The following is a 55,712-nucleotide window of genomic DNA, read 5'->3' as shown; positions in this document are numbered from 1 at the left end:
GGCCCTGCCGGGCGTCGTCGACCACCTTCGCCGCGCCATTGGCGGCGCTCCGGGCGCCATCGACGATTGCCTCGCCCGTCTTCTCCAGCACCGCCTTGCCCGTCGTCACCGCAGCCTCGCCGGTCTCGACGACCTGATCGATGACCGTCTTGCCGAGCCGTGCGGCATCGCCCGCCTTGTCGGCGACGAAGTCGACGACATCCTTCGTGGTCGCTTCAGCGGCTTCCGCCGCCTCGGTGACGAGCTCGCCGGTCTTGGCAAAACCCGCGCCGAGCTTGTCGCCGGCCGATTGCAGGGTGTCGCCGATGATGGCTCCGACATCGCGTGCGGTGTCGACGACCTCGGCGGCATTGTCCACCACGACCTCGACGGCGTTTCCGGCGGCATTTCCGATGCCGGTTCCGACGGCCTCGATGATCTCGGCGCCGGTCTCGATGGCGGTGGCGGCCTGCCGGCCGATGCCCTCGAGCGTATTGCGGGCCACATCGCCTGCCGTTTCGGCCGTGTTCTTGCCGGCCGTGACGATGCCATCGATGACGCTGGTCGCGACCTCGAGCGCGGTTTCCGCCGCGTTTTCAACCGCGTTCCCGACGCCGTCCTTGACGTCGTTGAAGTTCTTGCCAGCCACGTCGAGCAGGTTCTGGCCGGTCTCGATGACGCCCTCGACATAGGCGCCACCCACCTTGCCCGCCGTCTCGGCGGCATTGACCACGTTCTCGGCCACGCCTTCCGCGGTGTTCTTGGCACCCTCGCCGATCCCTTCGAGGATCCGTCCGCCAACCTTGGTGGCGCCGTCGGCGACCTCGCCGGCTGCCTCACCGATGGCTTCGGCACCATCCTTGGCGGCTTCGACGATCCGTCCGGCGACACGGCTGGCATCGGAGAGGGCCGTCTCGCCCGCCTCGCGAACATCCTCGACCACCTTGCCGGCTTCCTCGGCCGTGTCACGCAGGAACTGGCCCGCGCCCTTGCCGAAGTCGATCGCGGCGTCCTTGGCGCCATCGACGACCTTGCCGGTCTCTTCGGCGACGTCGCGCAGGACCTGGCCCGCGCCCTTGCCGAAGTCGGCCGCGGCGTCCTTGGCGCCGTCGACGACCTTGCCGGCCTCGGTGGCGGCATCACGCAGGACCTGGCCCGCGCCCTTGCCGAAGTCGACCGCGGCGTCCTTGGCGCCGTCGACGACCTTGCCGGCCTCGTTGGCCACATCCTTGGCTCCGTCCTGGATGGCCTTGCCGACCGTCTCGACGACCTTGCCCGCGGCCTTGCCGGCTTCATCCAGGCCATTCTGGACGGCCTCGGCGCCCTCTTTCACGCCATCGGCAGCCTTGCCGACCAGCTGGCCGGTGCCGACGATGCCGTTGCCGATCGCGTCAACCACGATCTTGCCAGCGGTCTCAAAGCCCTGGGCGGCGCCCTCGGCGGTCCGGTTGATCGTGCCGCCGGGATCCCGGACGAAGGCGTTGACGCCCTCGGTGACCGCCTGGCCGCCCTGCAGAACGGCGGAGGTAACGCTTCCGACGACTTCGCCGACGGCGCGCGAGGCGTCACGGGCGGTGTTGGTGACGGCTTCGCCCGCATCCTGGGCGGCACCCGTGACACCGTCGACCACGGCTTCCGCCGTTTCGGCGACAGCCTCGCCGAAATCCTCGACCGCTTCCTGACCATCTTCGATGAGCCCGCCGACAGCCTCGGCTGCGTCCTCGAAGAAACCAAAAAATCCGTTGCTCATGACCCGCTCCATCTGGGTGTTGAAGGCCGCTCCGGGCCTTCGAGGTTTTGATCCATCGCAGGGGCTGTTCGTCTCGGCTCCTCGATGTCCCAACCTTGGCCTCGAGCGCCGGCGGGCGCTGTTCCCCGCGGAACAGCCTCAAATTTTTCGGCAGGACAGATTGATGGCGCGCGACAGGTGCGGTTGCGACGAGCAGATTGGCTCCGCTAGAAAGGGACTTGAGACCGATGGCACAGGCGATGGACGAGGCTCGGAGCCAGAAACCGATCGATCCCCTCAAGGTCGCCATTCGCGCCTGTCTGCCGGGGACGTTCGCCGCGGTCATCATCAGCATGTTCATCAATGCGACCATGCTCGCGATGCCGATCTACTCGATGCAGATCTATGACCGCGTCCTTGCCAGCCGCAACGAGACCACGCTCCTCCTCCTGACCCTCATCGTTCTCATCTTCCTCGTGCTCTACGGCATCCTGGAGTATGCCCGCTCGGGCGTGCTGGTGCGCTCGTCCGTCGCCTTCGAACGCGTCCTCCGCCGGCCTCTCTTCGATGCCATGATGCGGGCCGAGCTCGATCCCGAGCGGCGCCAGGGGCAGCAGCTCATTCGCGATGCCGAGGCCATCCGCGACTCGCTGGCCAGCGGCACGGTGGCGATCATCTGCGATCTGCCGTGGACGCCGCTTTTCGTGCTGCTCTGCTATTTCATGCATCCGGTGCTCGGCATGATCGCTCTGGCCGGTGCCGTGGTTCTCTTCGCGCTGGCGGTCCTCACCGAGATCCTGACGAAGCGCGGCGTCGACCAGTCCTCGCGTCTGTCGAACGATGCCTCGACCTTCGCGGCGTCGGCGCTCCGCAACGGCGAGGTCGTCCGCGGCCTCGGCATGGGCGATACCGTGCTCGAGCGCTGGAGCGGACAGCAAAGCGCGGCGGTTGCCGCCAATGTCGCCTCGGCCGAGCTGACCGCCGCCCTCGTCGCCATGTCGAAGTTCGCCCGCATCGCGGTGCAGACCGGCGTTCTCGCAGCCGGGGCCTGGCTCGCCATCGAGAAACAGATTTCTCCCGGGGCGATGATGGCAGCTTCCATCATCATCGGCCGCGCGCTGGCTCCCGTCGAGCAGATCGTCGGCCAGTGGAAGCGGATCGTCGGGTGCCGCAGCGCCTATCGCCGGCTTCGCCACCTGATGAACGAGTTTCCGCAGAAGGCGGCGCCGGTCAGCCTTCCCGTGCCGCAGGGCCAGATCGAGGTCGAGAATGTCGCCATCGTTCCTCCCGCTGCCGCCAAGCCTTCCGTGCGCGGGGTCTCCTTCAGCGTTCAGCCCGGCGAGAGCGTGGCGATCGTCGGCTCGTCGGGCAGCGGCAAGTCGAGCCTGGCGCGGGCCCTGGCCGGTGTCTGGGAACTGCGCGCCGGCGAAATCCGCATCGATGGCGCTGCCTTGAACCAGTGGGACCGCAACAAGCTCGGCAAGAGCGTCGGCTATCTGCCGCAGGATGTGGAGCTCTTCGCCGGGACGGTGGCCGACAACATCGCCCGTCTTGCCGATGTCGACAGCCGTGCAGTCGTCGCCGCCGCCAAGGCCGCCGGCGCCCATGACGTCATCCTGCGGCTGCCGCAGGGCTATGACACGCCGATCGGGGAGGGCGGCCTCGCGCTGTCCGGCGGCATGCGCCAGCGTGTCGGCCTCGCCCGCGCCCTCTACGGGGATCCGCGCCTCATCGTCCTCGACGAGCCCAATTCCAATCTCGACGAGGAGGGCGAGCGCGCCCTCGGCCAGGCCATCGCCGCGATGAAGGAGGCGGGCCGCACGGTGGTCGTCGTCACCCACCGCCCGCAGCTGCTCGCCTATGTCGACAAGGTGCTGGTGATGTCCTTCGGCACCGCACTCGCCTTCGGTGACCGGGACGACGTCATCGCCCGCATGCGCGGCAACAAGGTTGCAGCTGTCCAGTCCCCACGTACGAGCTCTGCGGCCTGAGAGCTTATGTTCCGAAAATTCTCATGCGAGGATCCGCCATGTTGAACGACATCATCTCCTTCCCTGCGATCTGGCGCAGGTGCCAGCAGGGCACTTCGGCCTTGGTCCGGCCCGCCATCCTTGCTGCTCTCGTGTGCGCAAGCCTCGTCGGGTTCAGCGCAGGAGGCTTCGCCCAGGGGCTCGGACAGCCACCGGCCATGCCACGCCCGCCGCAGCTCGTTCCCCTGGAGCGGGCCTTCCTGAATGCGGCGACAGCCCTCTTCAACACCGTCCCGGTTACCGCCGAGAAGACGATTATCGTCATCGATCCCCTGGTCGACGGGGTCACGGGGATCCAGTCGGCGGCGACGCGCGGCTTCGACCGTCGGATCGCGACGCTGGTCGCCGAACGCTACCAGCACATCGAGGTGCTGCCGTTCACGGTCGAGAACCTGGCCAAGGCCAAGTTCATCTTCATCGGCACGTTCAACACCATCAACAATGCGGGACAGCCGGCCGGACCGCGGGATGCGTTCTGGATCTGCTTCGCCCTCATCGATCAGGCGTCGAAAACCGTCGCCGCCCGATCGGTCGCCAGAGCCACCATCTCCGACGTCGATATTGCGCCGGCTCGCTTCTATGCCGATACCCCCGTCTGGGGGCTCGACGCGGCAACCACCGCCTATATCGAGACCTGCCAGCGCTCCCGGCCCGGCGATCCCGTCAGCCCGGCCTATATGGCTCAGCTTCCCGCAGCGGCGCGAATCCGCGAGGCCACCGTCGCCTATGAGGCGGGCGATGCGCGTCGCGCGCTCGATCTCTACCGTGAGGCGAGGGCCATGCCGGAAGGCGATCAGCTGCGTGCCCTCAACGGTCTCTACCTGGCGCTGATGGCCATCGGTGAGAGGGACGAGGCGGCAAAGGCCTTCTCGCAACTCGTCAGCAACGGGCTCAACCTTGGCCGGCTGGGGGTTCTGTTTCTTTTCGAGGTGGGGACGACGAACTTCAATTCGCAGACGGCGGCCGCCGCGCATTATGCCAACTGGCTCAACGAGATCGCGACCCGCGCGGGCAGTGCGGAAGGCTGTCTCGAGGTCGTCGGCCATGCCAGCCGGACGGGCCTCGAGGCGTTCAACGAGCGTCTGTCGCGCGAGCGCGCGGAAAGGATCATCGCCCTGCTGTCGGAGCGTGCTCCCGGTCTTGCCGCCCGCCTCAGACCGGCGGGGGTCGGCTCACGCGAGGTCTTGGTCGGGCTGCCGCGGGATGATAGCAGCACGGATATCGATCGCCGTGTCGAGTTCAGGACCGCCAGCTGCGCATGAGTTCAGTCAACCCTCCCACCCCGGCGGCAGACGATCGCCGTCCCTTGCCGCCGGGAACCCGGGTCGGTGACGATTTTCTCGTCCTCAAACACCGCGCCTCCGGATCAGCGGCGCTGAGCTACGAGGGATTGCGGCTCGCCGACCAGGCGAGCGTGACCTTGACCGAGTTCTTCCCCGCCGGTCTTGCGGCGAGGCTCGACGACGGCTCGGTTCAGCCGATCCGGGGCTGGGAGGGGGATGTCGATGCCAGGCTTCAGGCCTTCCTGGAACGGGCCGCAGGCCTGCAGGCCCTCGCCGATCCTGCCATCGATGCGCCGCGACAGGAGCTGCGGGCCTTCGGGACGGTTTATCTCGCCTCGTCCGGCACGTCGCGTCCGGCCCTGGATGTCTGGGCCAACGACCTCCTGAGGCGGCCGAGCGCCGCCGACCTCGCCATGATCGGCCACCGTCTCGTGCATGGCCTCGCCGGGCTGCATCGCCTCGGGCTCGCCCATGGCGCCGTGTCGGCGCGCGAGGTTCAACTGAGCGAACCCTCCGACGTCGTGCTTGCGGGGGCGCTGCTCCAGGCTGCGGGCCCGGAGGCGCGGGCGGGCGATCTCGCCGCGGCGGCGGGTGTCCTCTACCGTCTGGTGACGGGGCTTGCCGTGCCGCCGCCGGAGCGGGACCGTCAGCTCGATGCCCGCTTCGCCGCGGTCTCCGTTGCCGCGGGCGACTATCCGGACGCGCTCCTCGAAGCCCTGGATGCCGTGCTGGAAATCGGAACCGGGGCCATTCCTGTCGATCCCGACCTCTGGACGCGGGACTTTCTGGCGCTGACGGCGGGACTTGCGGGCGTTGCCCTCGTTCCGCCGCCGCGCGAGACGGCGGCTGCGGCCAAAGCTGCGCCGGCCGCCCCGCTTCCATCGGGTGAGCGGCGGCCGTCTGAACCTGCCGTGTCGGCCGTCGGCACGCCCCGGTCGGACCCGCCGAAGGCCGTGCCCGCCGGCGATCGGCCGAGACGCGCCGTCATGCCCGTGGTCGTCCTGACCGGACTGGTGCTGGCCGGCCTTGCCGGCTGGCTCTCCCTCCAGCTCCTCCGCCAGCCCCCGTCGGCGCCATCTCCCGTCGCGAGCGCTGCCGCCCCCCGCGCCGCCGGTCAGGTTCCTGCCACGCCCGCCGAGCGCCCGGCGCCTGTTTCGCCGCCTCGGGATGAGGCGCAGCCTCAACCTGCGGCCGTGCCGGCCGCACCGCCGGTGGCCGAGACGCCCGCATCCCCGGCGATTGCGCCCGCACCGCGCCCCGAGCCGCCCCGCGAGACGCGGGAGCCGGCGGCATCACCGAGAGCGCCGGGCCTCGCCGTGCCCCCCGTCCCGACGCCGGCTCTGGGTCAGGCTGGCGCGCCGCCGCCGCCGTCCGGGGTGGAAGATCGCGCCCCGGCGATCGCCTTCGCGCCGCCGGTGACGAGTTCGGCCCTACCGACCCCCGCCGAGATCCTGAGCCGTGAGGTCGAGACCGCGACGAGCGCTCAGGCGCTTGTCGACCTCATGGGCCGTGGCGCCGATCGCAACGCGGCCGAAACCCGGATCGCGGCCCTCGGCTATGTGCCGATCCAGGCCGGCGCAACCCGGATATTCCGCAAGCCCGGAGACGGTGAGGGCTTCCGGGACTGCGACACCTGCTTGGACCTGGTTGTGGTTCCGGCTGGCCGGGTCACCATGCAGATCTCGATCGCCAATGCGAGCCGCGAGATCGGCATCGATCTGCCGCGCCCCTTTGCGGTCGCTCGCCATGAGACGACCCGCGGCGATTTCGCCACCTTTGTCAGGGAGAGCGGCAGGGTGATCGCACCGGGATGCCATGCGCGATCCCCTTCCTGGCGGCTCGATCCCGTCCTATCCTGGCAATCGCCCGGCTTCGATCAGGGGGACGATCACCCGGTGGTCTGCGTCAGCTACGAGGATGCGAAGGCCTATGCCGCATGGCTGTCGCAGAAGACGGGGCAGCGCTATCGGCTGCCGACCGATCCCGAGTGGCACTACCTTGCCGCCGCCGAGCGGTGGCTGAGGCGCGACAGTCCGCAGATGTGCATGATCGGCAACGGGGCGGACCAGTCTGCCCGCGCCGTGTTCCCCGATTGGGAGGCGACGGGCTGCACCGACGGCGCCATCTATACCGCGCCCGTCGGCCGGTTTGCCGCGGGGCTCTGGGGTCTCCACGACCTCAACGGCAATGTCTGGGAATGGGTCGCGACCTGCGCCCCGCAGCCGCGGGCCGATGCGGAATTTCCGCCGCGCGATTGTGAACCTCAGGCCCCGCGCCTGCTGCGAGGCGGGTCTTGGGCCGACCCGCCGAGCCTGCGCATGCTCGATGCGCGCATCATCAGCGCGCCCGCCATTCGCGATCAGGTGGCGGGCTTCCGGCTGATCCGGGAGATCGACTGATTCTCCGGCCCGCACGATCTGCGGCCTGGTCGGCAGGAAGAATTTGCTTGAAGCTGAGACCGTCATGCTGATCATGCCGGGATCGAGGGTGGCAGCCAACGTCGCTCATGCGTGGAGCCATCGTCGAAGCGGAAGAATCAGATGCCCGGTGGTGCAGGTGGCGTGAGAGTGCGAGCAAGGTCCGGCGGCGCATTGACGGGCGTCCAACGGGATCGATGATGAGCGAAAACAATCCAGCTCTTGAGATCCTGTCGCGCCATCCCTGGTTTGGAAAAGCAGGCGATCAGCTCGCGTCGCTCGCCGGACGGGCCCGGGCAAAGGCCTGGACGGGCGGCCAGACCATTTTCCAGCGGCGGGAGAACGCGGACACGCTGGTCATCCTCGTCTCCGGTCTCGTCCGCCTGTCGCTCATCACCGAGGAAGGACGCGAGGTCACCGTCCGCATGGCGGCGGCTGGCGAGGTCTTCGGCGAGCTCGGAATCCTCGACGGTGAGCCCCGCTCGACCGATGCCACCGCGCTCACCAAGGTGGCCGGCTTCACGCTGGCGCGCGAGGATGTCTGGGGCCTGATCGAGGCATCCAGCCCGTTCCGGAAGGCCGTCATCGGCGGGCTCTGCTCGCGACTCCGAGAGACGACAGCCCAGCTCGAATCGATCGCCCTGATGAGCATCGAGACGCGGGTGGCCCGGCTCTTCCATCACCTCGCCGTCGATCGCCGCAAGGAGCGTGGCAGGGTCGAGGTGAGCCTCCCCTATTCCCAGGGCGAACTGGCGTCCCTCGTCGGCGCGACGCGGCCCAAGGTCAACCAGGCCATTTCTCAACTGCTTGACCGGGGGGCCCTCGTGCGCACCAAGGCCGGCTATTCCTGCCACCTCGAAAAGCTCGCGGAACTTGCGCAGTTGGACGAGATTTGAAGGGGTTCCTGTCTGGAGCCCGCCGCAGGCGGCTGATGGCTCTCGCAGCCGGCGCGCTGGCTGCGATCATGGGCGTGGCGATCTATTTTTTTGTCGAGGCGGGGCCTGCGAGCCGTCTTCGCGAGAACGGCTATGCGCTCATCGGGCGGTTCTTCCCGCGCACCGCGCCGCCAGGCACGCCCGTCATGGTCGTCGACATCGACAGGGCGTCCCTCAGCCTGATGGGGCCATGGCCCTGGTCGCGCGAAAAGCTCGCAACTCTGATCGACAGGATCGCTGCCGCAGAGCCGCAGGTACTCGGCGTCGACATTGTCCTCTCCGACAGACGGGATGATGAGGGCACGCCCCTCCTCGCCGCGGCCATCGGCAAGGTGCCCACCATCCTCGGCGCGGTGCTCGATCCCGAGCAGGTCACGGCGGCGGTGGTGCAGCCGCTCTCCATCGTCGTCGTCGGCGATGGACGTGACGTTCAGGTGCCGGAAGCACCTGGAGTGATCGTTGCTCCCGAGCCCTTCTTCTTGGCCGCCCGGGGCATCGGCATCGTCTCGTTCCTTGCCGGAGACGAGGTGTCCGGGCAGGTGATCACCGCGAGCCCGCTCGTGGTCAGCGCCCAGGGTCAGCCCCTCGCCGGCTTAGGACTGGCGCTCGTCCAGGCCCGGTTCGATGCGTCGAGCGTGATCATCGACGTTCCCGGCGGGCGCCTCAGGGTGGGTGAGGCCTCCGTACCGCTGACGAGCGACCTCTCGCTTCGCCTTCATCACGGCCGAGCCGATGACCGCGTTGCCCGCACCATCTCCGCAACGCGTCTCCTGCGAGGAGACGACTCCTCGGCCCTGAAAGGACGCATCGTGCTCCTCGGCGCCAGCGCCCCGGAGATCGGGGGCCTGCGCGCCACCCATACCGACCCCTTCATGCCATCGGTTCAGATCATCGCCGAAACGGTGGAACAGATTCTCGGCGGGCAGGCTCCGGTCACGCCGCCCCATGGCCGGTCAGCCGAGATCGCCATGACATTCATCATCGCCCTCGGCGGGATGATTGCTGTCCTCGTCACTTCCCCCTTCATCGCCACCGCAATCTCGCTGGTGCTCGCGGCAGGCTGGATCGGTCTCTGTCTGGCTCTCTTTGCTTTTGCCGGGTTCCTGATCGATCCCCTCGGCCCGCCCCTCATCGGCCTCATCCCGGTCCAGGTGACGGCCCTCATCCTGTTCTCGGCAACCCTTCGCGAGCGCCGGGCGATCGAGCGGCGCTTTGCCCAGCACCTGCCCGCCGAGGTTGTGGCCAGAATCGCGGACGATCCCTCGCGGATCAAGATCGACGGTGAAGAGCGTGAGATCACCGCGCTCTTCACCGATATCGAGGGCTTCACCGCGATGACCGAGCGCGCATCGCCGAAGGACCTCATCGCGCTCCTCGACGCCTATGTGGAAATGACGGCCGGGATCGTCATCGCCCATGGCGGGATGGTCGACAAGGTCGTCGGCGACGCCCTCCACGCCTTCTTCAACGCGCCGATGGATTGCGACGACCACCCGAAGAAGGCGCTCGATTGCGCGCGGCAGATGCTGGCCGCTACCGAACAGCTCAGGACCTCACCGCTGGGCGCAAAGCTCAAACTCGGGCGCACGCGCATCGGCATCGAGACAGGCCCCGCGATCCTCGGCGATATCGGAGGTGGCCGAAAGCTCGATTACACAGCCCACGGCCCCGCCATCAATGCGGCCGCCAAGCTGGAGGCGGCGAACAAGACCTTCGGAACGTCGATCCTGATCGGGCCGGGTGCCGCCGCCCGGCTCCAGGCGGAGGATCTGCGGCCGGTGGGCGCCTGGCAGGCGAGCCCTGCCTCGGAGCCGAGAACCGTCTTCACAGTTTGAAGAACTCTAACCGGGCAGCCCCCGCCGCCGCTCTTGTTCTGCGAAGGCCCGGCAGAATGCAGGCAGAGGTGCCAGTCGAGACGTCAGCGCAGCAACGCCCGGAAACTTGCGGCGCGCTCGCGCGACCAGGGTGCCGGTGGCGAGGGCCTCTCGCCGCGCCGCGCCACCGTCGTTCCTTCGCCGGGTCCGAGCTTGACCGTCACACCCCCCGCCCGCACATCGACCCGCCCCTCATCGACGAGAACAGAAAAACCGCGGGTCGGCTCAGCCCCGACGACGAAACGGGTTCCTCTGACCGCGACAAGTGCATAGGGGCTGCGCACGGTCAGGCCCCGCGGCAGGCGGCCCTGCGTATCCACGCCGACCGCCCCGGAGCCGATCGTGATGGTGCCGCCCTGGCTGGCGATGAAGCGGTCGATGCGGACGCGCGCCTGGCCACCCATGCGGAGTGTGGTGCGCTCACCAAGGGTCATGGCAACGCGGCCCTCACGCTCGGTTCGGACCAGATCGTTGAGCATCACGCCGGTTTCGCGGACCAGCGAGCGGGTCGTGCCGGCATTCTCTGCAAAAGCCGGGCCCTGACCCTCGGTGACGCGGCCGACCTGCGCTGCCATGGCGGACGGGGAGCCGAAGCTGCCGACGGCTAAAATCCCAACTCCGATAAAACCCAGCAAACGCCTCGTCGACATCGGAATTGCCTCGGCTCATGGGTTCGCGACTGCATGAATCATGATGGTAGCATGGAGTGCTGCCAGTTCCTTGCGGAACAGGCATGCTCCGGGACGGTTGTTCTCCGACGACGCTTCTTGAAGCCGTCGGATCGACGCGTGTGGCCGGCGGCTTTTCGCCTCGGCGCCCCGTCGGGACGATCCCCGTCAGCCGTGCATATGTCTTTCAACATGCCAGCGGGAACTTGTTTGTGACGGCCCGGGGGCTCGGCGCAGCTCGCTGACGAAGTGGTTCCCGGGGCTGTCCGGCGCGCGTCGGCTCGTAACTTTTCCCCTCGACATCGGTGCCTGCTGGAGACCTGCGCGCTTTACTCCACAGCCGTCTTTGAACCGTCATCGCACGGCGACCACACCTTCACATCGCCGTGGCACTCGTCGGGCTCGTTAGCCGTCGGAGGTCCGCCATGCCGTTCTGCATACCCAAACTCGCCCGCCGCCTTGTGGTCGCGCTGCCGATCGTCGCCGCCTTCGCGGCGCCGTTGTCGGCCCAGCCTGCCGACACGCGGCCGGTCATCACCATCGCCGTGCAGCAGATCGTGACTTCCGGTGCGCTCGAGCCGCTGCGCGAGCAATCCAATGTCGGCGCGCGCATCTTCGATTCCATCTTCGAGAACCTGATCGAGGTGGACAAGACCGGCGATCTCAGCCTCAAGCCCGGCCTTGCCGAGAGCTACCGCCGCATCGACCCCCAGACCATCGAGTTCACGCTGCGCCGCGGCGTCAAGTTCCATGACGGCCGCGAGATGACCGCCGAGGACGTGGTCTTCACCTTCGGCCGCGAACGCATGTGGGGCACGGGCGAGGCCAATCCCCAGACCAGCGGCCAGCCCACCGCGACGCTGTTCGCCCAAGGCGCGCAGGGCGCGACCTCGGTGCCGCGCGAGGCGGTCGCCATCGCGGGCCGGCTCCTGCCCGCCTTCGGTTCGATGGAGGCCGTCGGCCCCTATACGGTGCGCTACACCAACCGCGTGGCGGACCTGACGCTGGAAGGCCGCCTGACCCGCAACGGCACCGAGATCATTTCCCGCGCCGGTTTCCAGGCCGCGGAGAACTGGGGAGCCTGGGCCCGCCGCCCGGTGGGCTCCGGTCCCTACCGGGTCAAGGAATTCCGCCCGGACAATATTCTCGTCCTCGAGGCCCATGACGAGTACTGGGGCGGTCGCCCGCCGATCCGCGAGCTCCGCTTCGTCGTCGTCCCGGAAATCGCCACCCGGGTGAACGGGCTTCTGTCCGGTCAGTTCGATTTCATCACCGACGTGCCGCCCGACCAGTTCCGTGCCATCGAGCGTTCGGCACGTCACGATGTGATCGGCGGCGCGATCCTCAATCACCGCCTCCTGGTGTTCGACAAGAACCACCCGCGCCTTCAGGATCCCCGCATCCGTCGCGCGCTGACCCATGCCATCGACCGGAACCTGATCGTCGAGGCACTTTTCCAGGGGAAGACCTCGGTCCCCGCTGGCCTTCAGTGGGAATATTACGGCCAGATGTTCCATGCCGACTGGACCGTGCCGGCCTTTGACCCGGCGCTTGCCCGCCGCCTGCTGCAGGAAGCCGGCTACCGCGGCGAGGTCATCCCCTATCGGGTCGCCTCGGGCTACTACACCAACCAGGTCCCGACCGCGCAGGCATTGCAGCAGATGTGGCAGGCCGTCGGGCTCAACGTGCAGCTCCAGATGGTCGAGAACTGGCAGCAGATTTTCGACCGCTCGAATCCGCAGAACCCGCGCGCCATCCGCGACTGGTCGAACTCGGCCCCGTTCAACGATCCCGTGTCGTCGATCGTCAACCAGCATTGCGAGCGTGGCCAGCAGCAGCAGGCCGGCGAGTGGACCAACGCCGATTTCAACCGGCTGTGCACGGTGCTGGAAACCTCGACCAATCCCGACGAGCGCCGGTCGACCTTCCGCCGGATGTTGGAGATCATCGAGCGTGAGGATCCTGGCTACACGGTCCTGCATCGCTCGGTTCTCTATTTCGGCAAGCGCAAGGACATCGAGTGGAAGCCCTCGCCGACCCAGGCGATGGACTTCCGGGCGTCGAACTTCCGCATCGTTCCCGCCACCCGCTGACACGGCACCGCCTGCAAGCGGCCGCGCTGAGTCTGGCGCGGCCGGCCACCCGGAGTAGCGTGCATGACCGTCCCCCTCATCGAACTGAAAGACCTGACGGTCGACTTTCCCGTTGGTGGAAACTGGGTCCGTGCGCTCCATGGTGTCTCGCTCACGATCCGGCGCGGCGAGGCTTTGGGCCTCGTCGGAGAATCCGGTTCCGGCAAGAGTGTGACATGGCTCGCCGCCACCAAGCTTCTGCCGGCCAAAGCCAGGATCGATGGCGAGGTCCTTCTGGACGGCAAGCCGATCCAGGGTCTGACCCGCGATCAGATGGCCGGTGTGCGCGGCAAAAGGGTCGCGCTGATCTTCCAGGACCCGACATCCTCCTTGAACCCCGTGCACCGTGTCGGCACCCAGATCGCTGAATCGGTCCGTCTCCATCGCGGCTTCGACGCCGCGGCCGCCCGCGCAGAGGCCAAGCGTCTGCTGGACCGTGTGCATATCCCGTCGGCGGCCCGCCGGCTCGACGATTATCCGCACGAACTGTCGGGCGGCACCAACCAGCGCGTCATGATCGCCATGGCGTTGGCCGGCGAGCCGGACCTGCTGGTTGCCGATGAGCCGACCACGGCGCTCGATGTGACCATTCAGGCGCAGATCCTCGATCTCCTCGCCGAGATGCGCCGCGAGACCGGCATGGCGCTCGTGTTGATCTCCCATGACCTCGGCATCGTCGCCGACATCACCGACCGGGTCGCCGTCATGTATGCCGGTCGGATCGTCGAGGAGGCACCTGTCGACGCCTTGTTCGACGATCCTCGCCATCCCTACACGCAGGGACTGCTGGCCGCGCTTCCGGATGTCGCCGGCCCGCGTCGCCGCCTCACCGCCATTCCCGGTCAGGTGCCCAATCCGGCCGCGCTCCCGCCCGGCTGTGCCTTCGCGCCACGCTGCCCGGCCGCGATTTCCGGCTGCGTGACGGCGATTCCCTCGCTCGATGCTGTCGCCGCCGATCGGCGGACCGCCTGCTTTCGCGCCGGCCATGCGACGCCCTGGGAGATCGCCGCGTGAGCGCTCTCCTTGAAGTCGAGGGGCTCGTGAAGCACTATCATGTCCGCGGCGGTGGCGGTCTCTTCGGTGCCCCTGTCGTCCTCAAGGCGGTCGACGGCGTGTCGTTTGCAATTCCGGCCGGCCGCACGCTCGGCCTCGTCGGTGAATCGGGTTGCGGCAAGTCCACGACAGCCCGCCTCGTGCTCGGGACGCTGGCGCGCGACGACGGGCAGGTGATGTTCGACGGCGAGCCGGTCGGCTCGGTTCGCGATGCCCGGTGGCGGTCGCAGCGTCGCGCCATGCAAATGGTCTATCAGGACCCGCTTTCGGCGCTTGATCGCCGCCTGACCGTCGGCAAGCAGGTCATGGAGCCGGCGCTCGTCCACGGCCTCGGCGCAGCGGCGGAACGACACGAAAAAGCGCTGTCCATCATGGACGCGGTCGGCCTCTCGTCGCGCTTCTTCGACCGCTATCCTCACGAGCTTTCCGGCGGCCAGCGCCAGCGGGTGGTGCTCGCCCGTGCCCTTATCCTGTCGCCGAAGCTTCTGGTCTGCGACGAGCCGATTTCGGCACTCGACGTGTCGATCCAGGCGCAGGTGATCAACCTCCTGGTCGATCTGCAGGAAAAATTCTCGCTGACCTATCTGTTCATTTCCCACGACCTGAAAGTGGTCCGCCAGGTCGCGCATGAAGTGGCGGTCATGTATCTCGGCCGTGTTGTCGAGCGCGGCGACCCGGAAGCCCTGTTTCACGCCCCGGCCCACCCCTATACGCAGGCATTGGTCGGTGCGATCCCCACTCCGCGGACGCGCGGCCGCGCGCGAGCCGCGCTCCAGGGCGATCCGCCAAGCCCGATCAACACACCCCCGGGCTGCTCCTTCCACCCGCGCTGCCCGCGCGCCGAGGCCCGCTGTCGCAGCGAGGCCCCGCTTCTGCGCCCTCTCGATGACGGCCGCTTCGCCGCGTGCCATTTCCCGGTCCTTTCAACGCCCGCTCGCGAGGCCGCCTGATCATGCTCGGCTATATCGCGTCGCGCGCCTTTCGCGCCCTGGTGACCATTCTCCTCGTGCTCACCTTCGCGTTCTTCATCCTCAACGCCACCGGCGACCCGGCGATCCTGATTCTTTCCGCCGATGCGCCGCCGGAAGCCATCGAGGCGTTCCGCGAGGAATGGGGGCTCAACGCGCCTCTCTGGAAGCAGTATCTCGGCTACCTGTGGAACCTCGCCCATGGCGAACTCGGCCGGTCCATGCGCGACGGGCGTGATGCCTGGGCGGTGGTCTCGGAGCGCATACCGGTCACGCTCGCCATCACGATTCCGGCCCTGATCATCAAGCTGGTGATCGGCATTTCCGCCGGCATCGTCGCCGCCCTTTGGCGCGACACCTGGGTCGACCGTCTGGTAATGGCCTTCTCCGTGACCGGCTACACGGTGCCGAGCTTCGTGCTGGGTCTGGCACTGATGCTCGTCTTCGCCGTCCAGCTGGGCTGGTTGCCGGCGGCCGGGGCGGACAGCTGGCGCCACGCGATCCTCCCGATCATCACGCTCGGCGTCGCCGGTGCGGCGGTCCTCGCGCGGTTCACCCGTTCGGCCATGCTCGAAGTCCTCGGCCAGCCGTTCATCCGTACCGGACTGGCCAAGGGGCTCGTCTGGCGCGCGGTCGTCATCGGACATGCGTTCCCGAACGCGGCCATTCCGACGCTGACGATCGCCGGCTTCATGATCGGCTCGCTGGTCGCCGGTGCCGTGGTGGTCGAAAGCGTCTTCGCCTGGCCGGGCGTCGGCCGCCTGCTGGTCTCGGCGGTCGGCAACCGCGACCTGATGGTGGTGCAGGCGATCCTGTTGCTGGTGACAGTCACCATGGTCTCGGCCAATCTGATCGTCGACATCGTCTACGGCTTCGTCGATCCGCGACTGCGCACCGCCCGGGGCGGCCCGGCGCGAGGTGGAACATGAGCGACGCCTCGCTGCCCTCAACCGAAGTCGAGACCAGCGGGCGGCGACGGTTCTTCCGTGCCTGGCCTCCGGCTGTTCTTCTGGCGCTCGCCTGGATCGCCTTCATCGCCCTCGTTTCGATCTTCGCCGACTGGCTCAAACCCTACGACTTCATGGCGCTCGACCTTCGCGACCGCCTCGCCGAACCGGTCTTCATGGATGGCACGTTCCGCCATCTTCTCGGCTCCGACGAACTCGGCCGCGATGTCCTTTCGCGGCTGATCGAGTCGGTCCGCATGAGCCTCGTCATTGCCTTTCTCTCGACGTTGATCGCCGCGGGCATCGGCGTCAGCCTCGGCTTTCTGGCTGCCCATTTCCGTGGCTGGGTCGAACAGATCATCCTCGGGGCCATCGATTTCATGGCGGCGATCCCGTTTCTGATCATCGCACTCGCGGTTCTGGCCTTTTTCGGCAACACGCTGACGCTGTTCATCCTCCTGATGGGAATGCATGGCTGGGAGCGGATTGCCCGCATCACGCGTGGCCTCGCCATTGCCGCAAAGGAACAGGGATATGCGGCGGCGGCGAGCGAAATCGGCGCATCGCCGTTTCGCGTCTATGGTGCCCACATCCTTCCCAACATCGCCTCGACCCTCATCGTCGCCATGACGCTCAACATTCCCGAGGTCATCCTGCTCGAGTCGGGCCTGTCGTTCCTCGGCCTCGGCGTTCAGCCGCCGCTCACGTCACTCGGAAACATGGTCGGCTATGGTCGCGAGTACATCCAGACCGCCCCGTGGATCCTGCTGTCGCCGGCCGTTGTCATCATCCTCACCACGCTCGCAGTATCGGTAGTCGGTGACTGGCTGCGCGACCGTCTCGACCCGACCCTTCGCTGATCCGGATTACAAACATCATGACCCTGTCGAACCTGCCGACTCTCGGCGCCGCCATCGCCCACGAGAATCTCGGCCTTCATCGCGACTGGCTGATCGAGGGCCAGCGTGACCTCGAGCTGCAAGCCTTCTTCAAGCCGGAGGCATTGGACGGCGACTTTTCCGACGTCATCGCCTCGACGAAAAAGACGCTCGACGGCCATACCGGCCGGCTCGGTATCCACGGACCGTTCTGGGGCTTCTCGATCGCGAGCCACGATCCGGCGATCCGCCGCGTCGTCACCGACCGCTTCCTGACGGCTCTCGGTGTCTGTGAAAAGCTTCATGCGACCCAGATGGTCATCCATTCCCCGGCGACCACCTGGGGCTACAACAACCTGCAGGTCTTCCCGGATGAGGCCGCGAAGCTGACCGAACGCGTCCATCTGACGCTCAGGTCCGTTGTGAAGCGGGCCGAGGAACTGGGCGTCACGCTGGTCATCGAAAACATCGAAGACAAGAACCCCATGGACCGCGTCCGGCTGGCCGAGAGCTTTTCCTCGCCCAACGTCAAGGTTTCGCTCGATACCGGCCACGCCCACTACGCCCATGTTTCCACCGGCGGGCCGCCGGTCGATGTCCATGTGATCGCAGCCGGCAACCTGCTGGAACATGTCCATATCCAGGACGCCGACGGTTTCGCCGACCGCCACTGGCTCCCCGGCGAAGGCACGATCAACTGGATCGCCGTCTTCCGCGCGCTCGGCCGGCTGGCGTCCAATCCCCGCCTGGTGCTCGAAGTCCGCGACCAGGCCAACCTGCAGAAGGGCGCAAGGCATCTGGTGGAGATGGGGCTGGCCGTCTGACAGCGGCCCCTCTGGGGGGCGGCCCTGCCTGCGGGCCTTGATGCGGCTGATTTCCACCCGTCATCCCATGACCGGGGCGCGATATGTGGCGGTTGGTTGCGCAACTGCAATTCGCCGCCTTCCCGACCTTCGCGAAATAGCGACATCGGACCGCCGGCAGCGCTAAACTCCTCATGGCTCCGCGCTCCTTCCGAACTGGACGGTGGCGCAAGAGACGGGCGAGGGGCGGTTCATGTCCCATCACGCAAGGGGGCAGCGGGGTGACAATGACTGCACAGATCGTGCTGGGCGGCGCCGCCTCGGGTCCCGTCGTCGCGACCCCGGAGGGGTTGAGCTTCTGGGGCGGTGTCGATCCGGCCAACGCTCGCGTGATCGATGTGCATCACCCGCTGCAAGGTGCGAGCGTCGCCGGTTCCGTGCTGATGATGCCGACCAGTCGCGGTTCCTGCACGGGGAGCGGGGTCCTCCTCGATCTCGCGTTGAACCGGCGAGCGCCCGCTGCGCTCATCTTCTGCGAGCCCGAGGATGTGCTGACCCTCGGTGCGCTGGTTGCCGCGCGACTCTTTGGGTGCGGCGTACCGGTGGTGCGGCTTTCCCGCCGGTTATTCGATCGCGTGGCAGGTGCGGACAGGGTCGACATCACGGAAACCACGCTGACTGCCGACGGCGAGGCGATTGCCCTGAGCCCGCCCGCCGCCGGCGGTCTCTTGCTGACCGACGGCGACCGCGCCTTCCTCGCCGGTGCGCACGGCCTCGCCGCGCAGCGCGCGATGGAGATCCTCGTCGCCATGGCGGTGAGCCAGGGAGCGACGTCCCTGTGTACCGTCACCCGCGCGCATATCGACGGCTGCATTTATGCCAGCCCGGCCCATCTGCGCTTCGCCGAGGAGATGGTCGCCATGGGCGCCCGGGTCGTGGTGCCGACAACCACCAATGCGATCTCGGTCGATCACCAGAACTGGCGCGCGCAGGGCGTGCCCGATGATTTCGGAGGTCCGGCCAGCCGTCTCGCCGATACCTACGTCGCCATGGGGGCAAGGCCCAGCTTCACCTGCGCGCCTTATCTCCTGCCAGACCCGCCAAAGGCCGGTGAGGATATCGGCTGGTCCGAGTCGAACGCGGTGATCTATGCCAATTCGGTGCTGGGCGCCCGGACGGTCAAGCATCCCGATTTTCTCGATCTCTGCATCGCGCTGACGGGCCGTGCCCCGCTCTCCGGCGTCTACCTGGCGGACAATCGACGTCCGCGGCGGGTGATCCGTGTCGCGGCACCGGCCTCCGTGGATGACGCCTTCTGGCCGATGCTTGGCTGGCTCGTCGGCGAGGCTGCTCCCGATCGCATCCCGATCGTCACGGGATGCGAGGCGCTGACCGCCTCCGCCGACGACCTTAAGGCCCTCTGCGCGGCATTCGGGACGACGTCGGCGGCGCCGATGCTTCACGTCGCCGGGCATACGCCGGAGGCGGCTCTTCCATGCGCCGAAGGGGCTGACGACGTCACGCTCACCCTCGATGATTTCCGCAGGCTCTGGGCGCAGTTCAATGCGGCTCCCGAGGAGGTCGACCTGATCGCCATCGGCAGCCCCCACGCCTCGGCAGCGGAATGCCGCATGCTGGCAAGCCTGCTCGAAGGTCCTCGCGGTCTCATGACCACGCTCATCGTGACTGTCGGCCGGGCCACGCTGGCGGAACTCACCGAGGACGGAACGCTCGGCCGTTTGCAGGCTTCCGGTGCAAGGGTCGTTCCCGACCTGTGCTGGTGCTCGATTTCGGAACCGGTCTTTCCACCCACGGCCCGCGTTGTGATGACCAATTCCGGCAAATATGCGCATTACGGGCCGGGCCTGACCGGGCGCCGGATGCGCTTCGGCAGCCTCGGGCTATGTGTCGAGAGCGCCCGGACGGGCAAGGCGCCGGGTATGCCGCCCAACTGGCTCGCAAGGGCGAACGACCTTAGCCCAGGGGCGGCTGATATGGTCCCATGAGCCTCCTCGGCGCCCGCCCGAACGGGCGGCTCGCCGCAACGGCGACCGAGGCTCCTGCCGCGATGCAGGGTTTGTCGGTTGAGGCAGTCGGCTGACGTGGCGGTTCGAAGCCACATCGCCGCCCTTCGTATGGTGCGACCAGTTTGTGGCCGGCCGTTCCGACGAGGCTTTATCCCGGTGATGCTGCCGACTTCAACCCGCTGATTTCGCCGGATGAATAAACTGGCGCACCCGGCACGATTCGAACGTGCGACCTTTGCCTTCGGAGGGCAACGCTCTATCCAGCTGAGCTACGGGTGCATGCCGCGCGGCGCGCAGGACGTGTTTAGCGGATCGTCCGCCGCGCCGCAATCGCCTCGCGGTTCGAGATTGCGGGGCATCCATGGATCGGGCGCCGGTACGCCCGCCGGCCTTCGCGGCAGGGGGTCTCGGCGCCGGCGGCGCGCGACGGCCGGTCTGGTCCATCCTGTCCGCGCCGCTCGTCCTGCGCTCCGTCGGGCATCAACAGACGGCGATCAACTGGGCGGCGGGCTTGCAGAAGGCCTGACGCAGGGATAGGTGACGACAGGTCGTTCCCCTGGACAGACATGATCCGCCTCCCGTTTCGTATCTTCGGGTTTTTCCTGGTCGTCGCCGGCTTCGTGGCGCTGGTCATTGACGGCACGCGCTCGATCGCCGGTCAGCGGCTGATCGCGACCGAGGTTTCGGACACGTGGCGCGCGGTGCATTTCGACAGCCTGACGCGGGCCGAGGCCTGGCTGCGCGAGGCCGCGCCGCCGTGGGTCTGGGATCCCGTGTTGATCTCCCTGATCGGTCTGCCGGTCGCAGCCGTCGGCCTCGGGCTCGGCGCGGTCCTGATGTGGATCGGGCGCAGCCGCGCGCCACAGATCGGCGTCGTCGGCCGGCGCTGAGGCTTCAGGCGAGGACGATGTCGAAGCGGAAGCGCGGCAGGGTCCCGGGCTCCAGGACGGCGGTGAGGGCGTCGCGCGCAGCTTCTCCCGAGAGCGAGCGGAACAGTGAATCGCGGGCGTTCATCACCTCGCCGGGGAAGTACATCTGCGTGACCAGATCGGCCCGGCCGCCGGCAGCGACGCGGAAATGGATATGCGGCGTGCGCATGAACGAGCCGCTGCCGTAGAAGCGCGGCCGGATGGTGCGGAAAAGGAATGCGCCGGCCTGCGTGGTGCGAACCGTGCCGAAACCCTGGAAGTTCGGATCGGCCGTTCCGGCGCTCTCACGCGGGTGGTGGTAGCGGCCCTGGTGGTCGGCCTGCCAGATCTCGACCGTGGTACCGGCGAGGGCGCCGCCCCGGGCGGCGAGGACGCGGCCCGTGATCTCGATCACCTCGCCCTCGGCGCGCTGGCTGCGGCCCGCCACCTGCGTCAGGTCGAGGTCGGAATCGGTGGGCTTGGTCGCAGGATAATAGGGGCCGCGCATCTGCGGCGGGGTCACCATGCCCGTCGCGAGGGCCGGGCCGGCGAAGAGGATCAGGGCGGGTGCGGCGAGCAGGCTCCGGCGAAGACCATCAGGCTGGACTCCCCGGTCCGTCGGCGGGTGTCGCTCCGGAACGGCAGGCGTGATGGCACGCCGCGTGGAGGGCGTGAATGCGTCGGTCATCGCGGTCGTCCTCATGATTTCCCCGGACCGACATGGCGAGACGATGCCCCGCCGGGCAACCCACGAAACAGTGAGGCGCGGGTCACTCACGCAGGCGTGTTGTGGATCGCCGGCAGAGGACCCATGTTGTCGTGTCAGGATCGCACGGGTAACACCGAAGCCCGGGATCGCGAATGAGGGGCATCGAGGAGGTATTCCATGTTCGGATTCAGGAAGAAGCTCGCATTGCCCACCCCGAGCGAGGCCTTGCCCGGCCGGGCGACGGCGCCACCGACGGCCGAGCGGCACTTCGTCAACGGCCATGCGCTGCAGGCCCCCTATCCCGCAGGGTTCGAGACGCTGGCCGTCGGCCTTGGCTGTTTCTGGGGCGCCGAACGCAAGTTCTGGCAGCTGCCCGGCGTCTTCGTGACGGCGGCAGGCTATGCCGGCGGCGTCACGCCCAACCCCACCTATGAGGAGGTCTGCTCGGGGCTGACAGGCCACAACGAGGTGGTTCTGGTGGTCTATGACCCGGCGGCAGTATCGACCGAGCAGGTGCTGGCGACCTTCTGGGAGAGCCATGACCCGACCCAGGGCATGCGCCAGGGCAATGATGTCGGGACCCAATACCGGTCGGGCATCTATCCGACGAGCGAGGCGCAGCGTGCGGCGGCGGAGGCCTCCAAGGCCGTCTATGGCCAGGCGCTGGCGGCGAAGGGCTACGGACCGATCACCACGGAGATCGTGGCGGCGCCCGCCTTCTATTTCGCCGAGACCTATCACCAGCAATATCTGGCGAAGAACCCGCACGGCTATTGCGGGCTCGGCGGCACCGGCGTCTCCTGCCCGATCGGCACGGGAGTCGCCGCGTGAAGGCGGTGGCGGAGGCGCATGACCTGGCGCTGGCGGCGGCGGCCCATGCCCGCGCCGCCGGACGCCTGCTCGCCTCCGAGAAGGACCAGGTCGCCGCGGTGCATATGGCCAGGCGCCACATCAAGAGGGCCCGCAGCCTGCTGCGCGCCCTCCGGCCCCTGGCGCGGGAGGCGGTGGCACGGGAGAACGGCTTCCTGCGCGCCTTCGCCCATGCGCTCGCGCCGCTGCGCGACGCCCATGCGCTGGAAGAGGCTGCCCGAACGGTCGGCGCCCGCGGCCCCGGTACCCCGCGTGGCGAGCGGGTGGATCTCGTGGCGCTCGGCGAGGCGCTGCAACGCCAGGCGCGGGTGATCGGCCGGCTCGCGCCGCAGGACGCCCCCCGGCACTATCTCGCCAAGGCCGTCGCGCGGGCCTATGCCAAGGCCCGGCGGGCCTACCGGAGTTATGAGGCGGCGCCCGGCGAGGAGCCGCTGCACGATGCCCGCAAGCGCATCAAGGACTGCCTGCATCTCATTGAGGCGCTGGACGAGGTGAGGCCGCGCGCGGCCCGGCCGAAGGCGGGCAAGCTCGACCGGCTCGGCGAACTGATGGGCGCCATCCGCGATCTCGAGCTCCTGGCGCAGCGGATCACCCATGACGATGCCGGGCGCGCCAAGAAGGTCCGGATCGCGGCACGCCATACCCGTCTCGCCCGGGAAGTCGCCCGCACCGGCGACAAGACCTTCGCCGCCAAGCCCTCGCAGGTCGAGAAGGGCTGGCGCCGGGCGCGGGCCTGATCGCCGTGTCCTGGCGTGCCATGACGTCGGTGGATCTGCCTGCCGTCTGCGGTATCGCCGCCGAGGTCCATCCCGATTTTCCGGAGGACGACTCGGTCTTCGTTGAGCGGCTGGCGCTCTATCCGGAGGGCTGCCACGTGCTCGCCGGCGCAGACGGGCTCGCCGCCTATGTCGTCAGCCATCCCTGGCTGGCCCTGTCCTGCCCGCCGCTGAATGCGCTGCTCGGATCGCTGCCGGCAGATGCGGCGAGCTACTACATCCACGACGTCGCTCTCACTCCCGCGGTGCGGGGGGCGGGGCATGCGACCGATATCGTCGCGGCGCTCGCCAGCCATGCCGCGACCGCCGGCTTCGCAGCGATGAGCCTCGTCGCGGTCAACGGCTCCATGGGCTTCTGGCAGCGCCACGGCTTCGCCAGCGAGGACATGCCGGGCCTTGCGGCCAAGCTCGCCAGTTACGGCGACGACGCCCGCTTCATGGTGCGCGCCCTCACCTGAAGCGCCTGCTGCAGCGCGTCATCCCTTCTGCCACCGTGACATCGGCCTCATAATCTGCATCATGCCGCCTCTTTCGGGGTCCGCCGCGGCAGGCCCCGTCCCCGAAGGTCAGGGACTGCGTGCCGATGAGTTCCTTTTCGCTCGCCGACCTCGAGGTGATCGTCGCCAAGCGCGCCAGCGCGGCGGCGGCCGAGAGCTATACCGCGGCGTCGCTCGCCAAGGGCGCGGCCCATTGCGCCCGCAAATTCGGCGAGGAGGCGATTGAAGCGATCATCGCTGCCACTCAGGACGACCATGACGGCCTGGTGGCGGAAAGCGCCGACGTGCTTTTCCACCTGCTGGTCGTCTGGAAGGCCCGTGGCATCACCCTCGACGAGGTGATGGCGGAACTCGCCCGCCGCACGTCCCAGTCGGGCCATGCCGAAAAGGCATCGCGTCCCACGTCCTCCTGAATGAACGAGCGCCCGATGCCTGCAAGCCTCGCCGCCGCCGCCCTGGTCGAGCCTCCCAACGGCGATCCCTCGCCCTATCGGGTCTTCTCGCGCGCCGAATGGGCCGAGAAGCGCGCCGACACGCCGATGACGCTGATGCCGGAGGAGGTGACGAAACTGCGCTCCTTCACCGACCAGCTGTCCATCGAGGAGGTCGAGGCGATCTACCTGCCGATCTCGCGCCTCCTGTCCTTCTATGTGGCGGCGCAACAGAAGCTGTCGCGCGCCAGCCAATCCTTCCTCGGCGCCAGGGACGTGAAGATCCCCTTCGTCATCGGCGTCGCCGGCTCGGTCGCGGTGGGCAAGTCGACCACCTCGCGTGTGCTGCAGGCGCTGCTGTCGCGCTGGTCCAACACGCCGAAGGTCGATCTCGTCACCACAGACGGCTTCCTCTTCCCCAACGCCCATCTCGAGCGCGAGGGGCTGATGAAGAAGAAGGGCTTTCCCGAGAGCTACGACACCAAGGCGCTGCTGCGCTTCCTCGCCGCCGTGAAGGCGGGCGAGCGGCATGTGCGGGCGCCGGTCTATTCGCATCTCGTCTATGACGTCGTGCCCGGTGGGACGGTGGAGGTCGACCGCCCGGACATCCTCATCGTCGAGGGGCTCAACGTGCTGCAGACCGGCCGCGCCCCGCGCGAGGGCAAGGCGATCCCCTTCGTCTCCGACTATTTCGACTTCTCCATCTTCATCGACGCCGAGGAGGAGGTGCTGGAGCGCTGGTATCTCGACCGCTTCATGCGGCTGCGCGAGACGGCCTTCCGCGACCCGCAGAGTTATTTCCGCCGCTATGCCGAGAAGTCGGATTTCGAGGCGATGAAGACGGCGCTGGCGCTCTGGTACGGCATCAACCTCGTCAATCTCCGGGACAACATCCTGCCGACGCGCCACCGCGCCAAGCTGATCCTGAAAAAGGCCCAGGACCACAAGATCGAGAGCGTCAGCCTCAGGCGAGTGTGAGCGACCGGGTCGCGCCCCCCCGCGCCGTCATGCCCTGTGGCCGCATCCCCGATCGGACGAGATGACAGGCCCCGTCGGCTCGGCTAGCTGTTTCCCAACACCCGACCCAGCGAGGACCGTCCATGGCCACCTACGAGACCCTGATCGTCGAGACCCGCGGCAAGGTCGGGCTGATCACCCTCAACCGGCCGAAGGCGCTGAACGCGCTGAACAGCCAGCTCATCGGCGAGATGAACCAGGTGCTCGACGGGTTCGAGAAGGACCCGGCCATCGGCTGCATCGTCGTCACCGGGTCGGAGAAGGCCTTCGCGGCCGGCGCCGACATCATGGAGATGAAGGACAAGACCTATCCGGAGAGCTATCTGGAGGACTTCATCACGGCCTGGGATCGCGTCGGCCAGCGGCGCAAGCCGATGATCGCCGCGGTGGCCGGCTTTGCGCTCGGTGGCGGCTGCGAGCTCGCGATGATGTGCGACTTCATCCTGGCCGCCGAAACCGCGAAGTTCGGCCAGCCGGAGATCAAGCTCGGCGTCATGCCGGGCGCCGGCGGCACCCAGCGGCTCACCCGTTTCGTCGGCAAGTCGAAGGCGATGGAGATGTGCCTCACCGGGCGGATGATGGATGCGGCAGAGGCCGAGCGCGTCGGGCTCGTCTCGCGTATCGTCCCGGCCGCCGATCTGGTCAACGAAGCGGTGAAGGTCGCCGGGCAGATCGCCGACATGTCGATGCCAACCGTCATGATGACCAAGGAGTCGGTGAACCGCTCCTACGAGACGACGCTGGCCGAGGGCATCCGCTTCGAGCGGCGGGTGTTCCACGCCATGTTCGCCATGGCCGACCAGAAGGAAGGCATGTCCGCCTTCGCCGAGAAGCGGAAGCCCGCCTTCAAGAACCGCTAAATGGGCATGGCTGCCGGGCATTCGGGTCGCGCGCAGGTGCCCTGCGGTCCGACGGGGTGCAAATTGTCTCACGATCGGTGCCAATCAGGACCTCAACGAGGGCGTCCTCGGAGGTCGTGACCATGCCTGTTTCCCTGGCCGATATCTCGACGGCTAACGCCAGTCGCTATCTCCAGCAGCTCTGCAAGCACTGGAGCCACAAGTTCGCCGTCTCCTTCGACGAGCACTCCGGAAGGGTGCCGTTCAGCGAGGAGGCAGCGCTGATTCTGACTGCCAACGGCGACGTCCTGAGCCTGAAGCTCGACGCCTCCGCCGACCGGCTGCCGACCCTCGAGGACGTGGTCGCCGATCATCTCAAGCGCTTCGCCTTCCGCGAGGAACTGCATATCGACTGGCAACCGGTCGGCTAGGTCATTTCGTCCTTCGTGGGTCTCGCCGCGGCGCAGCAATCTGTGGCAGCATGGCGGGAGCCGGGTTCGTGACCCGGCCGAGGAGGCCCCATGACCTTCGTCACCGACATGCTGGCGACCGTCTCGCGCCGCAGCCGTGAGCTCATCGGCTGGAAGCCGGCCGAACTGCAGCCCCGCAAGGCGTCCGACGTCGTGGCGCTGGGGCGCGCGCTCCTGTCGCGACGGGGGGAGGCCTCCGGCACAGCGGTGGCGCGCGACATTCTCGACGGCTACCGTCTCCTCGACGACGCCGGACGCCTCGCCGTGCTGCGCGACTTCGCCGAAGGGTTCGGTGCCGACCGCGGCAAGCTCGACGCCGCCATCGCCGCCTACCAGGCGGATCCCTCTCCGGCTGCCGCCGCTACCCTCCACGCCGCTGCCGAACCGCGTCGGCAGGAGCTGATCCGTCGCCTCAATCTGGCGCCGCGCGGTACCGCCGCCCTCGTGCGGATGCGCGACGACCTCCTTGCCGCGCTGCCCGCCCATCCCGATCTGAAGGTGCTGGACGACGACCTCGTCCACCTGTTCTCGTCCTGGTTCAATCGGGGGTTCCTCGTCGTGAGGCGCATCGACTGGACGACGCCGGCCAATATCCTGGAAAAGATCATCCGCTACGAGGCGGTCCACGAGATCCGTGACTGGGACGAGCTGCGCCGCCGGCTCGAGCCCGTGGACCGACGCTGCTACGCCTTCTTCCATCCGCGTCTCGACGACGAGCCGCTGATCTTCGTCGAGGTGGCGCTGACGGTCGACATCCCCGCCGCCATCGGCCCGCTGATCGCGGAAGGCGGCACGCCGCTCGCCGCCGACGAGGCGCGCGTCGCGGTCTTCTATTCCATCTCCAACTGCCAGACGGGGCTCGCCGGCATCTCGTTCGGCTCCCTCCTGATCAAGCAGGTGGTGGAGGAGCTGAAGCGGGAACTGCCGAAGCTGACCACCTTCGTGACGCTGTCGCCGGTGCCGGGCTTCGCCAAATGGCTCGCCAGGGAGCGCAAGACCGAGACCGGATTCCTGCTGGAGGAGGACCGCCAGGTTCTGACGGCGCTGGACGCCCCCGACTGGCGCGCCGACAGCGCCCGCGCCCAGAAGGTCGACAAGCTGCTGGCGCGGTGCGCGGCGCGCTATTTCCTCACCGCTAAGACCACCGGCAACCGGCCGCTCGACCCGGTGGCGCGCTTCCATCTCGGCAACGGCGCCCGGCTGGAGCGGATCAATGCCGGCGCCGACCTGTCGGAGGCGGGCCTTGGCCAGTCCCACGGGGTGATGGTCAACTACCTCTACGATCTCGGCCGCATCGAGGAGAACCACGAGGCCTATGCCGAGCGCCGTGAGGTCGTCGCCGGTTCCTCGGTGCGCAAGCTGGCGGAAGCGCGAAGCTGAGGCGTTACAGCGTTACCTGTCTCACCGACCTGTGTCTTGGTCGCCCGTCCGACGCTTCCTAGGCTTTCGGCAGATGCCGGGCCTTGAGCCGGAAAAGGCATCGCCGAGGCGAGGAGATCACGATGGCAGCACGGTTAGGAATGGCGCTCATGGGCGTCGGGGCGCTGGTATGTCTGGCAGGCCCGGCGGCGGCCCAGCAGGCTCCGATGGGGTTCTTCATCACCTCCGCGCCGCTCGACGGCGGCAATCTGGGCGGGCTCGCAGGTGCCGACCGGCATTGCCAGACGCTCGCCGCCGCGGCGGGGGCCGGCAACCGGACCTGGCGTGCCTATCTGTCGACGCAGGGAGCCGGCGCGGTCAACGCGCGTGACCGCATCGGCGCGGGCCCCTGGGCCAATGCCCGCGGCGTCGTCATCGCCGCCAGCGTCGCCGAGCTCCACGGCACCAACAACCTGACCAAGCAGACGGCGCTGACCGAGGCCGGCGCAGTGGTGAACGGCCGCGGCGACACGCCGAACCAGCACGATATCCTCACCGGCAGCCAGGCCGACGGCACCGCCTTTGCCGGCGATGCCGACCGGACCTGCGGCAACTGGACGAAGAACGGCGAAGGCTCGGCCATGGTCGGCCACCACGACCGCATGGGGCTCAACACCGAGCCGCCGGCGCTGTCCTGGAACACCTCGCACGGCTCGCGCGGCTGCGACATGCCCTCGCTGCGCGCCACCGGGGGTGATGGCCGCATCTACTGCTTCGCGGCCAATTGACGGGGAAGGAGGCGGCTCCGCGCCACGACCGGGTGAGGGTGCAACCAAATGGTGCTCCGCGGTGTTACCTGCAGCAGACGCCGCAGCAGGAGCCGCCCGCATGACGCATCCGCCTCTTTCCCGTCGCGCCGTGTCGGGCCTCATTGTCGGTGCGACCGCAGGGCTCGTCCTGCCGGCGGCTCCGGCCCTCGGCCGGGACCTGCCGACCCGCGACGTTCCCTTCGGACCGGATCCGCGCCAGCGCCTCGACATCTATCTGCCACGGGGCGGTGCGTCCCGCAGCCCGGTGGTGTTCTTCATCTATGGCGGGTCCTGGTCGAGCGGGGCGAAGAGCACCTACGGCTTTGCCGGTGAGGCCTTCGCCTCGCGCGGCTATGTCACGGTCGTCGCCGACTATCGCCTCGTGCCCGAGGTCCGTTTCCCCGCCTTCATCGACGACGGCGCGCGGGCGCTTGGCCATGTGCAAACCCACATCGCGCGCTATGGCGGCGATCCCGGGCGGATCTTCCTCGCCGGCCATTCGGCGGGGGCCTACAACGCCATGATGCTGGCGCTCGATCCGCGCTATCTCGCCCGCGCCGGCGTGCCGCGTTCGGCGGTGCAGGCGGCGGCGGGCCTGTCCGGCCCCTACGACTTTCTGCCGTTCGAGGGCGGCGTCACCCAGGCCGCCTTCGGCGCGGTGCGCAATCCTGCCGAGACGCAGCCGATCACCTTTGCCCGGCGCGGGGCGCCGCGCATCTTCCTCGGCACGGGCACGGCCGACACGACGGTCCTGCCGCGCAACACGGAGGCGCTGGCGGCCCGCCTCGGCGCTGCCGGTGTACCGGTCACCGTGCGCAGATATGACGGCGTCGGCCATGCGGGCACGGTGCTGGCGCTGGCGCCGCTGATGCGCTGGACGCCGGTGCTCGACGACGTCACGGCTTTCTTCGGCGCCTGACCGCCATGAGAAAAGGGCGACCCGAGGGCCGCCCTTTCTGATTCCCTGAAGCCAGTGAGGCCGAGGATCACTCCGCGGCGTCGCCCTCTTCGGCGGCGGCTTCCTTCTGCTTCTTCTCGAGGTCCTCGCCGGTCGCCTGATCGACGACCTTCATGGACAGGCGCGTCTTGCCGCGATCGTCGAAGCCGAGCAGCTTCACCTTCACCTTGTCGCCCTCCTTGACCACGTCGGTGACCTTGCCGACGCGGTTGTTGGCGAGCTGCGAGATGTGGACGAGGCCGTCGCGCGAACCGAAGAAGTTCACGAAGGCGCCGAAATCGACGACCTTCACCACGGTGCCGTCATAGATCAGGCCGAGCTCGGGCTCCTGCGTGATCGACTTGATCCAGTTCACCGCGGCGCGGATGGCCTCGCCGTTGGCCGATGCCACCTTCACGGTGCCGTCGTCCTCGATGTTGACCTTGGCGCCGGTCTTTTCGACGATCTCGCGGATCACCTTGCCGCCGGTGCCGATCACTTCACGGATCTTGTCGGTGGGGATCTTGAAGCTCTCGATGCGCGGGGCGTGCTCGCCGAGTTCGGCGCGGGCCGAGGTCAGGGCCTTGGCCATCTCGTCGAGAATGTGCTCGCGGCCGCCCTTGGCCTGGCCGAGAGCGACCTTCATGATCTCCTCGGTGATGCCGGCGATCTTGATGTCCATCTGCAGCGAGGTGATGCCCTCGGCGGTGCCGGCGACCTTGAAGTCCATGTCGCCGAGATGGTCCTCGTCGCCGAGGATGTCGGAGAGCACCGCGAAGCGCTCGCCCTCGAGGATCAGGCCCATGGCGATGCCCGCCACCGGCCGCTTGATCGGCACGCCGGCATCCATCAGCGCCAGCGAGGCGCCGCAGACGGTGGCCATGGAGGACGACCCGTTCGACTCGGTGATCTCCGAGACGACGCGGATCGTGTAGGGAAACTCGTGCTTTTCCGGCAGCATCGGATGGATGGCGCGCCAGGCGAGCTTGCCGTGGCCGATCTCGCGACGGCCGGCGCGGCCCATGCGGCCAGCTTCACCCACCGAGAAGGGGGGGACGTTGTAGTGCAGGAGGAAGTTCTCCTTGTAGGTGCCGGTCAGCGAGTCGATGAACTGCTCGTCCTCGGCGGTGCCGAGCGTGGTGACGACGATCGCCTGGGTCTCGCCGCGGGTGAACAGCGCCGAGCCGTGGGTGCGCGGCAGGATGCCGACCTCGGAGACGATCGGGCGGACGGTGACGAGGTCACGGCCGTCGATGCGGCTGCCGGTGTCGAGGATGTTCAAACGGACGACCTTGGCCTCGATCTCCTTGAAGACGCCGGCGACGACCTGCTTGTCGTTCTTGCCTTCGCCAGCGAAGGTCTCGAGGGCCTTCTTCTTCACTTCGCCGACGGCGGTGTAGCGGGCGGTCTTCTCCCGGATCGAATAGGCGGCACGCAGGTCCTTCTCGACGAGGGCGAGGATTTCCTTCTCCAGCGCCGAATGGTCCGGCGGGGTGAACTCGCGCGGCTCCTTGGCGGCCTTGTCGGCCAGCGAGATGATGGCGTTGATGATCGGCTGGAAGTACTTGTGGCCGAACATGACGGCGCCGAGCATGATCTCCTCGGAGAGCTCCTGCGCCTCGGATTCCACCATCAGCACGGCGTCGGCGGTGCCGGCGACGACGAGGTCGAGCTTGGAATCCTTCATGTCGTCGACATAGGGGTTCAGCACGTATTCGCCGTCGATATAGCCGACGCGGGCGGCGCCGACCGGGCCCATGAAGGGCACGCCGGAGAGGGTCAGCGCGGCGGAGGCGGCGACCATGGCGAGCACGTCCGGATCGTTCTCCATGTCATGGGAGAGCGTGGTGATGATGACCTGCGTCTCGTTCTTGTAGCCCTCGACGAAGAGGGGGCGGATCGGGCGGTCGATCAGGCGGGAGATCAGCGTCTCGCGCTCGGTCGGCTGACCCTCGCGCTTGAAATAGCCGCCCGGGATGCGTCCGGCGGCGAAATACTTTTCCTGGTAGTTGACGGTCAGCGGGAAGAAGTCGATGCCGGCCTTCGGCTCATAATTGGAGACGACGGTGGCGAGCACGGTGGTGTCGCCATAGGTGGCGAGCACGGCGCCATGGGCCTGGCGTGCGACCTTGCCGGTCTCGAGCACGAGCTTGCGACCACCCCAGGTGATCTCCTCGCGATGGGTTTCGAACATCTTGTTTCCTTTCTCGGACGGATCGGACGGCCGACGGCCATGCGCAAGACGGCGAGGGGCTCGCTCTCAGGATCTAGCGATCCCGAGCCCCTTGCGATCCTGCCATGGCGGTCGTGTCGTCCAGTGGATTGGCCTTGTTGGCGCGCAGGTCGCGCGGGTCGCGGCCTGCGATGGAAGAAGGGCATCCCGAAAATCGGAAGCCCGGAATACGGCTCGGCCCCGTGCGGTGGTCCGCCGGGGCCGGTCCGATCAGTTCAGCGGCGGATGCCGAGGCGCTCGATGAGCGACTTGTAGCGGGCCTCGTCCTTGCGCTTGACGTAGTCGAGGAGCGAACGACGGGCGGAGACCATCTTCAGGAGACCGCGGCGGGAATGGTTGTCCTTGGCGTGGGTCTTGAAGTGGTCGGTCAGGTTGGTGATGCGCTCGGTGAGAATGGCCACCTGGACTTCGGGCGAGCCGGTGTCGCCGGTCTTGGTGGCATATTCGAGGATCAGTTCGGCCTTGCGGGCGTCGGAAATCGACATCGGGCATTCCTTATGACGGGTGTTGGTCTTGCGGCCGTGCCGGGATGTCGTCCAGCATGGTCGGATGAGTCCGGGAGAATGTTTGGAAGATCGGTCTCGCGGATCGGCGGCACCGTCAGGCGCTGCCGAAGGGGCGGCTTATACACGAAATTTGCCCAAAGGGAAGCGCGGCGCCGCTTGTCTGGCCAAGGCTGCAGCCGGAGACGGACATGACCACCAGATCCATCGGGGCGGCGACGGCAAGGACCGCCCAGCCAAAGGACGGCAGCGCTGTCGATGCGGTCTTCGACCGCTACCCGCAGGACGTCCGAGCCAGGCTGCTGGCGCTGCGCGCGCTCATCCTGGCGACTGCCGCCGGAACGCCGGGCGTCGGCGTGATCGAGGAGACGTTGAAATGGGGCCAGCCGAGCTACCGGGCGACGCAGCCCAGCAGCGGTACCACGATCCGCATCGATCAGCTCAAGCCGTCCGGCCGGCACTATGCGCTCTATGTCCACTGCCAGACCGATCTGATCGCCAGCTTCCGCCTGCTCTACCCCGATGAGCTGACCTTCCTCGGCCGCCGCGCCGTGGTCTTCGATGCTGACGAGCCCCTGCCAGAGGCGGCGCTCCGCCACTGTATCGCGCTGGCCCTGACCTATCACGCCCGCAAGCGGTCGGGTCGGGATTGAGCGCCGGTCTTCTGCCCGCTCGCGGCCTAAGGCATGATGGCGCCATGAATCGAAACCAATCCGCGCCGATCGTGCCGGCCGCCGACCGCCGCCAGTCCGAGCGCGCGCTCGCCATCGCGCGTGGCGCGACCCGGTTGCTGGCGGCGATGGATTTCGCCGTCGTGCCGGAGCTGGCATTGCCGTCCGGCCGCCGCGCCGACCTGACGGCGCTGTCGCGCAAAGGCACGCTGTGGATCGTCGAGATCAAGTCGTCGGTCGAGGATTTCCGGGCCGACCGCAAGTGGAGCGACTACCGGGCCCATGCCGACCGCGTGCTCTTCGCCGTCGCGCCGGACTTTCCCGCCGACCTGCTGCCGGAGGATGCCGGCCTCATTCTCGCCGACGCCCATGGTGCCGACCTGATGCGCGAGGGCGAGGCCTTTGCGCTGTCAGCGCCGACGCGCAAGGTGATGATGCTGCGCTTCGCGCGGGCTGCGGCAGGGCGGATGACGCTTCTCTGCGACCCGCAGGCGCGGGGCTTGACGGATCTCTGAGGGGAAACGAGGGGGTTGTCCCGCGTGGCTCCCGGCGACCGGCAGGCAGCTTCTTCGTCAGCGCGGGGCGCGCTTGGCGAGGATGCGCTGGAGCGTGCGGCGGTGCATCCCGAGGCGGCGGGCGGTTTCCGACACGTTGCGGCTGCACAGTTCGTAGATGCGCTGGATGTGCTCCCAGCGCACGCGGTCGGCCGACATCGGGTTCTCGGGGAGGTCGGCGGACTTGCCGGCGACGGCGAGCAGCGCGGCGAAGACCTCGTCGGCGTCGGCGGGCTTGGCGAGATAGTCGACGGCGCCGAGCTTCACCGCCGTCACTGCGGTGGCGATATTGCCATAGCCGGTGAGGATCACGCCGCGGGCTTCGGGGCGGGCCTCTTTCAGTGCGGAGATGACGTCGAGCCCGTTGCCGTCGCCGAGGCGCATGTCGACGACCGCGAAGGCCGGCGGCCGGGCCGCGACGGCGGCGAGCCCTTCGGCGACGCTCTCGGCGGCGGTGACCTGGAAGCCGCGGGCCTCCATCGCGCGGCAGAGGCGCTGCAGGAACGGCTTGTCGTCATCGACAAGGAGGAGGGAGCGATCCGCGGGAAGCGCAAACTCGGGCGTCTGCGTGCCGGACTCGGTCGGAAGCATCGGTCTCTCTCCTCGGTGAGGGGAACTATCACTGGCTACTGCGTCGACACGCGATGTAGGGTCGCGGGCCTCTCACCTCAAGGCGTCGCGGCCACTTGCAGCCGCGACGATCCGCCGCTCGCTGCCGATCCGAAGGCGCTGCGCGGCCAGGTCACCTCGACGACCGCGCCGGTCTCGAGCCCCGGCCGGTTGCGGTAGGTGACGCGCGCGCCGGAGCGCTGCAGCAGGGTCTTGGCGATGAAGACCCCGAGCCCCATGCCCGCCTTCTCCTCGCCCGGATCCTCCGTCGCGGAGGCTCGGCGGCTGCGGCCGAGCCCCTTGCCGCGGCGGGTCAGGTAGGGCTCGCCGATGCGTTCGATAATGTCGGGCGCAAGTCCCGGACCGTCGTCGATGATGGTGACCGTCACGCTCTCCTGGTCCCAGCGGGCCGCGATCACCACCGAGGACCGCGCGAAATCGACGGCGTTCTCGACGATGTTGCCGAGGCCGTAGAGCAGACCGGGATTGCGGGCGATGAGCGGTTCGCCCTCGCGCTTGTCGGGCAGGTCGACGGTGATGGCGATGCCGAAGAAGCGGTGCGGCTGGGCCACTTCCTCGATCAGTTGGGCCAGCGACATCGTGTCGAAGGGCGCATCGCCGCTCGACAGGCTCTTGAGCTTGGCGAGGATGTCGCGACACCGCTGGACCTGCTCGCGAAGCAGGGTCATGTCGTCGCCAATGGGGCCGTCCTTCGGCAGGACGCCGGAGAGTTCCTTGGTGACCAGGGCGATGGTGGCGAGCGGCGTGCCGAGTTCGTGGGCGGCGGCTGCGGCGAGGCCGTCGAGCTGCGAGAGATGCTGCTCGCGCGCGAGAACGAGTTCGGTGGCGGTCAGCGCATCGGTGAACTGGCGCTGTTCCTCGGCCACCTGCCAGACATAGAGGCCGATGAAGGACAGGCAGATCAGCAGCGCCACATAGACGCCGACGAGATAGAGCGGCGGCAGCCTGAGGTCGTTCTTCCACTCCCAGGGCAGGGGCATGTGGATATAGCCGACGAAGGTCGCGCAGACGACGGTGAGGAGACCGAGCAGCAAGGTGGTGCGCGGCGGCTGCGACGTCGCCGAAATGAGGACGGGGCCGAGAAACAGGAAGGAGAACGGGTTTTCGAGGCCGCCGGTCAGATAGAGCAGCATGGCGAGCTGCACGATGTCCCAGGCCAGCGAGAACCCGGCCTCCAGCGGCGACAGGCGATGGTTCGCCGGATAGCGCAGGCGCAGCGTGATGTTGATCCAGGCCGATGCCGCCACCGCGAGAAGGCAGAGATCGAGCGGCAGGTCGGCGTTCAGCCCCCAGTAGACCGCGACGATGGCGGTGGTCTGGCCGACCACGGCGAACCAGCGCAGGCGGATGAGCGTTTCGAGACGCAGGCTGCGCATCGCCGGCGCGGTATCGATCATCGAGGGAAGCAAGGCATTCGGCATCGGACGAAAATAGGCGGTTCCGCGGGCAAAAGCCAAGCAGTGCGCCGCCGGTCGACAGCGGCGGCATGCCGCGCCCCAGGCGGTGCCTGCGGCCCCCGATCCGGCTAGGCTGGCGCATGGTCGCCCGCATCGCCCGCCTTCTCGTCGTGCCGCTGATCCTCGCCATTCTCGTCACCGGCGCGCTCGTCGCTGCCGGGCGCATCGTGCTGCCGCCGCGCTGGGACCCCTTCGCGCCCTTCGACATCGTCGAAACGCCAAGTTTCCTGACGCGGTTCAAGTTCGCCCGCGCGCGTGACGACGGGGACCTCTGCCGCGCCGCCCTGACCCGCGGCGGGATCGCCTTCGAGCCGGTGCCTGACCGCGTCACGGGCGAGGGCTGCGGCTTCACCGATGCCGTCCGGACCCCCACGGTCGGGGCGACCCGCCTCGCGTCGCCGGTGATCGTGACCTGCCGGGTGGCACTCTCCCTCGCCATGCTCGACCGCCACGCCCTCGGCGCCGCGGCCCGCCGGCATCTCGGCACGCCGGTCACGCGCATCGAACATCTCGGCACCTATGCCTGCCGCAACATCAACCACGCCGCGTCCGGACGGCGCAGCCGCCATGCCACGGCCGACGCGATCGACATCTCGGGCTTTCAACTGGCGGATGGGCGACGGCTGACACTGACCGCCGACTGGTCGTCGGCTGATCCCGGCCGCGCCGCCTTCCTGCGCGCCGTCCGCGACGCCGCCTGCGTCTGGTTCGACGTGACGCTGTCGCCGGATCACAACCCGCTGCACTACGACCACTTCCACTTCGACGTCGGCGGCGGTCGCGCCTGTCGCTAGGCCGGTTGCGCGAGGTCGGCGACCACCGCGTTCAGCACCGGGAAGCCGGCCGGCGTGACCTTCAGCCGGCCACCCGGCAGGGGCTGGACGAAGCCCTCCCCGGTGAGAAAGGCGATGCGCTCGGGGTCGAGCGGCGTGCCCGACAGCGCCTCGTAGCGGGACAGGTCGATGCCCTCGGCGAGGCGCAGCCCCATGACGAGGAACTCGTCGGCATTTTCCATCTGCACCAGATGCTCTTCCGCGACGATGCCGGAGCCCTGTTTCTCGACGCGTTCCAGCCAGGTCTCGGGGTGCCTTTCGGTCGAGGTCGCCACCCGGCCGTTGCCGAGCGTCAGGCGGCCGTGAGCGCCGGGACCCGCGCCGACGAAATCGCCGGAGCGCCAGTAGATGAGGTTGTGCCGGCATTCGGCGCCGGGCCGCGCGTGATTGGAGATCTCGTAGGCGGGCAGTCCGGCTTCGGTGCAGATCGCCTGCGTCAGGTCGTAGAGGACGCGGCCCATCTCGGCATCGGGCATGGCCAGCTTGCCGGCCTTGTGCAGGGCCTCGAACATCGTGTCGGGCTCGATGGTGAGCTGGTAGAGCGACAGGTGCTCGGCCGCCTCCGCGATGGCGCGCCGCAGTTCCGTCTCCCATCCCGCCTCGGTCTGGCCAGGCCGGGCATAGATGAGGTCGAACGAATAGCGGTCGAAATGGCTTCGGGCGACGTCGATGGCGCGCAGCGCCTCGTCGGCCGAATGGGTGCGGCCGAGGCTCTTTAGATCGGCATCGTCGAGCGCCTGGACGCCGAGGGAGACGCGGTTGACCCCGGCGGCGCGGAAACCGCGGAAACGCTCCGCCTCGACGCTGGTCGGATTGGCCTCCAGCGTTACCTCGCAATCGGGCGAGACGGTCCACAGCCGGGCGATGGCGTCTAGAACTGCGCCGACCGTCGCGGGCTCCATCAGCGATGGCGTGCCGCCGCCGAGGAAAATGGACGAGACCGTGCGCCCGGGCGTGCGCCGCGCCGCTGTCGCCAGTTCTCGGCCGAAGGCGGCGACGAAACGCGCCTGATCCGGCGCCACGTGGCGAACATGGCTGTTGAAGTCGCAATAGGGGCACTTGGAGGCGCAGAAGGGCCAGTGGACATAGATTCCGAAGCCGGGATCGTCCGGGCCCCCCGTACCGGGCGGAGCGTTGGTCATCAGGAGGTCTCGGCAGGCCGGGCGGGTAATGCCGCCGCCCTGTCAGTTAGCCATCCCGGCCGCTCGTGGCTAGGGGAGGGGGGCGGTGCCCCCCTCAATCGCCCACCGGCTCCTGCGCCAGCCATTCGCGCGCCCGGGTTTCCGGGTCGTCGGCCCCGGCGATATCGGAGACCACGGCGATGGAATCGGCCCCTGCCGCGTAGACGGAAGCGGCACGTTCCAGCGTGATGCCGCCGATGGCGACCAGCGGGATGGCGCCGATCCGCTTCTTCCACTGGCCGATTCGGTCCAGGCCCTGGGGTCCGAAGCGCATGGCCTTGACCGTCGTCTCGTAGATCGGGCCGAGGGCGATGTAATCCGGAGCGTGGGCGAGCGCGGTGTCGAGCTCGGCCTCGTCGTGGGTGGAGAGGCCTAGTGTCAGCCCCGCCGCCCGGATGGCGGCGACGTCGGCGGTGGCGAGGTCCTCCTGACCGAGATGGAGGTGGCGGGCGCCACCGGCGATGGCGGCTCGCCAGTAGTCGTTGATGGCCAGCCGTACCGGCAGGCCCTCGACCGATTCGACGGCCTCGCGCACGAGGGCCTCGGCCTGTGCCTCGCCGAGACCCTTGACCCGGAGCTGGATCGTGCCGACGCCGAGATTGGCGAGATCCATCAGCGTGCGGATGCTGTCGACGACGGGGTAGAAGCGGTCGGGATAGGGACGAGCCTGGATGGACATGGCATTCTCCTTCGGGGCGTCACGTTCTGCCGTGCAGCGGGAATGTCAACGGCATCCCGGCTCGCGGTCCTCCTGCCGGCGCGCCGCTGTCATGCCCATGTCGCTGTCATGCCCATGTCGCTGTCGCCGGCCTCAATGGCTTCTCCCCAGTCTTTGGCCGCTTCGCTATGTCAAATCCGAATAAGATGGACGAACCGGTCAACGTCTCGCGCAAGTTCGCGCAGATCGCTCTCTACAGCGTCCTGCTGATCGCGATGGTCGCCGTTCTCGCCGTGCTGCTTCCGATGCTGTTCGGCGGCGCGCAGGAGACCCCGCGGCTCGCCCAGATGCCGCTGCCGCGCGCTGCACCGCCCCCGACGCCCCCGCCGCCGCCGCGGCTCGATCAACTGGAGCGGATGCGCCGGGCTCTGGCGGACGACATCCGCAGCGGCACGGTGACCGTTGAACCGGTCGAGGGCTGGATCGCCGTCCGCATCGGCAATCTCGGCACGTTCGAGCCCGCCCAGGCCACCGTCCTGCCGGGCTTCTCGCCGCTCGGGCGACGCATCGCCTCGGTGGTCGAGGTCGAACAGGGCCCGGTGCGCATCATCGGCCATACGGACAATCAGGCCCTGTCCGGCTCCAGCACATTCAGGGACAATCAGGACCTGTCCATCGCCCGGGCCCGGGCGGTCTCGGCCCTGATCTCCGCCGGGCTCACCGACGCGGCACGGATCGCCGTCGAGGGGCGCGGCGCTGCCCAGCCGATCGGCGACAATGCGACGGCGGAGGGACGGTCGCGCAACAGGCGGGTCGAAATTCTCGTCGCGCGCGAGCCGTGAGATCTCCGTCGCGCTAACCGATCCTGCGGCGTTCCTCTTCCATCACCTGCTCGGCCCGCGCCATCATCTCACCGGCCTTGAGGCCGGCCGGGATCAGCGGCAGGCAGGACACGGTGATGGTGCCGGGGCGCTTGTGCGGGCGGCCAATGCCCCAGAACCGGCCGGAATTGACGACGACGGGGAGGACAGGCACGTCGAGCCGGCCGTAGAGCAGCTCGACGCCGCGCTTGAAGGCGATGGCCTCGTCAGGGTCCTTGCGGGTGCCCTCGGGGAAGAGCAAGACGGGGCGCCCTTCGGCCAGGGCTGCCTTGGCGCCCTCCACCATGCGGCGCAGCGCCTGTGTCCCCGATTCGCGATCGATGGTGATCATCGGCGAATGGCGCAGGTACCAGCCGAAGACCGGAATATTCAGCAACTCCTCCTTGGCGACGATGGCGACGTCCGGGAACAGCCGGATGAAGGCGATGGTCTCCCAGGTCGACTGGTGGTTGCAGACGATGAGGCAGGCACCGGCAGGGCGGTTGGCGCTGCCGATCTCGACATGGTCGAGGCCGATGATCGTGCGCAGGAGCCCCATCACGCCTGAGACCCAGAGACGCGATACGCCGCGCAGGCGCCGGCCATCCGCCCAGAGCAGCGCCGGGATAAGCGCGCCGAACAGGGCGGTCCAGCCGCCGAGAAGGATGTCGAAGGTTCTGGAACGGAGTGAAGTCATGGTCTCCGATCGTGGTTGCTCGCGGCCGTCGCGCCGCGCGCTGGCCTGTTGGTGGATGCCATAGGCAGTGTCGCCGCCTCTGTCACCCTTCGAGATGATGCGGGTCGATCATGTCGGGCGAATGGCGCGGGGGCGCGATGCGGTTTGCGGCTTTCACCCGGTCGGGCAAATCGGGTAAAGACGCTGCGACCGTCGCGCATCCGGACGCGACCCGATCAAGACGCGATCCGTCGGAGCCGCCCATGTCGCATACGCCGCTCGATGCCCACGATATCGGCCGCGTCCTCAACGAGGCGCTGCCCTACATGCAGAAATACGACGACGAGATCGTCGTGGTGAAATATGGCGGCCATGCCATGGGTGACGAGAGCGGGGCACGCTCCTTCGCCCGCGACATCGTCATGCTGGAACAGTCGGGCATCAATCCGGTGGTCGTCCATGGCGGCGGGCCGCAGATCGGCCAGATGCTCGCCAAGCTCGGCATCAAGAGCGAGTTCGTCGACGGCCTGCGGGTCACCGACAAGCAGACGGTGGAAATCGTCGAGATGATCCTCGCCGGCTCCATCAACAAGCAGATCGTCGGCTTCATCAACGCGGCCGGCGGCAAGGCCATCGGCCTCTGCGGCAAGGACGGCGACATGGTGAAGGCCCGCAAGGTCAGCCGCACTGCCCGCGACCCCGATTCCAACATCGAGAAGGCGGTCGATCTCGGCTTCGTCGGAGAACCCGACAAGGTCGACACCAAGGTGCTCGACACCGTGCTGGGCAAGGACCTCGTCCCGGTCCTGGCGCCGGTGGCGACCTCGGTGGAGGGGGACACCTACAACGTCAACGCCGACACCTTCGCCGGTGCGATCGCCGGAGCACTGAAGGCCAAGCGCCTGCTGCTGCTCACCGACGTGCCGGGCGTGCTCGACAAGAACAAGAACCTCATCAAGTCGCTCTCGGTCGAGGACTGCCGCCGCCTGATCGCCGACGGCACCGCCACCGGCGGCATGATCCCCAAGATCGAGACCTGCATCTACGCCATCGAACGCGGCGTCGAGGGCGTCGTCATTCTCGACGGCAAGACCCCCCATGCCGTTCTCGTGGAGCTCCTGACCGATGGTGGCGCCGGCACGCTCATTCACGCGTGAGCGGATCTGCGCGGTCGCAGCGGCTTTCATGGCCGCCGCGACCCTCGCATATCCCGCCGCGGCGGAAACGCGCCTGTGCAACCGCACGAGCGTGATGACCGAAGCGGCCATTGGCGTGGTCGTCGGCGACACCGCCGCGACCCGCGGCTGGTTCAGGCTCGATCCGGGTCAGTGCCGCGCCATCCTGCAATCGGCGGAAGTGCCCGGGCGCCTGTTCCTACATGCGCGCCCGTTCGGTGAGCCGCCGGGCGCCAGCCTCGGCCAGCCCGAGCATCTCAGCCTGTGCATCGGCGACGGTGATTTCCTGGTGGCCGGCGCGCAAACCTGCCGCCAGCCGACCAACCGTCTCGCCCCCTTCGTCGAGGTCAAGCCGACGGTCGTCGAGGGCATCGGCGTGCTGTTCCTGTCGGAAGAGGCGGATTACGACCTGCCGCAGGCGCGCAAGGCGGGCATCCAGCGCCTGCTGACACGCATGGGCTATGACCCCGGGCCGATCGACGGGCTGGAAGGCCCGAAGACCGACGCGTCGCTGCGCGCCTTTGTCACCGACCTCAACCTGCCTGCCGATGCAGCCGTGCTGCCGGACATTTTCGACCGGCTGCTGGCGGCTCTCAGGGCCGGCGAGGGTCCCGGCTTCGCCTGGTGCAACGATACCGGCCATCGCATCATGGCGGCGCTCGGCACCGATGATGCCGGGCGCATCGTCACGCGTGGCTGGTTCCGCATCGAACCGGGCGCCTGCCTGAAGCCGCCGCTGGAGGGCACTCCGGCTCGGGTACTGTCCTTTGCCGAGGCGGTCGATGCCGAAGGCCGCCCAGTGGCGCGGGACGGGCGGCCGCTGGTCTTCGGCGGTGCGGTTCCGGCCTGCATCCGTACGACTGAGTTCGAGATCAGCGGATCGACGGACTGCGCAGCCCATGGTGGATCGCCGGCAAATTTTCTGGTCGTCACCTTCGATGGACGCCGCCGCGCGTCCCTCCGTTTCCGGGAGCCATAATGCCCAGTGCCGCCGCAATCCGACCCGCCTTCGCCGATGTCGACGCCTGGATCTTTGACCTCGACAACACGCTCTACCCGGCTCACCTGTCGCTGTGGCAGCAGATCGACGGACGCATCAAGGCCTATGTCGCCAGGCTCCTCGACATTTCCACCGAGGAGGCCTTCGTCCTGCAGAAGGACTATTACCGGCGCTACGGCACGTCGATGCGCGGCCTGATGATCGAACATGGCATGAGCCCGGACGACTTCCTCAGCTATGTGCACGACATCGATCATTCGCCGCTGCAGGCAAACCCTGAACTCGGCGCCGCCATCGCGGCGCTGCCGGGCCGCAAGTTCGTCTTCACGTCGGGCACCCATTCGCATGTCGCGGCGGTGACGCGCCGGCTCGGCATCGAGAACCATTTCGACGGCGTCTTCGACATCGTCGATGCCGGGCTGCTGCCGAAGCCCCACCGGCCGACCTACGAGAAGTTCCTCGCCGATCACGGGGTCGTGCCGTCCCGCGCCGCGATGTTCGAGGATCTCGCCCGCAACCTCGAGGCGCCGCATGCGCTCGGCATGAAGACGGTGCTGGTGGTGCCGGAACGCACCCGGGAAGTGTTCCGCGAGGCCTGGGAGTTCGAGGGACGCGACGACGACCACGTCGATTTCCTCACCGACGACCTGACCGCCTTCCTGGTGATGCTGAGACTGTGATGGAGGCAGGCGGCTAGAACCGCCCGCCGGTGTCGAAGCCGTCGCCACCGCCGGAGGAACCTCCCCCGGAAGAGCCGCCACCGCCGCTCCAGCCTCCACCGGAGGAACCGCCACCGCCGCTCCAGCTCCCGCCGGACGAGCCGCTGCCCCATGATCCGCCGCCGCCCCAGGCGCCGCCGCCGCCCCACGACCCGTTGTCGGAGCGGCTGCCGCGCCGGCCCTGCTCCATGCGCGACCAGTAATCGGACCCGCTGATGACGCCGGTGACGAGGCCGCGCAAAAGCGCGCCGACGACGTCGTTGTTGAAGACCGAGCCGTCGGCGTCGTAGCGGCGCTGCCGGAAACCGGTGGCCACCTGCGAGACCTCCGCGCGCCGGCGCGTCAGGTCGGCCAGTTCGGCGCGCACACGGCGGGCGTCGATCTCGAAGCGCTCCTGGGCGTCGCGCAGCGTGCGGATGCGGCCGACGATCGCCTCGTCGTCGGGCGCCGGCGTCTTCAGCGCCTCGGCATAGAGCCGGTCGATGTCCTCGCGGCGCAGCGTTTCGGCGAGCAGGTTCACCGACTGGCGGAACCGGTCGTCCTCGCCGCGCGCGAAGGCCGCGGCGCGGGCGTCGAGATCCTTATGCTGGTCTTCGGCGGCGGTGCGGGCGGCGTCGAGTTCGGCGAGGCGCTGGCGGAGGGTGGCAATTTCGGCCTCGGCGGCGTCGCCGCCCGTTCCCAGGAAGGCGCCGTTCTCCAGCGCCTTCACCCGCTCGTGCGCGTCGACGGCGAGGGCGGCGCTGCGATTGGCATGTTCGCGCAAGCGCTTGGGGATCTCGGTCAGGCGCGCATAGTTCGGCCGGGCGTCGTTGTATCGGACGATGCCGGCCACCCACCCGTCGAGCATTCGTGCCACGTTGCCGGCCTCGTAGGCCTGGGTGGCATAGGCGCGGTTCCACAGATACATGAACAGCGGGTCGTCCTCGTAGGGCTTGCGCTTCTCCTCGAGCTCCTGTTCCGCCAGTGCCGCCTTCTTTTCCGATTGCTGCGCGACCTGCACGGCGCCGTCCGCCGCCGTCTTTGCGGCGAGATAGTCGCTCTTGCCGGCAAGGCCGATCTGCGCCTCGTTCGCCACCGTCTCGCGGCGCTCTTCCGCCTCGTCGAGCCGGCGGGCGAAGTCCTGCCGTTCGGCAGCGACGCGGCCGATCTCGGCCTCGACCGCGGCGATGTCCTGATCCAGCCTGTTGCGGTCGTTGAGGCGCAGCGCCAGAAGCGCACGCACTTCGGTCGCCACCTGCGTCAGGCGGCCGCCGAGCCCGCTCTCGGACGTCAGACGGAAGGCGGCGAGATCGCGGAAGCGCTCGGCCTCCTCGGCGCGCGCCTCGGCCTGGCCGCGATTGGCCTTGTCGAGCCGCTGGTTCACCTGGTTCTCGGCCTGGCGAATTTCGGCGAGGGCACCCTCGATGCCGCCGAGGGCGGAATGTCCGGGGATCATGCGCGATGCTCCTACCAGCTCGTGATGGCGCCGCCCGGCAGCGCTTCGCGCCAGGTCGGGTCGAGCTGGCCGCGCTGCTTGCGGCCGAGGATGGCGTTCTGGACGATGCCGTCGTCGCGCTTGTCGGCCTCGACCACGCGGTAGAGGCTTTCCGGCACGCGCACGCCCCATTTGGTCACGACGCGCGTGGTGCCGTCCTCCTCCGAGGTGACCGAGCGCGACAGCGGCCGGCCGTCGCGGCCGACCGCTTCGACGATGACATAGTAGTTCATGGCATTGGGATTGCGCCGCGGGCGGCGCCAGACGCCGGTCGATTCGCCGGGCCGTGAGACGATGCGGACGTCATATTCGGTGCGGATGTCCTCGCGCAGGCGCTCGAGGTCGGCGACGGCGGTGCGCGCGGCGGCGGTCTTGCCGTCGCGGGCGGCGGTCTGCCCGTCCGAGACGAGCGCCGCGACGCGGGTGCGCACGTTTTCGGCGGTCGCCTCGCGGGTGATGTCGCCGGAGATGCGCGTGATGGCCGTGGGAATGGTGCGTGTCAGTTCGACCTGTTCGGAATAGCCCTGATAGGCGAGGGTGCCGAAGCCGAGGGCCAGCGCCGCGACCGCCGCCAGCGCCCATTTTCCCCACCGGCCGCGCGTCACGTAGAGCCGCGCCATCTTCACCGACAGGCTGTCGCGCGGCGGCTTGTAGACGAAGCGCTCCTCGCGCAGCGCCTTGACGCCCTGGCGCAGGATCTCGTCGGGCACGTCGATGCCCTGGTTGCGGTAGACGACCCGCAGACGCTCGATCAGGTCCTCGGCCCGGTCGCCCTCGGCGAGTTCACGCTCGGTGATTTTCTGGTCGTGACGCAGCGTGTCGACGACATCCATGGCGAGCATGATGTCGTCGAGCTTGGCGGACTGCTTCTCGACCGGAAGCGTGGCCGGAGGGGCGGCGACGGCGGTATCGGTCATCGGATGACCCTCCGGTCAGACTGCGGGATGCGCCGGGGCGCTTCGGACGAGGTGGCGCCGGCCGTCCGGCCGGAGCCCTCACATGCCGAGCGCCGCGCCCTTTTCGGCGAGTGCGGACAGGCGCTTCTTGCCGTCCTCCACCGCGTCGCGGATCTCCCGGGAGTTTTCGGTCGAGAGCTTGCGCATCTCGAAGATGATCTCGCCCGACTTCTCCTGGAAGGAGACGACGCTCTCGACCAGCTTCTTCACGGCGTCGGCGCGGATGGTCGGGCCGTAGCCGGCGCGCAGTGCTTCCTCCTGCACCTTGTCGCCGATCTCCGAGAGGGTCTCGAGCGACTTGGAAACGCCCTCCTTCATCTCGTTGAGGGTCCGCGTCGACTCGTGCAGGCCCTGCAGGCCGGTGAAGGAGGCCTTCAGCGCGGTCAGAACGGCGTCGTTGGTGGAGAAGAACGAGATCGCCTGCGAATAGACGCGCTCCTTGGCGTTGGTCGTCTGCATCAGACGCGCCATGATGACCTCGGATGTGTTGTAGCCGATGGTCAGGTTGTCGGAGAGGTCCTTGGCGATCTGGAAGCGTTTCTCCTCGTCCTGCATCTCGCGCAGCTTGGTGTCGCGGATGAGCTCGAGATTGGCCCGTTCGGCGGGTACCGTGCCGGCATAGGCGGCGACGGCTTCCGACGAGGCCTTCAGCTCGGCCTGCTTCGCCAGCAGCTTGTCGTTGGCCTTCTCCAGCACTTCGAGCGCCTGGACCTCGGCCTGCTTCATCGCGCCGCGGAAGTCACGATAGGCGTCGAGGATGGTGACCTCACGCTGGATCTGGTCCTTGGTCGCACGGGCGACGTCGAGATAGGTGTTGCGGATCGAGTCGAAGCGGGTGGCGATGTCGCCGCGCCGCACCTTGGTCCAGACGTTCTCAAGCCGCTCGAAGGTCGAAAGCTTGCCGTCGGAGAGCTGCTCGACCATGCGCTTGGCGTCGTCGCGGATCGAGTTGAAGCCCTGGGTGATCAGTTCGTAGCGCTCACCGATCTCCATGCCGGCCACCTGATTGCGGACGACCTCGTTGAACACACCGACCTGGTTCAGCGTGCGGGCGATCATCATCACCCGGTCCTGGTCGAGATCGGAAATCTTCTGCAGCAGGGCGATGATCGGCTGCTCCTCGATCTTCGCCGGCATCAGGCCGAGATCGCGCAGCACCCCCGTGGCGCGATCGAGATATTGCATCGGGGAGGGGATGATGGTGGTCGTCGTCGTCGGCGTGGTGGTCGTGTTCATCGCTACGCTCATGAGGCCAGAACCGGCCCGCCGCCGGCGCCGTCAATGTGGTGGTGGCGTGTCACAAAGGCAAGACGGTCGGGAGTTGTCAGCGCCGAGCGGTGCGCAGGATCGTGCCAGCGACCTGCTGGGCCATACACTCGTGGCCGGCCGCGCTCAGGTGGAGCCCGTCGAAGGAGATCAGCCCGTCGAAGGCGCTGCGGTTGGAGACGGCGAGCTGGAACATCGCCTGGTAGCGCCGGACGACGGGTACGCCGGCCCTTGAACCCTCGCTGGCGACGATGCCGGCGAATTCGGCCGTGCGCGTGCTTCCCTCGGCCCAGCGCGAAAACTGCGGGTCGACCAGGAGGGCGTCGGCATTGGCGCGGCGGATGACCGCGAGGCCGGCGCCGATGGTGGCGCGGAAGGCCTCGGCCGACACGCCGAAATTGGCGTCGTTGGTTCCGAGCTGCCAGACGACGAGCGTCGGCTGGTGCTCGGCGAGTTCGCGGGCGAGCCGTCCGGCAGCGCCCGAAGCGGTTTCGCCGGAGACGCCGGAGACGATGACCTCGATCGCCTTGTCGGGCCAGCGCTCCTTGATCCTCGGACCGAGCCGGTGGGCGAAGCCGGCGCCGCCGCTGCCCACCCCCGCCGTGGTCGACGAGCCGATGGCGAGGATGCGCACCGGCTCGCGCGTCTTGAGCCGTGCCGTGGTGCGGGGCAGCGTTCCGCCGGTCGTCGCCGCTGCGACGGAGGGAACCGTGCAATTGGCGACGGCGGCCAATGTGGAGGCGGGAAGCACGAGCACCGCACAGAGGGCGACCGCTGCGGCTTGCGGAAGGCGAAGGGCGATCATGCTCGGACCTCAAGGTCGCTGATCCCCTATCGATAGCGGAAGAAAACCGCCCTATGCAACGTCCTTTGGCGGGATCGACAGGTCCGTTGCGGCCCGTTGCGGTCCGAGTACGATCCGTGCGGCCAGCGGCAGGAGCAGCGCGATGCCGACGAAGCGGACGATATGGTGGGCGCCGACGAAGGCCGGGTCCATGTCGAGGACGAAGGCGAGGACCGCCATGGCCTCGATGCCGCCGGGGGCATAGGCGAGGATGACCTTGCCGAGCGGCAGGCCAGTGATCCAGGCCACCGCCGCGGCGACGACCAGGGTGACTGCGATGCCGGCGAGGAAGGCGCCGACGGAGGCGCGCAACAACTGGCGCAGTTCGGCGAGTGAGGTGCCGGCGAAGCGGGCGGCGATCAGCACACCGATGACGACGAAGCCGACGATCATCACCGGCTCGGGCACCAGGGCGGTGACGAGGCCGGTGGCGTGCAGCACGGCGCTCGCCAGCATGGCGCCGACGGTGGCGCCGCCGGGCACCTTCAGCCGCTCCATGCCGAGGCCGCAACTGGCCGAGAGGACCAGCAGGAGCAGGAGTTCGGGCCATGGTCCGAGACCGGCCGTAGCCGGTGCCGGGACGGGCGTGCCGCCGATGCGGGCGAGCGACAGGAGGCCGGGCAGCGCCGCGACCAGCAGGACGAGGCGAAAGCTCTGGATGACGGCGACCCGCCGCACATCGGCGCGTGAGGTGAGCGTCATGGCCATGACATAGCTGAGCGCGCCGGGGATGGAGGCGAAGAAGGCGGTCTCGCGGTCGAACCGCTCGATGCGCACCAGATAGACCGTGATGGCGAGGACGATGGCCGGGACGAGCACGGCGAGGCCCGCCATCGAGACCGGCCAGGACAGCATCAGGCGGAGGGTCTCCGGCGTCACCGCCGCGCCCATGATGGTGCCGAGCAGGAGGAAGGTGGCGGTGGCGATAGGGCCGGGTACCACAACCTTCGCACCGCCCAGCGCCAGGAGTGTCGCTGCGACCAGCGATCCCGACAGCCAGGCGGCCGGCATGCCGAGCCGGTCGAAGGCATAGCCGCCGCCGGCCCCGATCAGACAAGGCAGGACGAAGCTCTTCAGAAAATCGACGATGGGGGCTATGCGGGGCATCGCGCTCCGCTTCGCATGAAGTGCGCCGGCAGGCAAAGCCGTCCGGGCATGCCTGCCGAGGCGTTTCATCGCAGCACGGGAGGCGCCGGCCGGATTCCGGGAAACGTCATCCCTTCAACCTCACCCCTTGAGCCGCACCTCCAGTGCCTCGATCCTGTCGGCTTCGCCGGGCGGCTTGTCCCAGCGGATGCGGGAGATGCGTGGAAAGCGCATGGCGATGCCGGACTTGTGGCGGGTGGAGCGCTGCAGCCCCTCGAAGGCGATCTCCAGCACCAGCCCTGCGCGCGCGGTGTGGATGACCTCGCGGACCGGGCCGAAGCGGTTGACCGTATGGTTGCGCACGAAACGGTCGAGTTGCGCCAGCTCCTCGTCGGTGAAGCCGAAATAGGCCTTGCCCACCGGCACCAGTTCGTCGCCTGCCGGCGCTGCCCGCCAGACCCCGAAGGTGAAGTCGGAATAGAAGCTGGAGCGCTTGCCGTGGCCGCGCTGGGCATACATCAGCACGCAGTCCACCACCATGGGATCGCGCTTCCATTTCCACCACGGACCCTTGGGGCGGCCGGGCAGATAGGGCGCGTCGCGGCGTTTGATCATCAGTCCCTCGATGGCCTCGGCATCGTCGCCCGCGGCCGCCGCGGCCGGATCGAGGCGGGCTGCGGCGAGCCCATCCCAGGTCTCGAACGGGACGAGCGGGGAGATATCGATGCGCGGCTTCGCCATGGTCGCGACGAGGGTCTCCAGCACCGCCCGGCGGTCGGTGAAGGGCCTGTCGCGGAGGTCATCAGCGCCGGCGAAGAGCAGGTCATAGGCACGGATGTGGGCGGGAAATTCCGCCAGCAGCGACGCCGTGACCTGTTTGCGGTTGAGGCGCTGCTGCAGCACGTTGAAGCTCTGTACCCGCCCCTCCCGCAGGACCAGCAGTTCGCCATCGATGGCGCCGTCGAAGGTGAGGGCCGCGACAAGGTCGGGAAAGGCCGGGGAAATATCCTCGCCGGTGCGCGAATAGAGCCGCGCGACGCGCCGCCCGTCGGGAAGCGTGCCGGCGGCGGCCTGGACGCGGATGCCGTCCCATTTCCATTCGGCGGCGAAATCGGCGGGGTCGAGCCGGTCGAAATCCGCGTCCTCGATGCCGTGGGCGAGCATGGGCGGGCGGAAAGGGGCGGGATCGAGCGCTTCCGGACGTTCGCCGCTGCCCTCCACCCAGGCGAAGAGCTCCACATAGGGCGGCTTCAGGCCGGGCCAGACGAGCTCGATCTCGTCGGGGTCGCGGGGGCCGAGGGCGGCGACGGCGGTCTTGGCGAGGCGCGCCGAGACGCCGATGCGCAGCCCCCCCGTGATCAGCTTGAGGAGCGCCCAGCGGCCGGTCTCGTCGAGATGGTCGAGCCAGCCGGCGACCAGCTTCGGCAGGGCGGTCTTCGACGTCGTGCCGAGGGCGGCGATCACCTCGGACAGGGCCGGCGGGGGCTCGTTCCGCGCCGGGCCTCCGGGCGCCGGCCACATCAGCGCCACCGTCTCCGAGAGGTCGCCGACATAATCGTAGGCAAGGGCGAAGAGCACCGGGTCCGTGCGCTCGGCGATCAGGCCGCGGACGAGACTGGCCTTGGCGTTGCGGAAGGAGAGGGCGCCAGTCATCGCGGCCAGGGCCCAGCCGCGCTCGGGATCAGGCGTCGCGCGGAAATAGTCGGCGATGAGCGCCAGCTTGGCGTTGCGCCGCGGCTCATAGGCGAGGCGGTCGAGGAGGGCGGCGAAGCGGTTCATGTTGAAAAAGCAGAACTCCGTGAGCTAAAAAGCTCTACGGTTGGAGGCTTACGATGGAATATTTTGTTTTTGCTCTGGCCTTTGTCGGGGGTGCTGCTGTTCTTTATATTGCGGCAACACTCGCGATAGGGATATTCGGCCCCAAAGAGTATATCGGCGCGAATTGGATCAAGAAGCGCCTCGTTTCCATGGGAGTTGATCCTTCCACAATTCCAATAACTGTCCTTAGAAAAGCCGCAAGAAATGCAGAGTCTGTTACCAGGTACGGCCCATCGATCGGAGATAAGTTTAACAATATTGAATTTCAGAGCCAGCTCGATTTTAGGGCGCATCTGATTTACCGATACCTATCTGGGAATATATCTGACTCGACAGAGCTAGAGTTGGTCAAAATGTTCTTCAAGGATTCCCAGTCGAACTGACATCGCCCTCACCCTCATCCCCATAGCCGACCAGCCGCAGCGGCCGCGCCTTCAGTCCCTGCGTGCCGCACCAGTGGACGAGGGCGTCCTCCTGGCCATGGGTGACCCAGATCTCTCCGGCGCCGGTGTCGCGGATCGTCTGCTGCAACTCGTCCCAGTCGCAATGGTCGGAGACGATCAGCGGCAGTTCGACGCCGCCCTGCCTGGCGCGCGCCCGGATCCGCATCCAGCCCGAGGCGAAGGCGGTCACCGGATCGGGAAAGCGGCGCGCCCACAGATCCTTCATGGCGCCCGGCGGACAGATGACGATCGCGCCGCCGAGCGCCTTCTTGTCGGCTTCCTTCGCCAGACGGACGTCGCCGAGATCGAAGCCCTCGGCCTGGTAGAACCGGGTCAGTTTCTCCACGGCGCCGTGGAGGTAGATCGGCGCGTCGTAGCCGCGGGCACGGATCAGGGCGATGACGCGCTGCGCCTTGCCGAGCGAATAGGCGCCGACGAGATGGGCGCGGTCCGGGAAGAGGCGGACGGAGGCGAGGAGCTTGTCCACCTCGCCGGCGGCGACGGGATGGCGGAAGACCGGCAGGCCGAAGGTCGCCTCGGTGATGAAGACGTCGCAGGGAACGACCTCGAAGCGCTCTGCGGTGGGGTCGGCGGCGCGCTTGTAGTCGCCCGAGGCGACGATGGTCAGGCCCCGGTGGCTGACGGCGATCTGCGCCGAGCCGAGGATGTGGCCGGCGGGATGGAAGGTGAAGGTGACGCCGTTGATCGCGATTCGCTCGCCCCAGGCGGCGGCCTGGGTCGTGCCGGCGAAATCGGCGCCGTAGCGGATCGCCATGATCTTCAGCGTCGTGGCGGTGGCCATGACGTGGTCGTGGCCGGCGCGGGCATGGTCGGAATGGCCATGGGTGATCAGCGCCCGCGGCACCGGCCGGACCGGATCGATGAAGATGTCGGCCGGCGGGCAGTAGAGGCCCCGCGGCGTCGGCTGGAGAAGATCGTCCGGGCGCATCAGGACCATATCGGCATCGGCCGCCTTCACGAAAAGGGGATCGGGGCTGTCGCCTCCGGCTTTTGCCTCGGGGCGCATCTTGGACTACATAAACGCCATGTCGACCGAGACGGTTCAGCAGCCTTCATCCGAAACGCCGCGCCTCGCCCTCTGGGCGGCGGGTTTCGGCACCGCCGCGCTTATGGCGGCCTCGGGCGTGCTGTGGTGGACGCAGGGCTCGAAGGTCTTCCTCGAGACGCTCGCCGCCGGCCTCGCCTGGTGCTTCTGAGGCCTCCATGACGCAGTCCAACAAGCCCGCCACGTCGCGCAAGAGCCCGCGCCCGGTCGCTCTCATCCTGTCGCTGGCGGTGCTGGTCGGGGGCCTCGGCGTGCTGGCGGCCGTGGTGCATTTCACCATGCCGCGCGGGGGTCAGCTCGCCTCCAGCTCCTCGGCGATCGGCGGCGCCTTCAGCCTCACCGATCAGAACGGCAAGCCCTTCACCGAGAAGGACCTGCAGGGCAAGCCGAGCCTCGTCTTCTTCGGCTTCACCCATTGCCCGGACATCTGCCCGACCAAGCTGTTCGAGATCACCCAGCTGCTCGACACGCTGGGGCCGGATGCGGCGAAGGTGAACGTCCTGTTCGTGACCGTCGACCCGGCCCGTGACACGACGGAACTGCTGTCGACCTATCTCGGCAGCTTCCACGCCGTCATCCGCGGCCTCACCGGCAGCGAGGAGCAGGTGACGCAGGCGATGCGCGCCTATCGCGCCTATGGCCGCAAGGTGCCGCTGGACGGTGGCGGCTACACGATGGACCACACCACCTTCGTCTATCTGATGGACAGGCAGGGGCAGTTCGTCTCGACCTTCGACGTCACCCGCGAACCGGCGAGGGCCGCCACGGACCTGCGCCGCTTCATGTAGGACCGGCGCCTACCGTTCCCTCTTCGTTCGGCGCAGACGCGCGAATCGCCTAAACTCGTCGCATGACCGATATCGTCCTCGTCGTCGGCGGCCGCGCGATCACGGCCGGCGAACTCGCTCTCGGCCTCCTCGGCCTCTCCGTGCTGATGCTCGCAGTGCTGTTCGTCGCGCTGCGCCGGCAGGCGGGCGCCCGCGCGCTGGAGGCGGAGCGCGCCGTTATCCACGCCCAGGAGATCGAGGAGCGGATGGGCGAGATGACCCGCATCCAGTCGGAGCTCACCGGCCGCCTGCAGGCCATGGCGGAGGGGCTCGGCTCGCGCCAGAACGACCTCGCCCGCCAGCTTGGCGACCGGCTCGACGGCATGTCGACCCGCATCGGCCAGTCGCTGGAGGGACAGACCAAGACGACGATGGACAATCTCGGCAAACTCAACGAACGCCTCGCCGTCATCGACAGCGCCCAGAAGAACCTCACCGACCTCGCGGGCCAGGTGGTGACGCTGAAGGATGTGCTCGCCAACAAGCAGGCGCGCGGCGCCTTCGGCCAGGGGCGGATGGAGGCGATCCTGTCAGACGGCCTGCCGCGCACCGGTTTCACCTTCCAGCCGACGCTCACCAACGGCAAGCGGCCGGATGCCGTCATCCGCCTCGCCGGCGACAGCCGCGGCCTCGTCGTCGACGCCAAGTTTCCGCTCGAGGCGGTGACGATGTGGCGCGAGGCCCATGCCGAGGAGGTGCGGCGCCTCGCCGCCCAGCGGCTGCGCCAGGACCTGACGGTCCATATCAAGGACATTGCCGAGAAATACCTGATCCCCGGCGAGACGCAGGACATGGCGCTGATGTTCGTGCCCTCGGAGGGGATCTATGCCGACCTCAACGAGCATTTCGACGACATCGTCCAGAAGGCCTTCCGGGCCCGGGTGATCATCGTGTCACCCTCGCTGATGATGCTCGCAGTGCAGGTGGTGCAGGGGCTGCTCAAGGACGAGCGCATGCGCGAGGAGGCCCGCGTCATCCAGAAGGAGGTCTCCCACCTCCTCGACGACGTCACGCGGCTGACCGACCGGGTGCTGAACCTGCAGAAGCATTTCGGCCAGGCGCACGAGGATCTCGGGCAGATCCTCACCTCGGCCGACAAGATCGCCAAGCGCGGCGGGCGGATCGAGGCGCTGGAATTCGACGAGGCGACGGCCCCGCCGCCGCTCGCCAAGCTGCCGCTGAAGGGGTCGCTGGCGGCGGAGTGAGGGCTCGGCGGGTTGATGGCCATTGGTCCTGAGCGGGCCTCGAAGGACGCACTTGGGTCGTGCAGTCCATCCGTGACCCGGCTCAGCGGGGGCCGCCCCCCTCCTTGGCTAGCCCGTCCCAGAAGGCCTTGGCCTTGGCGAAGAAGCCGGCCGTCTCAGGCTGGGTGTCCTTCGAGCTCTCCTTGTCGAACTCGGCGAGCAGTTCCTTCTGCCGGCGGGTGAGGGCGCGCGGGGTCTCGACGTCGACCTGCACATAGAGGTCGCCGACCGCCTTCGAACGCAGCACCGGCATGCCCTTGCCGGAGAGGCGGAAGCGCTTGCCGGACTGGGTACCCTCGGGGACCTTCACCTGGGCCCGGCCGCCGTCGATGGTCGGCACCTCGAAAGCGCCACCGAGCGCCGCCGTCACCATGGAGACCGGGGCCCGGCAATAGAGGTCCTGGCCGTCGCGCTGGAAGAAGGCGTGCGGTTCGATGGACAGGAAGATGTAGAGATCGCCCTGCGGGCCGCCGCGGAAGCCGGCCTCGCCCTCGTTGGCGAGGCGGATGCGGGTGCCGTCCTCGACGCCGGCGGGGATATTCACCGAGAGCACGCGCTCCTTGGTGGTGCGGCCGGCGCCGGCGCAATTGCCGCAGGGGTCTTCGATGACCTGGCCGCGACCCTGGCAGGTCGGGCAGGTGCGCTCGACCGAGAAGAACCCCTGGGAGGCGCGCACGCGGCCCTGGCCGCCGCAGGTGCCGCAGGTCTTCGGCTTGGAGCCGGGCTTGGCGCCGGTGCCGGAACAGACCTCGCAGGAGACGGTGGTGGGAATGCGCAGCTGGGCGGCCTTGCCCGCGAAGGCCTCTTCCAGCGTGATGTCCATATTGTAGCGCAGGTCGGCGCCGCGCTCGCGCCCGCCGGCGCCGCGACGGCGGCCGCCGGACATGCCGAACAGCTCCTCGAAGATGTCGGACATGGAGGAGGCGAAATCGCCGCCGAAGCCGGGATGGCCGCCACCGCCGCCATTCTCGAAGGCCTGGTGGCCGAAGCGGTCATAGGCGGCACGTTTCTGGCCGTCGGACAGCACCTGATAGGCCTCGTTCAACTCCTTGAACTGGGCCTCGGCGTCGGCGTTGTCGGGATTGCGGTCCGGGTGATACTGCATCGCCTTCTTGCGGAAGGCGGCTTTCAGCGCCGCTTCGTCGGCATCGCGGCCGACACCCAGAGTTTCATAATAGTCGCGCTTGGACATCGACCCAGCTTCTGCCCCCGTTCAAGCGAAGGCCCCCGGAATGGCTCCGGGGGCCCGCTGGATAAGACCCTGCGGGCCTTACGCGCTCTTCTTCTTGTCGTCCTTCACTTCCGTGAAGTCGGCATCGACGACGTCGTCCTTCTTCGGCGCGGCGCCTTCGGCACCGGCGGCGTCCTGCTGGGCCGCATACATGGCCTCGCCGAGCTTCATGGAGACCTGCGCCAGGGTGTTGGTCTTCTCCTTGAGGCTCTCGACATCCTCGGACTTGACCGCTTCCTTGACGGCAGCGAGGGCATCCTCGATGGCCTTTCGGTCACCCTCGGCGACCTTCGCGCCATGTTCGGAGAGGGCCTTCTCGGTCGAGTGAACGAGGCCGTCGGCCTGGTTCTTCGCCTCGGCGAGCTCGCGGCGACCCTTGTCCTCGGCGGCATGGAGTTCCGCCTCCTTCACCATCTTGTCGATGTCGGAGTCGGAGAGGCCGCCGGAGGCCTGGATGCGGATCTGCTGCTCCTTGCCGGTGCCCTTGTCCTTGGCCTGGACGTTGACGATGCCGTTGGCGTCGATGTCGAAGGTGACCTCGATCTGCGGGATGCCGCGCGGTGCCGGCGGAATGCCCATCAGGTCGAACTGGCCGAGCATCTTGTTGTCGGCCGCCATCTCGCGCTCGCCCTGGGAGACCCGGATCGTCACCGCGTTCTGGTTGTCGTCGGCGGTGGAGAAGACCTGACTCTTCTTGGTCGGGATCGTGGTGTTGCGGTCAATGAGGCGCGTGAACACCCCGCCCAGCGTCTCGATGCCGAGGGAGAGCGGCGTCACGTCGAGGAGGAGGACGTCCTTGACGTCGCCCTGCAGCACGCCGGCCTGGATCGCGGCGCCGATGGCGACAACCTCGTCCGGGTTGACGCCCTTGTGCGGCTCCTTGCCGAAGAACTGCTTCACGACTTCCTGGACCTTCGGCATGCGCGTCATGCCGCCGACCAGAACCACTTCGTTGATTTCGG

General features: G+C 68.2%; 54 protein-coding genes and 1 tRNA gene (1 of these 55 running past the window's edge). 35 read left to right on the top strand and 20 right to left on the bottom strand.

Translation table 11 applies throughout. The features are described from left to right. Positions 1-1,729, bottom strand: partial view of a hypothetical protein gene (locus tag Q8O26_RS03730; protein ID WP_305573604.1) — the 5' portion only. Its footprint begins 620 nt before the window's first position; 1,729 of the gene's 2,349 nt are visible here — the first part of the coding sequence; its start codon is at positions 1,727-1,729; its stop codon lies beyond the left edge, outside the window. Positions 1,730-1,956: 227 nt separating this feature from the next. On the opposite strand from Q8O26_RS03730, the gene Q8O26_RS03725 reads away from it, so the two are divergent. From Q8O26_RS03725 to Q8O26_RS03705, 5 genes are all read left to right on the top strand, one after another. Then, entirely contained in the window at positions 1,957-3,699 is a 1,743-nt protein-coding gene (locus Q8O26_RS03725; protein WP_305573603.1) for a type I secretion system permease/ATPase, read from the top strand. Between the two features lie 197 nt (positions 3,700-3,896). Then, positions 3,897-5,000, top strand: coding sequence for an OmpA family protein (locus tag Q8O26_RS03720; RefSeq protein ID WP_305573601.1), 1,104 nt, complete (start codon positions 3,897-3,899; stop codon positions 4,998-5,000). After that, positions 4,997-7,420 carry an SUMF1/EgtB/PvdO family nonheme iron enzyme gene (locus tag Q8O26_RS03715; RefSeq protein WP_305573599.1) on the top strand — a complete coding sequence of 808 codons (2,424 nt, stop codon included), beginning with the start codon at positions 4,997-4,999 and terminating at the stop codon, positions 7,418-7,420. Before Q8O26_RS03720 ends, Q8O26_RS03715 begins: the two co-directional genes overlap by 4 nt. 218 nt (positions 7,421-7,638) lie before the next feature. After that, positions 7,639-8,334 (top strand): Crp/Fnr family transcriptional regulator, encoded by a 696-nt coding sequence (locus tag Q8O26_RS03710; protein ID WP_305573597.1) that lies wholly within the window; start codon positions 7,639-7,641, stop codon positions 8,332-8,334. Positions 8,335-8,369: 35 nt separating this feature from the next. Beyond that, the gene (locus Q8O26_RS03705) at positions 8,370-10,208 is read left to right on the top strand and encodes a CHASE2 domain-containing protein (RefSeq protein WP_305573596.1); all 1,839 of its coding nucleotides are present in this window, start codon (positions 8,370-8,372) and stop codon (positions 10,206-10,208) included. Positions 10,209-10,291: 83 nt separating this feature from the next. Here the strand turns inward: Q8O26_RS03705 and Q8O26_RS03700 are convergent, their stop codons facing one another. Next, entirely contained in the window at positions 10,292-10,822 is a 531-nt protein-coding gene (locus Q8O26_RS03700; RefSeq protein WP_305573594.1) for a FecR family protein, read from the bottom strand. Positions 10,823-11,340: 518 nt separating this feature from the next. Between Q8O26_RS03700 and Q8O26_RS03695 the strand changes: the two genes are divergently transcribed. The 7 genes from Q8O26_RS03695 (at position 11,341) to Q8O26_RS03665 (ending at position 19,702) form a co-directional block, all read left to right on the top strand. Continuing rightward, a complete protein-coding gene (locus Q8O26_RS03695; RefSeq protein ID WP_305573592.1) occupies positions 11,341-13,008 on the top strand; it encodes an ABC transporter substrate-binding protein in 1,668 nt (555 codons plus the stop codon). 63 nt (positions 13,009-13,071) lie between these two features. After that, a complete protein-coding gene (locus tag Q8O26_RS03690; protein ID WP_305573590.1) occupies positions 13,072-14,061 on the top strand; it encodes an ABC transporter ATP-binding protein in 990 nt (329 codons plus the stop codon). Continuing rightward, entirely contained in the window at positions 14,058-15,050 is a 993-nt protein-coding gene (locus tag Q8O26_RS03685; protein WP_305573588.1) for an ABC transporter ATP-binding protein, read from the top strand. The genes Q8O26_RS03690 and Q8O26_RS03685 overlap by 4 nt, the downstream gene beginning before the upstream one ends. Positions 15,051-15,052: 2 nt before the next feature. Next, positions 15,053-15,997, top strand: a complete 945-nt coding sequence (locus Q8O26_RS03680) for an ABC transporter permease (protein ID WP_305573586.1) — start codon at positions 15,053-15,055, stop codon at positions 15,995-15,997. Beyond that, positions 15,994-16,875 (top strand): ABC transporter permease, encoded by an 882-nt coding sequence (locus tag Q8O26_RS03675; RefSeq protein ID WP_305573584.1) that lies wholly within the window; start codon positions 15,994-15,996, stop codon positions 16,873-16,875. The genes Q8O26_RS03680 and Q8O26_RS03675 overlap by 4 nt, the downstream gene beginning before the upstream one ends. Positions 16,876-16,898: 23 nt before the next feature. Continuing rightward, on the top strand, positions 16,899-17,717 hold the full coding sequence (locus Q8O26_RS03670; RefSeq protein ID WP_305573612.1) for a sugar phosphate isomerase/epimerase: 819 nt from the start codon (positions 16,899-16,901) through the stop codon (positions 17,715-17,717). Positions 17,718-17,983: 266 nt separating this feature from the next. Then, complete coding sequence (locus tag Q8O26_RS03665) at positions 17,984-19,702, top strand: aconitase family protein (protein ID WP_305573582.1); 1,719 nt, start codon at positions 17,984-17,986, stop codon at positions 19,700-19,702. A gap of 223 nt (positions 19,703-19,925) precedes the next feature. On the opposite strand, the gene Q8O26_RS03660 is transcribed toward Q8O26_RS03665, so the two are convergent. Continuing rightward, positions 19,926-20,002, bottom strand: a tRNA-Arg gene (locus Q8O26_RS03660). An 82-nt stretch (positions 20,003-20,084) separates the two neighbouring features. Here Q8O26_RS03660 and Q8O26_RS03655 point away from each other — a divergent pair. Together Q8O26_RS03655 and Q8O26_RS03650 are read left to right on the top strand one after the other, a co-directional pair. Beyond that, the gene (locus Q8O26_RS03655) at positions 20,085-20,249 is read left to right on the top strand and encodes a hypothetical protein (RefSeq protein ID WP_305573580.1); all 165 of its coding nucleotides are present in this window, start codon (positions 20,085-20,087) and stop codon (positions 20,247-20,249) included. 40 nt (positions 20,250-20,289) lie between these two features. After that, positions 20,290-20,613: a PetM family of cytochrome b6f complex subunit 7 gene (locus Q8O26_RS03650; RefSeq protein WP_305573578.1), complete on the top strand. Its 324-nt coding sequence runs from the start codon at positions 20,290-20,292 to the stop codon at positions 20,611-20,613. A gap of 4 nt (positions 20,614-20,617) precedes the next feature. Here Q8O26_RS03650 and Q8O26_RS03645 read toward each other — a convergent pair whose 3' ends face one another. Then, entirely contained in the window at positions 20,618-21,319 is a 702-nt protein-coding gene (locus tag Q8O26_RS03645; protein ID WP_305573576.1) for a protocatechuate 3,4-dioxygenase, read from the bottom strand. A 198-nt stretch (positions 21,320-21,517) separates the two neighbouring features. On the opposite strand from Q8O26_RS03645, the gene msrA reads away from it, so the two are divergent. The 10 genes from msrA to Q8O26_RS03595 all read left to right on the top strand — a co-directional run bounded on the left by msrA (position 21,518) and on the right by Q8O26_RS03595 (position 29,327). After that, complete coding sequence (gene msrA / locus Q8O26_RS03640) at positions 21,518-22,171, top strand: peptide-methionine (S)-S-oxide reductase MsrA (protein ID WP_305573574.1); 654 nt, start codon at positions 21,518-21,520, stop codon at positions 22,169-22,171. Further along, complete coding sequence (locus Q8O26_RS03635; RefSeq protein WP_305573572.1) at positions 22,168-22,947, top strand: CHAD domain-containing protein; 780 nt, start codon at positions 22,168-22,170, stop codon at positions 22,945-22,947. Before msrA ends, Q8O26_RS03635 begins: the two co-directional genes overlap by 4 nt. Positions 22,948-22,967: 20 nt before the next feature. Continuing rightward, positions 22,968-23,444 carry a GNAT family N-acetyltransferase gene (locus tag Q8O26_RS03630; protein WP_305573570.1) on the top strand — a complete coding sequence of 159 codons (477 nt, stop codon included), beginning with the start codon at positions 22,968-22,970 and terminating at the stop codon, positions 23,442-23,444. A 125-nt stretch (positions 23,445-23,569) separates the two neighbouring features. Next, positions 23,570-23,896 (top strand): phosphoribosyl-ATP diphosphatase, encoded by a 327-nt coding sequence (locus tag Q8O26_RS03625; RefSeq protein ID WP_305573568.1) that lies wholly within the window; start codon positions 23,570-23,572, stop codon positions 23,894-23,896. Between the two features lie 15 nt (positions 23,897-23,911). Further along, a complete protein-coding gene (coaA, locus tag Q8O26_RS03620) occupies positions 23,912-24,892 on the top strand; it encodes a type I pantothenate kinase (RefSeq protein ID WP_305573566.1) in 981 nt (326 codons plus the stop codon). Between the two features lie 122 nt (positions 24,893-25,014). Next, positions 25,015-25,791: an enoyl-CoA hydratase gene (locus Q8O26_RS03615; protein WP_305573564.1), complete on the top strand. Its 777-nt coding sequence runs from the start codon at positions 25,015-25,017 to the stop codon at positions 25,789-25,791. Positions 25,792-25,913: 122 nt separating this feature from the next. Beyond that, positions 25,914-26,201, top strand: coding sequence for a DUF2218 domain-containing protein (locus Q8O26_RS03610; RefSeq protein WP_305573562.1), 288 nt, complete (start codon positions 25,914-25,916; stop codon positions 26,199-26,201). Between the two features lie 90 nt (positions 26,202-26,291). After that, positions 26,292-27,620, top strand: coding sequence for a malonyl-CoA decarboxylase (locus Q8O26_RS03605; RefSeq protein WP_305573560.1), 1,329 nt, complete (start codon positions 26,292-26,294; stop codon positions 27,618-27,620). A 122-nt stretch (positions 27,621-27,742) separates the two neighbouring features. Continuing rightward, on the top strand, positions 27,743-28,387 hold the full coding sequence (locus Q8O26_RS03600; RefSeq protein ID WP_371134436.1) for a lectin: 645 nt from the start codon (positions 27,743-27,745) through the stop codon (positions 28,385-28,387). 100 nt (positions 28,388-28,487) lie between these two features. Then, positions 28,488-29,327 (top strand): alpha/beta hydrolase, encoded by an 840-nt coding sequence (locus Q8O26_RS03595; RefSeq protein ID WP_305573558.1) that lies wholly within the window; start codon positions 28,488-28,490, stop codon positions 29,325-29,327. Between the two features lie 67 nt (positions 29,328-29,394). Here the strand turns inward: Q8O26_RS03595 and pnp are convergent, their stop codons facing one another. Next, the gene (gene pnp, locus Q8O26_RS03590; protein ID WP_305573556.1) at positions 29,395-31,539 is read right to left on the bottom strand and encodes a polyribonucleotide nucleotidyltransferase; all 2,145 of its coding nucleotides are present in this window, start codon (positions 31,537-31,539) and stop codon (positions 29,395-29,397) included. Between the two features lie 254 nt (positions 31,540-31,793). Beyond that, a complete protein-coding gene (gene rpsO, locus Q8O26_RS03585; RefSeq protein WP_296579049.1) occupies positions 31,794-32,063 on the bottom strand; it encodes a 30S ribosomal protein S15 in 270 nt (89 codons plus the stop codon). 209 nt (positions 32,064-32,272) lie between these two features. On the opposite strand from rpsO, the gene Q8O26_RS03580 reads away from it, so the two are divergent. Beyond that, entirely contained in the window at positions 32,273-32,734 is a 462-nt protein-coding gene (locus tag Q8O26_RS03580; RefSeq protein WP_305573552.1) for a DUF1801 domain-containing protein, read from the top strand. A gap of 44 nt (positions 32,735-32,778) precedes the next feature. Then, positions 32,779-33,267, top strand: a complete 489-nt coding sequence (locus Q8O26_RS03575; protein ID WP_305573550.1) for an MmcB family DNA repair protein — start codon at positions 32,779-32,781, stop codon at positions 33,265-33,267. 57 nt (positions 33,268-33,324) lie between these two features. On the opposite strand, the gene Q8O26_RS03570 is transcribed toward Q8O26_RS03575, so the two are convergent. Then, a complete protein-coding gene (locus Q8O26_RS03570) occupies positions 33,325-33,897 on the bottom strand; it encodes an ActR/PrrA/RegA family redox response regulator transcription factor (protein ID WP_305573548.1) in 573 nt (190 codons plus the stop codon). Positions 33,898-33,974: 77 nt separating this feature from the next. Further along, positions 33,975-35,333, bottom strand: coding sequence for an ActS/PrrB/RegB family redox-sensitive histidine kinase (locus tag Q8O26_RS03565; protein WP_305573546.1), 1,359 nt, complete (start codon positions 35,331-35,333; stop codon positions 33,975-33,977). Positions 35,334-35,473: 140 nt separating this feature from the next. On the opposite strand from Q8O26_RS03565, the gene Q8O26_RS03560 reads away from it, so the two are divergent. Then, entirely contained in the window at positions 35,474-36,187 is a 714-nt protein-coding gene (locus tag Q8O26_RS03560; protein ID WP_305573544.1) for an extensin family protein, read from the top strand. On the opposite strand, the gene hemW is transcribed toward Q8O26_RS03560, so the two are convergent. Next, positions 36,184-37,368, bottom strand: a complete 1,185-nt coding sequence (gene hemW / locus Q8O26_RS03555; protein WP_305573542.1) for a radical SAM family heme chaperone HemW — start codon at positions 37,366-37,368, stop codon at positions 36,184-36,186. The genes Q8O26_RS03560 and hemW overlap by 4 nt on opposite strands. 94 nt (positions 37,369-37,462) lie before the next feature. Then, entirely contained in the window at positions 37,463-38,086 is a 624-nt protein-coding gene (gene thiE / locus Q8O26_RS03550) for a thiamine phosphate synthase (RefSeq protein WP_305573540.1), read from the bottom strand. 185 nt (positions 38,087-38,271) lie between these two features. Between thiE and Q8O26_RS03545 the strand changes: the two genes are divergently transcribed. Beyond that, positions 38,272-38,907 carry an OmpA family protein gene (locus tag Q8O26_RS03545; protein ID WP_305573538.1) on the top strand — a complete coding sequence of 212 codons (636 nt, stop codon included), beginning with the start codon at positions 38,272-38,274 and terminating at the stop codon, positions 38,905-38,907. A gap of 13 nt (positions 38,908-38,920) precedes the next feature. On the opposite strand, the gene Q8O26_RS03540 is transcribed toward Q8O26_RS03545, so the two are convergent. Then, positions 38,921-39,622 carry a 1-acyl-sn-glycerol-3-phosphate acyltransferase gene (locus Q8O26_RS03540; protein ID WP_305573536.1) on the bottom strand — a complete coding sequence of 234 codons (702 nt, stop codon included), beginning with the start codon at positions 39,620-39,622 and terminating at the stop codon, positions 38,921-38,923. A gap of 242 nt (positions 39,623-39,864) precedes the next feature. Between Q8O26_RS03540 and argB the strand changes: the two genes are divergently transcribed. The 3 genes from argB to Q8O26_RS03525 are packed head-to-tail and all read left to right on the top strand — an operon-like array spanning position 39,865 to position 42,456. Next, positions 39,865-40,758 (top strand): acetylglutamate kinase, encoded by an 894-nt coding sequence (argB, locus tag Q8O26_RS03535; protein WP_305573535.1) that lies wholly within the window; start codon positions 39,865-39,867, stop codon positions 40,756-40,758. 28 nt (positions 40,759-40,786) lie between these two features. After that, complete coding sequence (locus Q8O26_RS03530) at positions 40,787-41,755, top strand: DUF1036 domain-containing protein (RefSeq protein ID WP_305573534.1); 969 nt, start codon at positions 40,787-40,789, stop codon at positions 41,753-41,755. Further along, positions 41,755-42,456: a pyrimidine 5'-nucleotidase gene (locus Q8O26_RS03525; protein WP_305573532.1), complete on the top strand. Its 702-nt coding sequence runs from the start codon at positions 41,755-41,757 to the stop codon at positions 42,454-42,456. The genes Q8O26_RS03530 and Q8O26_RS03525 overlap by 1 nt, the downstream gene beginning before the upstream one ends. Before the next feature lie 13 nt (positions 42,457-42,469). On the opposite strand, the gene Q8O26_RS03520 is transcribed toward Q8O26_RS03525, so the two are convergent. The 6 genes from Q8O26_RS03520 to Q8O26_RS03495 form a co-directional block, all read right to left on the bottom strand. Then, on the bottom strand, positions 42,470-43,930 hold the full coding sequence (locus Q8O26_RS03520) for a hypothetical protein (protein WP_305573530.1): 1,461 nt from the start codon (positions 43,928-43,930) through the stop codon (positions 42,470-42,472). An 11-nt stretch (positions 43,931-43,941) separates the two neighbouring features. Continuing rightward, complete coding sequence (locus tag Q8O26_RS03515) at positions 43,942-44,886, bottom strand: DUF6384 family protein (protein WP_305573528.1); 945 nt, start codon at positions 44,884-44,886, stop codon at positions 43,942-43,944. Between the two features lie 78 nt (positions 44,887-44,964). After that, positions 44,965-46,161 carry a cell surface protein gene (locus tag Q8O26_RS03510; RefSeq protein WP_305573526.1) on the bottom strand — a complete coding sequence of 399 codons (1,197 nt, stop codon included), beginning with the start codon at positions 46,159-46,161 and terminating at the stop codon, positions 44,965-44,967. Between the two features lie 88 nt (positions 46,162-46,249). Then, the gene (locus Q8O26_RS03505) at positions 46,250-46,996 is read right to left on the bottom strand and encodes an SGNH/GDSL hydrolase family protein (protein WP_305573524.1); all 747 of its coding nucleotides are present in this window, start codon (positions 46,994-46,996) and stop codon (positions 46,250-46,252) included. Between the two features lie 51 nt (positions 46,997-47,047). Beyond that, positions 47,048-48,142, bottom strand: a complete 1,095-nt coding sequence (locus Q8O26_RS03500) for an AbrB family transcriptional regulator (protein WP_305573522.1) — start codon at positions 48,140-48,142, stop codon at positions 47,048-47,050. A 120-nt stretch (positions 48,143-48,262) separates the two neighbouring features. Next, positions 48,263-49,900, bottom strand: coding sequence for a cisplatin damage response ATP-dependent DNA ligase (locus Q8O26_RS03495; RefSeq protein ID WP_305573520.1), 1,638 nt, complete (start codon positions 49,898-49,900; stop codon positions 48,263-48,265). A gap of 53 nt (positions 49,901-49,953) precedes the next feature. Here Q8O26_RS03495 and Q8O26_RS03490 point away from each other — a divergent pair, with 53 nt between their 5' ends. Then, the gene (locus Q8O26_RS03490) at positions 49,954-50,322 is read left to right on the top strand and encodes a hypothetical protein (RefSeq protein ID WP_305573518.1); all 369 of its coding nucleotides are present in this window, start codon (positions 49,954-49,956) and stop codon (positions 50,320-50,322) included. Here Q8O26_RS03490 and Q8O26_RS03485 read toward each other — a convergent pair. Then, entirely contained in the window at positions 50,300-51,331 is a 1,032-nt protein-coding gene (locus Q8O26_RS03485) for a ligase-associated DNA damage response exonuclease (RefSeq protein ID WP_305573608.1), read from the bottom strand. The two genes, Q8O26_RS03490 and Q8O26_RS03485, sit on opposite strands and share 23 nt — an antisense overlap. 79 nt (positions 51,332-51,410) lie before the next feature. Here Q8O26_RS03485 and Q8O26_RS03480 point away from each other — a divergent pair, with 79 nt between their 5' ends. The 3 genes from Q8O26_RS03480 (at position 51,411) to Q8O26_RS03470 (ending at position 53,480) form a co-directional block, all read left to right on the top strand. Then, complete coding sequence (locus Q8O26_RS03480) at positions 51,411-51,599, top strand: hypothetical protein (RefSeq protein ID WP_305573516.1); 189 nt, start codon at positions 51,411-51,413, stop codon at positions 51,597-51,599. Between the two features lie 7 nt (positions 51,600-51,606). Then, positions 51,607-52,236 carry an SCO family protein gene (locus Q8O26_RS03475; protein WP_305573514.1) on the top strand — a complete coding sequence of 210 codons (630 nt, stop codon included), beginning with the start codon at positions 51,607-51,609 and terminating at the stop codon, positions 52,234-52,236. Positions 52,237-52,298: 62 nt separating this feature from the next. After that, entirely contained in the window at positions 52,299-53,480 is a 1,182-nt protein-coding gene (locus Q8O26_RS03470) for a DNA recombination protein RmuC (RefSeq protein ID WP_305573513.1), read from the top strand. An 82-nt stretch (positions 53,481-53,562) separates the two neighbouring features. Here Q8O26_RS03470 and dnaJ read toward each other — a convergent pair whose 3' ends face one another. Further along, positions 53,563-54,711, bottom strand: coding sequence for a molecular chaperone DnaJ (gene dnaJ / locus Q8O26_RS03465; RefSeq protein ID WP_305573511.1), 1,149 nt, complete (start codon positions 54,709-54,711; stop codon positions 53,563-53,565). 78 nt (positions 54,712-54,789) lie between these two features. Further along, the coding region (locus Q8O26_RS03460) for an Hsp70 family protein (RefSeq protein WP_305573509.1) at positions 54,790-55,712 on the bottom strand (923 nt) is incomplete at its 5' end.

This window comes from Phreatobacter sp. (genome assembly GCF_030691135.1).
Classification (GTDB): Bacteria; Pseudomonadota; Alphaproteobacteria; order Rhizobiales; family Phreatobacteraceae; genus Phreatobacter.
The sequence above is the reverse complement of the archived record's forward strand: the minus strand, read 5'-3'. Positions and strand labels throughout refer to the sequence as shown.

Bases quoted from the DNA above. Each gene is read 5' to 3' on its own strand.
- coaA (WP_305573566.1), top strand. From the start codon at position 23,912: ATGCCTGCAAGCCTCGCCGCCGCCGCCCTGGTCGAGCCTCCCAACGGC.
- Q8O26_RS03595 (WP_305573558.1), top strand. From the start codon at position 28,488: ATGACGCATCCGCCTCTTTCCCGTCGCGCCGTGTCGGGCCTCATTGTC.
- rpsO (WP_296579049.1), bottom strand. From the start codon at position 32,063: ATGTCGATTTCCGACGCCCGCAAGGCCGAACTGATCCTCGAATATGCC.
- Q8O26_RS03570 (WP_305573548.1), bottom strand. From the start codon at position 33,897: ATGCTTCCGACCGAGTCCGGCACGCAGACGCCCGAGTTTGCGCTTCCC.
- Q8O26_RS03665 (WP_305573582.1), top strand. From the start codon at position 17,984: ATGACTGCACAGATCGTGCTGGGCGGCGCCGCCTCGGGTCCCGTCGTC.
- Q8O26_RS03490 (WP_305573518.1), top strand. From the start codon at position 49,954: ATGGAATATTTTGTTTTTGCTCTGGCCTTTGTCGGGGGTGCTGCTGTT.
- Q8O26_RS03680 (WP_305573586.1), top strand. From the start codon at position 15,053: ATGCTCGGCTATATCGCGTCGCGCGCCTTTCGCGCCCTGGTGACCATT.
- Q8O26_RS03565 (WP_305573546.1), bottom strand. From the start codon at position 35,333: ATGATCGATACCGCGCCGGCGATGCGCAGCCTGCGTCTCGAAACGCTC.
- Q8O26_RS03510 (WP_305573526.1), bottom strand. From the start codon at position 46,161: ATGAACACGACCACCACGCCGACGACGACGACCACCATCATCCCCTCC.
- Q8O26_RS03540 (WP_305573536.1), bottom strand. From the start codon at position 39,622: ATGACTTCACTCCGTTCCAGAACCTTCGACATCCTTCTCGGCGGCTGG.
- Q8O26_RS03705 (WP_305573596.1), top strand. From the start codon at position 8,370: ATGGCTCTCGCAGCCGGCGCGCTGGCTGCGATCATGGGCGTGGCGATC.
- Q8O26_RS03690 (WP_305573590.1), top strand. From the start codon at position 13,072: ATGACCGTCCCCCTCATCGAACTGAAAGACCTGACGGTCGACTTTCCC.
- Q8O26_RS03470 (WP_305573513.1), top strand. From the start codon at position 52,299: ATGACCGATATCGTCCTCGTCGTCGGCGGCCGCGCGATCACGGCCGGC.
- Q8O26_RS03495 (WP_305573520.1), bottom strand. From the start codon at position 49,900: ATGAACCGCTTCGCCGCCCTCCTCGACCGCCTCGCCTATGAGCCGCGG.
- Q8O26_RS03530 (WP_305573534.1), top strand. From the start codon at position 40,787: ATGGCCGCCGCGACCCTCGCATATCCCGCCGCGGCGGAAACGCGCCTG.
- Q8O26_RS03695 (WP_305573592.1), top strand. From the start codon at position 11,341: ATGCCGTTCTGCATACCCAAACTCGCCCGCCGCCTTGTGGTCGCGCTG.
- Q8O26_RS03725 (WP_305573603.1), top strand. From the start codon at position 1,957: ATGGCACAGGCGATGGACGAGGCTCGGAGCCAGAAACCGATCGATCCC.
- Q8O26_RS03715 (WP_305573599.1), top strand. From the start codon at position 4,997: ATGAGTTCAGTCAACCCTCCCACCCCGGCGGCAGACGATCGCCGTCCC.
- Q8O26_RS03720 (WP_305573601.1), top strand. From the start codon at position 3,897: ATGCCACGCCCGCCGCAGCTCGTTCCCCTGGAGCGGGCCTTCCTGAAT.
- Q8O26_RS03500 (WP_305573522.1), bottom strand. From the start codon at position 48,142: ATGCCCCGCATAGCCCCCATCGTCGATTTTCTGAAGAGCTTCGTCCTG.
- Q8O26_RS03600 (WP_371134436.1), top strand. From the start codon at position 27,743: ATGGCAGCACGGTTAGGAATGGCGCTCATGGGCGTCGGGGCGCTGGTA.
- argB (WP_305573535.1), top strand. From the start codon at position 39,865: ATGTCGCATACGCCGCTCGATGCCCACGATATCGGCCGCGTCCTCAAC.
- Q8O26_RS03655 (WP_305573580.1), top strand. From the start codon at position 20,085: ATGGATCGGGCGCCGGTACGCCCGCCGGCCTTCGCGGCAGGGGGTCTC.
- Q8O26_RS03520 (WP_305573530.1), bottom strand. From the start codon at position 43,930: ATGATCCCCGGACATTCCGCCCTCGGCGGCATCGAGGGTGCCCTCGCC.
- Q8O26_RS03475 (WP_305573514.1), top strand. From the start codon at position 51,607: ATGACGCAGTCCAACAAGCCCGCCACGTCGCGCAAGAGCCCGCGCCCG.
- thiE (WP_305573540.1), bottom strand. From the start codon at position 38,086: ATGTCCATCCAGGCTCGTCCCTATCCCGACCGCTTCTACCCCGTCGTC.
- Q8O26_RS03525 (WP_305573532.1), top strand. From the start codon at position 41,755: ATGCCCAGTGCCGCCGCAATCCGACCCGCCTTCGCCGATGTCGACGCC.
- Q8O26_RS03515 (WP_305573528.1), bottom strand. From the start codon at position 44,886: ATGACCGATACCGCCGTCGCCGCCCCTCCGGCCACGCTTCCGGTCGAG.
- Q8O26_RS03610 (WP_305573562.1), top strand. From the start codon at position 25,914: ATGCCTGTTTCCCTGGCCGATATCTCGACGGCTAACGCCAGTCGCTAT.
- Q8O26_RS03605 (WP_305573560.1), top strand. From the start codon at position 26,292: ATGACCTTCGTCACCGACATGCTGGCGACCGTCTCGCGCCGCAGCCGT.
- Q8O26_RS03615 (WP_305573564.1), top strand. From the start codon at position 25,015: ATGGCCACCTACGAGACCCTGATCGTCGAGACCCGCGGCAAGGTCGGG.
- Q8O26_RS03580 (WP_305573552.1), top strand. From the start codon at position 32,273: ATGACCACCAGATCCATCGGGGCGGCGACGGCAAGGACCGCCCAGCCA.
- Q8O26_RS03700 (WP_305573594.1), bottom strand. From the start codon at position 10,822: ATGGCAGCGCAGGTCGGCCGCGTCACCGAGGGTCAGGGCCCGGCTTTT.
- pnp (WP_305573556.1), bottom strand. From the start codon at position 31,539: ATGTTCGAAACCCATCGCGAGGAGATCACCTGGGGTGGTCGCAAGCTC.
- Q8O26_RS03575 (WP_305573550.1), top strand. From the start codon at position 32,779: ATGAATCGAAACCAATCCGCGCCGATCGTGCCGGCCGCCGACCGCCGC.
- msrA (WP_305573574.1), top strand. From the start codon at position 21,518: ATGTTCGGATTCAGGAAGAAGCTCGCATTGCCCACCCCGAGCGAGGCC.
- Q8O26_RS03545 (WP_305573538.1), top strand. From the start codon at position 38,272: ATGGACGAACCGGTCAACGTCTCGCGCAAGTTCGCGCAGATCGCTCTC.
- Q8O26_RS03505 (WP_305573524.1), bottom strand. From the start codon at position 46,996: ATGATCGCCCTTCGCCTTCCGCAAGCCGCAGCGGTCGCCCTCTGTGCG.
- Q8O26_RS03645 (WP_305573576.1), bottom strand. From the start codon at position 21,319: ATGACCGACGCATTCACGCCCTCCACGCGGCGTGCCATCACGCCTGCC.
- Q8O26_RS03650 (WP_305573578.1), top strand. From the start codon at position 20,290: ATGATCCGCCTCCCGTTTCGTATCTTCGGGTTTTTCCTGGTCGTCGCC.
- Q8O26_RS03560 (WP_305573544.1), top strand. From the start codon at position 35,474: ATGGTCGCCCGCATCGCCCGCCTTCTCGTCGTGCCGCTGATCCTCGCC.
- Q8O26_RS03675 (WP_305573584.1), top strand. From the start codon at position 15,994: ATGAGCGACGCCTCGCTGCCCTCAACCGAAGTCGAGACCAGCGGGCGG.
- Q8O26_RS03625 (WP_305573568.1), top strand. From the start codon at position 23,570: ATGAGTTCCTTTTCGCTCGCCGACCTCGAGGTGATCGTCGCCAAGCGC.
- hemW (WP_305573542.1), bottom strand. From the start codon at position 37,368: ATGACCAACGCTCCGCCCGGTACGGGGGGCCCGGACGATCCCGGCTTC.
- Q8O26_RS03710 (WP_305573597.1), top strand. From the start codon at position 7,639: ATGAGCGAAAACAATCCAGCTCTTGAGATCCTGTCGCGCCATCCCTGG.
- Q8O26_RS03485 (WP_305573608.1), bottom strand. From the start codon at position 51,331: ATGCGCCCGGACGATCTTCTCCAGCCGACGCCGCGGGGCCTCTACTGC.
- dnaJ (WP_305573511.1), bottom strand. From the start codon at position 54,711: ATGTCCAAGCGCGACTATTATGAAACTCTGGGTGTCGGCCGCGATGCC.
- Q8O26_RS03630 (WP_305573570.1), top strand. From the start codon at position 22,968: ATGACGTCGGTGGATCTGCCTGCCGTCTGCGGTATCGCCGCCGAGGTC.